At 65.6% G+C, this 54,892-nt stretch carries 55 protein-coding genes and 2 pseudogenes (2 of these 57 cut by a window edge); 27 read left to right on the plus strand and 30 right to left on the minus strand.

The annotated features are described in order from the left end of the window. Positions 1-283: pseudogene (locus tag PU724_RS20890) on the plus strand (TIGR02117 family protein) (it extends 384 nt beyond the left edge of the window). Positions 284-514: 231 nt separating this feature from the next. Here PU724_RS20890 and PU724_RS20895 read toward each other — a convergent pair. Beyond that, complete coding sequence (locus PU724_RS20895) at positions 515-1,750, minus strand: FAD-dependent monooxygenase (protein ID WP_354423439.1); 1,236 nt, start codon at positions 1,748-1,750, stop codon at positions 515-517. Positions 1,751-1,769: 19 nt separating this feature from the next. Then, entirely contained in the window at positions 1,770-2,015 is a 246-nt protein-coding gene (locus PU724_RS20900; protein ID WP_127284742.1) for a zinc-finger domain-containing protein, read from the minus strand. 214 nt (positions 2,016-2,229) lie between these two features. Here PU724_RS20900 and PU724_RS20905 point away from each other — a divergent pair, with 214 nt between their 5' ends. Together PU724_RS20905 and ppx are read left to right on the plus strand one after the other, a co-directional pair. After that, a complete protein-coding gene (locus tag PU724_RS20905) occupies positions 2,230-4,425 on the plus strand; it encodes an RNA degradosome polyphosphate kinase (protein WP_292101715.1) in 2,196 nt (731 codons plus the stop codon). Further along, a complete protein-coding gene (gene ppx / locus PU724_RS20910) occupies positions 4,422-5,957 on the plus strand; it encodes an exopolyphosphatase (protein WP_354423437.1) in 1,536 nt (511 codons plus the stop codon). Before PU724_RS20905 ends, ppx begins: the two co-directional genes overlap by 4 nt. Positions 5,958-6,071: 114 nt before the next feature. On the opposite strand, the gene PU724_RS20915 is transcribed toward ppx, so the two are convergent. The 5 genes from PU724_RS20915 to betI form a co-directional block, all read right to left on the minus strand. Further along, a complete protein-coding gene (locus PU724_RS20915) occupies positions 6,072-6,494 on the minus strand; it encodes a DoxX family protein (protein WP_128273494.1) in 423 nt (140 codons plus the stop codon). 157 nt (positions 6,495-6,651) lie between these two features. Beyond that, positions 6,652-7,074, minus strand: coding sequence for a DoxX family protein (locus PU724_RS20920; protein ID WP_126055158.1), 423 nt, complete (start codon positions 7,072-7,074; stop codon positions 6,652-6,654). Positions 7,075-7,187: 113 nt separating this feature from the next. Next, positions 7,188-8,585, minus strand: a complete 1,398-nt coding sequence (fumC, locus tag PU724_RS20925; protein WP_354423435.1) for a class II fumarate hydratase — start codon at positions 8,583-8,585, stop codon at positions 7,188-7,190. Between the two features lie 283 nt (positions 8,586-8,868). Continuing rightward, positions 8,869-9,645 carry an SDR family NAD(P)-dependent oxidoreductase gene (locus tag PU724_RS20930; RefSeq protein ID WP_354423433.1) on the minus strand — a complete coding sequence of 259 codons (777 nt, stop codon included), beginning with the start codon at positions 9,643-9,645 and terminating at the stop codon, positions 8,869-8,871. A 106-nt stretch (positions 9,646-9,751) separates the two neighbouring features. Beyond that, entirely contained in the window at positions 9,752-10,390 is a 639-nt protein-coding gene (gene betI / locus PU724_RS20935; RefSeq protein WP_426213582.1) for a choline-binding transcriptional repressor BetI, read from the minus strand. 83 nt (positions 10,391-10,473) lie between these two features. On the opposite strand from betI, the gene choX reads away from it, so the two are divergent. Genes choX through PU724_RS20950 form a run of 3 tightly spaced genes read left to right on the plus strand, consistent with a single transcriptional unit; the run spans position 10,474 to position 13,789 of the window. Further along, on the plus strand, positions 10,474-11,412 hold the full coding sequence (gene choX / locus PU724_RS20940) for a choline ABC transporter substrate-binding protein (protein ID WP_354423429.1): 939 nt from the start codon (positions 10,474-10,476) through the stop codon (positions 11,410-11,412). Continuing rightward, positions 11,409-12,290 (plus strand): alpha/beta fold hydrolase, encoded by an 882-nt coding sequence (locus tag PU724_RS20945; protein WP_354423427.1) that lies wholly within the window; start codon positions 11,409-11,411, stop codon positions 12,288-12,290. Before choX ends, PU724_RS20945 begins: the two co-directional genes overlap by 4 nt. Continuing rightward, positions 12,287-13,789, plus strand: coding sequence for an amidase (locus PU724_RS20950; protein WP_354423425.1), 1,503 nt, complete (start codon positions 12,287-12,289; stop codon positions 13,787-13,789). The genes PU724_RS20945 and PU724_RS20950 overlap by 4 nt, the downstream gene beginning before the upstream one ends. Here PU724_RS20950 and PU724_RS20955 read toward each other — a convergent pair. Further along, complete coding sequence (locus PU724_RS20955) at positions 13,778-14,551, minus strand: NIPSNAP family protein (protein ID WP_354423423.1); 774 nt, start codon at positions 14,549-14,551, stop codon at positions 13,778-13,780. The genes PU724_RS20950 and PU724_RS20955 overlap by 12 nt on opposite strands. A 232-nt stretch (positions 14,552-14,783) precedes the next feature. Here PU724_RS20955 and PU724_RS20960 point away from each other — a divergent pair, with 232 nt between their 5' ends. Beyond that, positions 14,784-15,446: an LmrA/YxaF family transcription factor gene (locus PU724_RS20960; RefSeq protein ID WP_426213585.1), complete on the plus strand. Its 663-nt coding sequence runs from the start codon at positions 14,784-14,786 to the stop codon at positions 15,444-15,446. 33 nt (positions 15,447-15,479) lie between these two features. Here the strand turns inward: PU724_RS20960 and PU724_RS20965 are convergent, their stop codons facing one another. Further along, positions 15,480-16,067 carry a hypothetical protein gene (locus PU724_RS20965; RefSeq protein WP_354423419.1) on the minus strand — a complete coding sequence of 196 codons (588 nt, stop codon included), beginning with the start codon at positions 16,065-16,067 and terminating at the stop codon, positions 15,480-15,482. Between the two features lie 124 nt (positions 16,068-16,191). On the opposite strand from PU724_RS20965, the gene PU724_RS20970 reads away from it, so the two are divergent. Next, positions 16,192-17,325 carry a metallophosphoesterase gene (locus PU724_RS20970; RefSeq protein ID WP_354423417.1) on the plus strand — a complete coding sequence of 378 codons (1,134 nt, stop codon included), beginning with the start codon at positions 16,192-16,194 and terminating at the stop codon, positions 17,323-17,325. An 18-nt stretch (positions 17,326-17,343) separates the two neighbouring features. Here PU724_RS20970 and PU724_RS20975 read toward each other — a convergent pair whose 3' ends face one another. Then, positions 17,344-17,523, minus strand: a complete 180-nt coding sequence (locus PU724_RS20975; protein WP_354423416.1) for a CsbD family protein — start codon at positions 17,521-17,523, stop codon at positions 17,344-17,346. Positions 17,524-17,689: 166 nt separating this feature from the next. Between PU724_RS20975 and PU724_RS20980 the strand changes: the two genes are divergently transcribed. The 6 genes and pseudogenes from PU724_RS20980 to PU724_RS21005 all read left to right on the plus strand — a co-directional run bounded on the left by PU724_RS20980 (position 17,690) and on the right by PU724_RS21005 (position 21,144). After that, on the plus strand, positions 17,690-18,349 hold the full coding sequence (locus PU724_RS20980) for a glutathione S-transferase family protein (protein WP_354423414.1): 660 nt from the start codon (positions 17,690-17,692) through the stop codon (positions 18,347-18,349). Positions 18,350-18,508: 159 nt separating this feature from the next. Then, the gene (locus PU724_RS20985) at positions 18,509-18,829 is read left to right on the plus strand and encodes an ArsR/SmtB family transcription factor (protein ID WP_354423412.1); all 321 of its coding nucleotides are present in this window, start codon (positions 18,509-18,511) and stop codon (positions 18,827-18,829) included. Beyond that, positions 18,829-19,608 carry an SRPBCC domain-containing protein gene (locus PU724_RS20990; RefSeq protein WP_354423410.1) on the plus strand — a complete coding sequence of 260 codons (780 nt, stop codon included), beginning with the start codon at positions 18,829-18,831 and terminating at the stop codon, positions 19,606-19,608. Before PU724_RS20985 ends, PU724_RS20990 begins: the two co-directional genes overlap by 1 nt. Positions 19,609-19,899: 291 nt before the next feature. After that, complete coding sequence (locus tag PU724_RS20995) at positions 19,900-20,058, plus strand: hypothetical protein (RefSeq protein ID WP_189556692.1); 159 nt, start codon at positions 19,900-19,902, stop codon at positions 20,056-20,058. A gap of 49 nt (positions 20,059-20,107) precedes the next feature. Continuing rightward, positions 20,108-20,431: pseudogene (locus tag PU724_RS21000) on the plus strand (YkgJ family cysteine cluster protein); the annotation flags it as partial. A gap of 101 nt (positions 20,432-20,532) precedes the next feature. After that, positions 20,533-21,144: a LysE family translocator gene (locus PU724_RS21005; protein WP_127284171.1), complete on the plus strand. Its 612-nt coding sequence runs from the start codon at positions 20,533-20,535 to the stop codon at positions 21,142-21,144. Between the two features lie 12 nt (positions 21,145-21,156). Here the strand turns inward: PU724_RS21005 and PU724_RS21010 are convergent, their stop codons facing one another. Together PU724_RS21010 and PU724_RS21015 are read right to left on the minus strand one after the other, a co-directional pair. Further along, a complete protein-coding gene (locus PU724_RS21010) occupies positions 21,157-21,543 on the minus strand; it encodes a nuclear transport factor 2 family protein (RefSeq protein WP_127284170.1) in 387 nt (128 codons plus the stop codon). A 17-nt stretch (positions 21,544-21,560) separates the two neighbouring features. After that, on the minus strand, positions 21,561-22,001 hold the full coding sequence (locus tag PU724_RS21015; RefSeq protein ID WP_127309759.1) for an OsmC family protein: 441 nt from the start codon (positions 21,999-22,001) through the stop codon (positions 21,561-21,563). A 110-nt stretch (positions 22,002-22,111) separates the two neighbouring features. On the opposite strand from PU724_RS21015, the gene PU724_RS21020 reads away from it, so the two are divergent. Further along, complete coding sequence (locus PU724_RS21020; protein WP_127284169.1) at positions 22,112-22,714, plus strand: TetR/AcrR family transcriptional regulator; 603 nt, start codon at positions 22,112-22,114, stop codon at positions 22,712-22,714. 79 nt (positions 22,715-22,793) lie between these two features. Here the strand turns inward: PU724_RS21020 and PU724_RS21025 are convergent, their stop codons facing one another. The 6 genes from PU724_RS21025 to PU724_RS21050 form a co-directional block, all read right to left on the minus strand. Beyond that, positions 22,794-23,234: a TadE/TadG family type IV pilus assembly protein gene (locus tag PU724_RS21025; RefSeq protein WP_127309758.1), complete on the minus strand. Its 441-nt coding sequence runs from the start codon at positions 23,232-23,234 to the stop codon at positions 22,794-22,796. Beyond that, positions 23,231-23,836 carry a TadE/TadG family type IV pilus assembly protein gene (locus PU724_RS21030; protein WP_127284167.1) on the minus strand — a complete coding sequence of 202 codons (606 nt, stop codon included), beginning with the start codon at positions 23,834-23,836 and terminating at the stop codon, positions 23,231-23,233. The genes PU724_RS21025 and PU724_RS21030 overlap by 4 nt, the downstream gene beginning before the upstream one ends. Next, on the minus strand, positions 23,836-25,893 hold the full coding sequence (locus tag PU724_RS21035; RefSeq protein ID WP_354423404.1) for a pilus assembly protein TadG-related protein: 2,058 nt from the start codon (positions 25,891-25,893) through the stop codon (positions 23,836-23,838). The genes PU724_RS21030 and PU724_RS21035 overlap by 1 nt, the downstream gene beginning before the upstream one ends. A 348-nt stretch (positions 25,894-26,241) precedes the next feature. Next, on the minus strand, positions 26,242-27,894 hold the full coding sequence (groL, locus tag PU724_RS21040) for a chaperonin GroEL (RefSeq protein ID WP_135859304.1): 1,653 nt from the start codon (positions 27,892-27,894) through the stop codon (positions 26,242-26,244). A 69-nt stretch (positions 27,895-27,963) separates the two neighbouring features. Continuing rightward, the gene (groES, locus tag PU724_RS21045) at positions 27,964-28,260 is read right to left on the minus strand and encodes a co-chaperone GroES (RefSeq protein ID WP_006203049.1); all 297 of its coding nucleotides are present in this window, start codon (positions 28,258-28,260) and stop codon (positions 27,964-27,966) included. 123 nt (positions 28,261-28,383) lie between these two features. Then, on the minus strand, positions 28,384-28,656 hold the full coding sequence (locus PU724_RS21050; RefSeq protein ID WP_426213596.1) for a hypothetical protein: 273 nt from the start codon (positions 28,654-28,656) through the stop codon (positions 28,384-28,386). Here PU724_RS21050 and PU724_RS21055 point away from each other — a divergent pair. Further along, on the plus strand, positions 28,651-28,785 hold the full coding sequence (locus PU724_RS21055; RefSeq protein WP_320321699.1) for a hypothetical protein: 135 nt from the start codon (positions 28,651-28,653) through the stop codon (positions 28,783-28,785). The two genes, PU724_RS21050 and PU724_RS21055, sit on opposite strands and share 6 nt — an antisense overlap. On the opposite strand, the gene PU724_RS21060 is transcribed toward PU724_RS21055, so the two are convergent. Beyond that, positions 28,782-29,543, minus strand: a complete 762-nt coding sequence (locus PU724_RS21060; protein WP_354423398.1) for an SDR family NAD(P)-dependent oxidoreductase — start codon at positions 29,541-29,543, stop codon at positions 28,782-28,784. The two genes, PU724_RS21055 and PU724_RS21060, sit on opposite strands and share 4 nt — an antisense overlap. Positions 29,544-29,650: 107 nt before the next feature. Here PU724_RS21060 and PU724_RS21065 point away from each other — a divergent pair, with 107 nt between their 5' ends. After that, positions 29,651-30,547, plus strand: coding sequence for a LysR family transcriptional regulator (locus tag PU724_RS21065; protein WP_320254250.1), 897 nt, complete (start codon positions 29,651-29,653; stop codon positions 30,545-30,547). Positions 30,548-30,553: 6 nt separating this feature from the next. Here PU724_RS21065 and PU724_RS21070 read toward each other — a convergent pair whose 3' ends face one another. Beyond that, the gene (locus PU724_RS21070; RefSeq protein ID WP_320321696.1) at positions 30,554-31,180 is read right to left on the minus strand and encodes a TetR/AcrR family transcriptional regulator; all 627 of its coding nucleotides are present in this window, start codon (positions 31,178-31,180) and stop codon (positions 30,554-30,556) included. Between the two features lie 129 nt (positions 31,181-31,309). Between PU724_RS21070 and PU724_RS21075 the strand changes: the two genes are divergently transcribed. The 4 genes from PU724_RS21075 to PU724_RS21090 all read left to right on the plus strand — a co-directional run bounded on the left by PU724_RS21075 (position 31,310) and on the right by PU724_RS21090 (position 36,012). Next, on the plus strand, positions 31,310-32,491 hold the full coding sequence (locus PU724_RS21075) for an MFS transporter (protein WP_354423396.1): 1,182 nt from the start codon (positions 31,310-31,312) through the stop codon (positions 32,489-32,491). 13 nt (positions 32,492-32,504) lie between these two features. Beyond that, positions 32,505-33,785, plus strand: coding sequence for a D-arabinono-1,4-lactone oxidase (locus PU724_RS21080; RefSeq protein ID WP_354423395.1), 1,281 nt, complete (start codon positions 32,505-32,507; stop codon positions 33,783-33,785). Beyond that, positions 33,782-34,915 (plus strand): alanine racemase, encoded by a 1,134-nt coding sequence (locus PU724_RS21085; RefSeq protein ID WP_320321694.1) that lies wholly within the window; start codon positions 33,782-33,784, stop codon positions 34,913-34,915. The genes PU724_RS21080 and PU724_RS21085 overlap by 4 nt, the downstream gene beginning before the upstream one ends. A gap of 161 nt (positions 34,916-35,076) precedes the next feature. After that, positions 35,077-36,012, plus strand: coding sequence for a bifunctional helix-turn-helix transcriptional regulator/GNAT family N-acetyltransferase (locus tag PU724_RS21090; RefSeq protein ID WP_320321693.1), 936 nt, complete (start codon positions 35,077-35,079; stop codon positions 36,010-36,012). On the opposite strand, the gene PU724_RS21095 is transcribed toward PU724_RS21090, so the two are convergent. After that, entirely contained in the window at positions 36,009-36,842 is an 834-nt protein-coding gene (locus PU724_RS21095; protein ID WP_127285527.1) for an AraC family transcriptional regulator, read from the minus strand. The genes PU724_RS21090 and PU724_RS21095 overlap by 4 nt on opposite strands. A gap of 148 nt (positions 36,843-36,990) precedes the next feature. Between PU724_RS21095 and PU724_RS21100 the strand changes: the two genes are divergently transcribed. Then, on the plus strand, positions 36,991-38,490 hold the full coding sequence (locus PU724_RS21100; protein ID WP_354423392.1) for a winged helix-turn-helix domain-containing tetratricopeptide repeat protein: 1,500 nt from the start codon (positions 36,991-36,993) through the stop codon (positions 38,488-38,490). A 14-nt stretch (positions 38,491-38,504) separates the two neighbouring features. On the opposite strand, the gene PU724_RS21105 is transcribed toward PU724_RS21100, so the two are convergent. From PU724_RS21105 to PU724_RS21135, 7 genes are all read right to left on the minus strand, one after another. Then, positions 38,505-38,837, minus strand: coding sequence for a hypothetical protein (locus PU724_RS21105; RefSeq protein WP_135859303.1), 333 nt, complete (start codon positions 38,835-38,837; stop codon positions 38,505-38,507). Between the two features lie 29 nt (positions 38,838-38,866). Next, positions 38,867-39,277 carry a hypothetical protein gene (locus PU724_RS21110; protein ID WP_354423390.1) on the minus strand — a complete coding sequence of 137 codons (411 nt, stop codon included), beginning with the start codon at positions 39,275-39,277 and terminating at the stop codon, positions 38,867-38,869. A gap of 75 nt (positions 39,278-39,352) precedes the next feature. Next, complete coding sequence (locus PU724_RS21115) at positions 39,353-42,451, minus strand: efflux RND transporter permease subunit (protein WP_354423388.1); 3,099 nt, start codon at positions 42,449-42,451, stop codon at positions 39,353-39,355. 113 nt (positions 42,452-42,564) lie between these two features. Further along, positions 42,565-44,139: an FAD-dependent monooxygenase gene (locus tag PU724_RS21120; RefSeq protein ID WP_354423386.1), complete on the minus strand. Its 1,575-nt coding sequence runs from the start codon at positions 44,137-44,139 to the stop codon at positions 42,565-42,567. Beyond that, on the minus strand, positions 44,136-45,275 hold the full coding sequence (locus PU724_RS21125) for an efflux RND transporter periplasmic adaptor subunit (RefSeq protein ID WP_354423384.1): 1,140 nt from the start codon (positions 45,273-45,275) through the stop codon (positions 44,136-44,138). The genes PU724_RS21120 and PU724_RS21125 overlap by 4 nt, the downstream gene beginning before the upstream one ends. A 217-nt stretch (positions 45,276-45,492) precedes the next feature. Then, positions 45,493-46,197, minus strand: coding sequence for a glucosamine inositolphosphorylceramide transferase family protein (locus tag PU724_RS21130; protein WP_354423382.1), 705 nt, complete (start codon positions 46,195-46,197; stop codon positions 45,493-45,495). Beyond that, positions 46,194-46,382 (minus strand): hypothetical protein, encoded by a 189-nt coding sequence (locus PU724_RS21135; protein ID WP_354423381.1) that lies wholly within the window; start codon positions 46,380-46,382, stop codon positions 46,194-46,196. Before PU724_RS21135 ends, PU724_RS21130 begins: the two co-directional genes overlap by 4 nt. Before the next feature lie 196 nt (positions 46,383-46,578). On the opposite strand from PU724_RS21135, the gene PU724_RS21140 reads away from it, so the two are divergent. From PU724_RS21140 to PU724_RS21155, 4 genes are all read left to right on the plus strand, one after another. After that, positions 46,579-47,058: a MarR family winged helix-turn-helix transcriptional regulator gene (locus tag PU724_RS21140; protein WP_127311648.1), complete on the plus strand. Its 480-nt coding sequence runs from the start codon at positions 46,579-46,581 to the stop codon at positions 47,056-47,058. Further along, on the plus strand, positions 47,055-48,251 hold the full coding sequence (locus tag PU724_RS21145; RefSeq protein WP_354423379.1) for an HlyD family secretion protein: 1,197 nt from the start codon (positions 47,055-47,057) through the stop codon (positions 48,249-48,251). The genes PU724_RS21140 and PU724_RS21145 overlap by 4 nt, the downstream gene beginning before the upstream one ends. Before the next feature lie 347 nt (positions 48,252-48,598). After that, complete coding sequence (locus PU724_RS21150) at positions 48,599-50,131, plus strand: DHA2 family efflux MFS transporter permease subunit (RefSeq protein ID WP_127286574.1); 1,533 nt, start codon at positions 48,599-48,601, stop codon at positions 50,129-50,131. 305 nt (positions 50,132-50,436) lie between these two features. Beyond that, positions 50,437-53,175, plus strand: a complete 2,739-nt coding sequence (locus PU724_RS21155) for an EAL domain-containing protein (protein WP_354423377.1) — start codon at positions 50,437-50,439, stop codon at positions 53,173-53,175. A gap of 7 nt (positions 53,176-53,182) precedes the next feature. Here the strand turns inward: PU724_RS21155 and PU724_RS21160 are convergent, their stop codons facing one another. Continuing rightward, positions 53,183-53,698 (minus strand): CAP domain-containing protein, encoded by a 516-nt coding sequence (locus PU724_RS21160; protein WP_354423375.1) that lies wholly within the window; start codon positions 53,696-53,698, stop codon positions 53,183-53,185. Positions 53,699-53,765: 67 nt separating this feature from the next. Beyond that, the gene (locus PU724_RS21165; protein ID WP_354423373.1) at positions 53,766-54,119 is read right to left on the minus strand and encodes a winged helix-turn-helix transcriptional regulator; all 354 of its coding nucleotides are present in this window, start codon (positions 54,117-54,119) and stop codon (positions 53,766-53,768) included. Between the two features lie 115 nt (positions 54,120-54,234). Here PU724_RS21165 and PU724_RS21170 point away from each other — a divergent pair, with 115 nt between their 5' ends. Continuing rightward, positions 54,235-54,892: the 5' portion of a glutathione S-transferase family protein gene (locus PU724_RS21170; RefSeq protein WP_128276230.1), read on the plus strand. The gene runs 47 nt beyond the window's last position; only the first 658 of its 705 coding nucleotides appear in the window; it begins with the start codon at positions 54,235-54,237; its stop codon lies off the right edge, out of view.

Raw genomic sequence — 54,892 nt, forward strand, 5'->3', positions numbered from 1 at the left:
CCGCATCCCGATGTCGCCGGTTTCGATCATCGACGACGATCGTTTCTCAGCACTGCTCGACTATATAGCGGCGAGCTTCCTGCAGGGACAGAACGGCCCGATGGCCATCGACAATGCCGGCTATTCCCGCTTCGACCGCTTCTACGAGGCCAACGGCCATTTCAACGCGCTGGTCGGCTGCAACACCTGGACGGCAGCCGCGCTGCGCACCGCCGGCCTGCGCACCGGCTGGTGGAACCCGCTGCCGGTGTCGCTGGGGTGGTCGATGCGGTTGTATGATTGAAGCCAATCATGAGCGCCTCATTCCTTCGCGCCCCCCTCTGTCCTGCCGGACATCTCCCCCACGAGGGGGGAGATTGGCGGTTTCGCCGCCGTTGCTGACCCTGCAACGTTGGAGATTGGCGAAAGCCGGAGCGACTGCTGATCTCCCCCCCAAGTGGGGGAGATGTCCGGCAGGACAGAGGGGGGCGCTGTCCCGCCAGCCGATCGCAATTGCGATCGCCCACTAAGGCGGTCAACGCCGCACCACCTTCCGCGCCTCCCACCCGTAGAGCCAGTCCAGATCGGCCGCGAGCTTCTCCGCCGGCCGCGTCGCCAGCACCAGGTTGCGCGCGATCGCCACCGGCCCCCAGGCATGCCAGGCAAGCCGGTTGAGCGCGCCGCGCCTCAGTACCTTCGCGATGCGCGGCCGCCTCAGGTTCTCCCAGACGGCAAGGCTCTGCCCTGGATCGTCGGGGAAGTCGGCGACCATGCCGGCAAGCATCGCGGCGTCCTCTATTGCCATGGCGGCGCCCTGCGCCGCGAACGGCGTCATCGCATGCGCGGCGTCGCCAATGAGCGCGATCCCGGCTGGCGTCGTCCAGCGCTGCTGGGCGACGGTATGGATCGGAAACGCCGTCCACGGGCCGGCCAGCGCGACAAGCCTTGCCAGCGCCGGCGCCGTGCCGCGCATGGCGCCTGAGAGGATGGCCGGGTCGGCATGGCCGGACCAGCCTTCGGCGATGCGCTCGCCCCTGGTGAAGGCGGCGAGGTTGAAGGCGCTGCCTTGGCTCACCGGATAGGCCACCAGGTGGAAGCCAGGATGCAGAAAGGTGGTGACGCAGTCCGTGCCGCCGACCGTTGCAAAGGCTTCTCCGGCGGCACTTTCAGCCGCGACCGTCGCGCGCCAGGCAAGCTCGCCCGAGAAGCGGCTCTTGCCGAAGCCCGGCTCCATGACGGCGAGCTTTTCGCGAAGCGACGACCAGACGCCGTCGGCGCCGACCAGCAATTGGCCGCTGGCCTCGATCCTGCGCCCGTCCGCTTCGACCGTCACCGCAACGCCTTGCGGCCCGGTGGCAAGGCCTGTTACTCGTGCGCCGGTGACGAGTTCGATGTCGCGGCACTCCGCGGCCTGCGCTGTCAGCGCCGCCTGTACGTCGGCACGGTGGGCGACGAGATAGGGCGCACCCCAACGGCTCTCGCCGGCTTGCCCCAGCGGCACCCGCGCCAGTTCACTGAGCGTCGCGGCGTCCTTCAGCACCACCGCCTCCGGCCGCACGGCATGCGGCCGCAACCGATCGAGCACGCCGAGCTGCCTGAGGATGCGCGTTGCGTTGGGGGAAAGTTGGATGCCGGCGCCGGCGGCCTCCAGCCGCGGCGCCTGTTCGAAAATCTGCACGGGACAGCCGCGTTCGGCGAACGCAATGGCCGCGGTTAACCCGGCGATACCCGCTCCGGCGATGACGACTTGCCGGGAGCGCGCGTCGTTCATCAGATGTGTCGCGAAAGTGTCAGGCTGCCTGGTCGATATAGAGGCAGCCCGGCGGCACCGTTTCCGTCGCCTTCAGCTTCGACGAATAGCGGTAGAGCGTCGAGCAATAGGGGCAGACCTTCTCGTTGTCGTCGCCCATGTCGAGGAAGACATGCGGATGGTCGAAAGGCGGGTTGGCGCCCGTGCACATGAATTCCCTGACGCCGATGTCGATCGCCGGATGGCCCGCATCGTTCTGGAAATGGGGAATGGAACCGCCTGCCATCGTCGTCTCCAATTTGGTCTCGGCCTGCTTTCGGCCAGTTGCATCTGGATCATAACCGGCCTCTTTGCAAGATCGATGAAATGAAACTGTCGCAAAAGCCTGTCAGAGGATAAGTTGAGCCGGTTAACCGGCTGGAGCATTTTTGCAGCCAGGCGTAGTGCCTGGCGCCACAAGGATGTTCAGGGAAACCGGGGCAGGGGCAAGAGCAGGAATCATGAACGAACTGAAGCCGGTGCAAAGCGAATTCATCACCATCGAGGCGGCAAGCCCGGAAGCCGGCAATCCAGACCGTTTCGTCAATCGCGAGTTCTCCTGGCTGCAGTTCAACCGCCGCGTGCTGGAAGAATCGCTGAATGCGAACCATCCGCTGCTCGAACGGGTCCGCTTTCTGTCGATCTCGGCCGCCAATCTCGACGAGTTCTTCATGGTCCGCGTCGCGGGCCTCGCCGGCCAGGTGCGCGAGGGCATCGCCCTCAAGAGCCCGGACGGCCGCACGCCGGAGCAGCAGCTCGAACAATTGCTGCGCGAGGTCGAGCGCCTGCAGGAGGACCAGCAGAAAAGCCTGTCGGCGCTGATGCAGCTGCTCAACAAGGAAGGCATCGAGAGCATCACTCGCGACGCGCTGACCAAGGACGAGAGGGCCTGGCTGGAAGAACATTTCCAGGATCAGGTGTTCCCGGTGCTGACCCCGCTGTCGATCGACCCGGCGCACCCGTTCCCGTTCATCCCCAATCTCGGCTTTTCGATGGCGCTGCAATTGCGCCACCGCAAGAACGGCGAGGAGATGAGCGCGCTGCTGCGCCTGCCGGTGGCCCTGAAGCGCTTCATCCGCCTGCCCGACCGCAAGAACCATGTCCGCTTCATCCCGCTCGAGGAAGCGGTCGGCCTTTATATCGGCAAGCTCTTCCCGGGCTACGAGGTCAAGGGCTCCGGCACCTTCCGCCTCATCCGCGACAGCGATATCGAGGTCGAGGAAGAGTCCGAGGATCTGGTGCGCCTGTTCGAGACGGCGCTGAAGCGGCGTCGCCGCGGTTCGGTCATCCGCATCGAGTTCGACATGTCGATGCCGCCCGCGCTGCGCGACTTCGTCGCCGGCGAGCTCGGCGTTTCGTCGAGCCGCATCAGCGTCTTGACCGGTCCGCTGGCGCTGAGCCAGATCTCCGAGATCGTCGCCGTCGCGCGCGACGATTTGAAGTTCACGCCCTACAATCCGCGCTTTCCCGAGCGCATCCGCGAGCATGGCGGCGACTGCTTCGCCGCCATCCGCGAGAAGGACATCGTCGTCCACCACCCCTACGAATCCTTCGACGTGGTGGTGCAGTTCCTGCGCCAGGCGATGGCCGACCCGGAAGTCGTGGCGATCAAGCAGACGCTCTATCGCACCTCCAACGACAGCCCGATCGTCCGAGCGCTGGTCGACGCGGCCGAGGCGGGCAAGTCGGTGACGGCGCTGGTCGAGCTCAAGGCGCGCTTCGACGAGGAGGCCAATATCCGCTGGGCTCGCGACCTCGAGCGCGCCGGCGTCCAGGTCGTGTTCGGCTTCCTCGAACTGAAGACCCACGCCAAGATGTCGCTGGTGGTGCGGCGCGAGGACGGCAAGCTGCGCAATTACGTGCATCTCGGCACCGGCAACTACCATCCGGTCACCGCCCGCATCTACACCGACCTGTCGTTCTTCACCACCGACGCGACGATCGCGCGCGATGTCGCCCAGCTCTTCAACTTCATCACCGGCTATGCCGAGCCGGCCGAGGAGATGCGGCTGGCGGTCTCGCCGTTCACGCTGCGCAAGCGCATCCTGAAGCACATTTCGGACGAGATCGCCCATGCGCGCGAGGGCCGGCCGGCCCGCATCTGGATGAAGATGAACGCGCTGGTCGATCCGATCATCATCGATGCGCTCTACGATGCCAGCCGCGCCGGCGTCGAGATCGACCTCGTCGTGCGCGGCATCTGCTGTTTGAGGCCGCAGGTTCCGGGCCTGTCGGAAAACATAAGGGTGAAATCGATCGTCGGCCGCTTCCTCGAGCATAGCCGCATCTACTGCTTCGGCGACGGCCACGGCCTGCCTTCGGATGGGGCCGTCGTCTACATCTCCTCGGCCGATCTGATGCCGCGCAATCTCGACCGCCGCGTCGAGACCATGGTGCCGATCACCAATCCAACTGTGCATGAACAGGTGCTTGGCCAGATCATGCTGGGCAACATCATGGACAACCAGCAAAGTTTCGACGTATTGGCTGACGGAACCTCCCGGCGCGTCGTGCTTGAGGAGGGCGAGGAACCGTTCAACGCGCAGGAATATTTCATGACCAATCCGAGCCTGTCCGGACGGGGTGACGCGCTGAAGTCGCATGCGCCCAAGCGCATAGCCCAGTTCAAGCGCCGCAAGAAGAACGGCGCCGCGTGATTTCTACTTCCCAGGGCCGGCTCCAGGACCGGCGGCCGCTGTCGATCATCGACATCGGCTCGAACTCGATCCGTCTTGTCGTCTATGAGGGGCTGGCGCGCTCGCCGACCTTGCTGTTCAACGAAAAGATGCTGGCCGGCCTCGGCCGCGGCATCGTTTCGACCGGCAAGCTCGACCCCGAGGCGGTGACCCGCTCGATGGAGGAGTTCCGCCGCTTCCGCGCGCTCTCCGACCAGGCGGGCGCGGAGCACATGTATGTGCTGGCGACCGCCGCCGCGCGCGAGGCGGTCAACGGCCCGGATTTCATCCACCGCGCCGAGGATGTGCTGAAGACCGAGATCCGGGTACTTTCCGGGCGCCAGGAAGCGCATTATTCGGCGCTCGGCGTCATCTCAGGCTTCCACCCGGCCAATGGCATCGCCGGCGACCTTGGCGGCGGCAGCCTCGAGCTGATCGACATCAATGGCGAGGCGATCGGCGACGGTATCACCCTGCCGCTCGGCGGCCTGCGCCTGCAGGACATGGCGAAGAACTCGCTCGCCCAGGCGCAGAAGATCGCGCGCGAGCAGCTGGCGCGGGCAAAGCTGCTGAAGGGCGGGCAGGGCAGGGTCTTCTACGCCGTCGGCGGCACCTGGCGAAACCTCGCCCGCCTGCACATGGAGATGAGCAACTATCCGCTCGGCGTCATGCACCACTACGAGATACCGGCCGACAGCGCCCTGAGCTTCCTGAAGCAGGTGACGAAGGCCGAGATCGAGAAGGTCAGGGGCATCGAGGGCGTCTCGAAGAATCGTCGCTCGCTGCTGCCCTATGGCGCCGTCGTGCTGCAGGAGATCATGGCGGCGATGCAGCCGTCCAAGATCGTCGTCTCGGCGCTCGGCGTGCGCGAGGGCTTCCTCTATTCGCTGCTCGACGAGGCCGAACAGAAGGCCGATCCGCTGATCTCGGCCGCCGAGGAGCTTGCGCTGTTGCGCTCGCGCTCGGTCCACCACGCCCATGAGCTGGTCGAGTGGACCGGCAAGGCCTTCGCCGCCTTCGGCATCGACGAGACCGGGGACGAGGCACGATACCGCCATGCCGCCTGCCTGCTGGCCGACATCGGCTGGCGCGCGCATCCCGAATATCGCGGCCGGCAGTCGCTCAACATCATCGCGCATGCCTCCTTCATAGGCGTCGACCATCCCGGCCGCGCCTATCTGGCGCTGGCCGGCGCCTACCGCCATGACGGTATCTTCAACGAGGGCATCGCCCCCGAAATCAAGGCGCTGGCGCCGCCGCGCATCCTGGAGCGCGCCCGCCTGCTGGCGGCGATGATGCGCGTCGTCTACCTGCTGACGGCGGCGATGCCGGGCATCATGCCCCGGCTGAAATGGGAAAACCGACCCAACGGCGCGCTGGCCTTGGTGCTGCCGGCCTCGCTCGCCGACCTTTATGGCGAGCGGCCGGCCGGTCGGCTGGCGCAGTTGGCCAGGATCACCAATCGCCGGCTGGTGCTGGCGGTCGAGAATGGGCCAAGCGTCTCGGTCAAATAGGGTGTCTCGGTGAAAATGGTGGGCAGCGCCAAAAAGGCCCACCCGCATCTGGCGCGAAATCATCGCCGCCAATTTTCAACGCGCCTGAGCGAGCCGGCCAATTGGCCAGCCTGGTCAAGTCAGCTGATCTGCGATTCCAACCAGCCGCCCGTCGACCGACCAGGCACCGGCGCCGGCCATCGCCAGCGCCAGGAAGCCGCCTGCGATTGCGATGTCCTTCATCAGCATCTGCTGGTGCAGGAAGGCGAGCATCGCGTCGTCGCCGCCCTGGCCGTAATGACCGATGAAGCCGGCAACGATGCAGAAGGCCGCGAGCAGCAGGGCAACGATCCGCGTCTGGAAGCCGACGAGGATGAGCGCTCCGGCGATCAGCTCGAACAGGCCGGTGCCCCAGGCTGCGAGCGCCGGCAGGGGCAGGCCGAGGCCGGCGAAATAGCTGGTCGTGCCGGAAATATTGGCCAGCGCCTGGAAGCCGGAAGGGATGAAGAGGGCGGCAAGCAGCAGCCGGGACAGGAGAAGCAGCACGTTGCGGGGCATCATCACCTCCCTGCCGGCGACTCCGGCCCGGCATGCCGATCAGTCTACGCTGCCGGGGCTCGCACGGGAATTGGCTAGCGAGGCTGCTCTAAGGACAACGAAAAAGCGGCGCGGAAAATTCCGCGCCGCTTTGTCTGGTTCGGGATTTGAGCGGGGCTCAGCCGCGCTTGGCGTCGATCGAGTAGGAACCGGCGCCAGACGAAGCCAGCACGATGAAGCCGCCGGCGATGGCGAGGTTCTTGAGGAACTGGATCATCTGCATCTGGTCGGCCCAGCCGGTGTGGGCGACCAGCCCGGTGGCAACCGTGAAGATCGCCAGCACCCAGGCCACGATGCGGGTCTGGAAGCCGACGAGGACGGCGAGGCCGCCGAGCAGCTCGATGAGGCCGACGAGGACGGCGGTCACGGTCGGCAGCGGCAGGCCGAGGCTGCCAAAATAGCCGGCGGTGCCGGCAATCGCGGTGAGCTTGCCGAAGCCCGAAAGCAGGAAGATGACGGCCAGCAGGATGCGGCCGAGCAGGATGGTGGTGGAGCTGTTGGAAGCGACGCCGGAACCGGCGACAGAAGTGTTGATGGACATGGGACTCTCTCCGGGAGGATTGGAATGACAACCCAGATAGAGCAGGCAGACTGTTCACCAAAGATGCCGATCTGGCGACAGATTGTTCACCCGGTTACGTCGGTGATACTAGCTTACCCCGGACGCGTCATGTCCTCCGGCCGTACCAGCCGGTCGTAGTCGGCCTCGCTGACCAGGCCTGTCGCCAGTGCTTCCTCGCGCAGGGTGGTGCCCTTCTTGTGCGCCGTCTTGGCGATCTTGGCGGCGTTGTCGTAGCCGATGGTCGGCGCCAGCGCCGTCACCAGCATCAGCGAGCGGTCGAGCGCCGCCTTGATGTTGTCCTCGCGCGCCTCGATGCCGACGACGCAATTGTCGGTGAACGAGACCGAGGCGTCGGCCAGAAGCTGCACCGACTGCAGGAAATTGTAGGCCATCAGCGGGTTGTAGACGTTGAGCTCGAAATGGCCCTGGCTGCCGGCGAAGGTCAGCGCCGCGTTGTTCCCGAACACCTGGACGCAGACCTGCGTCAGCGCCTCGCACTGGGTCGGGTTGACCTTGCCCGGCATGATCGAGGAGCCCGGCTCGTTTTCCGGCAGCGACAGCTCGCCGAGCCCGGAGCGCGGGCCGGAGCCGAGGAAGCGGATGTCGTTGGCGATCTTGAACAGCGCCGCCGCAGCAGCGTTGATCGCGCCGTGCGAGAACACCATGGAATCGTGCGCGGCAAGCGCCTCGAACTTGTTCGGCGCGGTGACGAAGGCGATGCCGGTGATGGCGGCGATGCGGTCCGCCACCTTCTCGGCGAAGCCGACCGGCGCGTTGAGGCCGGTGCCGACGGCGGTGCCGCCCTGCGCCAGGTCCTGCAGGCCGGGCAGCGTCATCTCGATGCGCTTGATCGAGGAGGCGACCTGTGCGGCATAGCCGGAGAATTCCTGGCCCAGCGTCAGCGGCGTGGCATCCTGCGTGTGCGTGCGGCCGATCTTGATGATGTGCGCGAACGCGTGGCTCTTCGCCTCCAGCGCCTTGTGCAGGTGCTTCAGCGCCGGCAGCAGGTCGTGCACGATGCGTTCGGCGCAGGCGATGTGCATGGCCGTCGGATAGGTGTCGTTCGACGACTGGCTCATATTGACGTGGTCGTTCGGGTGCACCGGCTTCTTCGAGCCCATGACGCCGCCGAGCAGCTCGATCGCCCGGTTGGAGATCACCTCATTGGCGTTCATGTTGGACTGCGTACCCGAGCCGGTCTGCCACACCACCAGCGGGAAATGGTCGTTGAGCTTGCCGTCGATGACCTCCTGAGCGGCCTCGATGATTGCCTTGCCGAGCGCGGGATCGAGGCGCTTCAGCTCCATATTGGCTTCGGCCGCGGCGCGCTTGACGATGCCCAGCGCGCGCACGATCGACGCTGGCTGCTTTTCCCAGCCGATCTTGAAATTGCCCAGCGACCGTTGCGCCTGCGCGCCCCAGTAGCGGTCGGCGGCGACCTCGATGGGACCGAATGTGTCGGTTTCGGTTCTGGTCTTCTCAGCGCTCACTGGAGGTCTCCGGTTGTCGAATTCGGCAACGGCGTATCGCGTTGCACAAATGGCATCAAGCGGAGATTGGGGGCGAAGAAGATGCAAATCGGTTGAAGAGTTAGCTAATCTCCCCGCTTGTGGGGAAGATGCCCGGCAGGGCAGAGGGGGGCGCGAAGGATCACGGCACCTGGGATGATCCGAGCTGCCATTTCATCCGGCCCTCAATGGCTGAAACGCTGGCGGGGCAGCGCCCCCCTCTGGCCTGCCGGCCATCTCCCCCACAAGGGGGGAGATCGGCTATTCACCCCGCCGTGTAGCCGCCGTCGATGGCAAAGACGCCGCCGCTGGTCCAGGCCGCCTCGTCGCTGGCGAGATACACCGCGATGCCGGCGAGGTCGCCGGTGCGGCCGATGCGACCGAGCGGATAGCTGCGCTCGACATGGGCCTTCAACTCGTCTTGCGCGGCGGCCGGCAGGTTTTCGATCGACTTGCGCCGCATTGCGGTGTCGATCGTGCCCGGCGCGATCGCATTGACCCTTATGCCGCGCGGTCCGAGCTCGAAGGCGAGCGACTTGGTCAGCGAGTTCAGCGCGCCCTTGGAGAGCGAATAGAGGCTCGACGGCCGGTTCGGGATCATCTTGTTGGCGAAGTAGGAGGAGATGTTGATGATCGAGGCACCGGCGCCGAAATGCGGCAACAGTCGCTGCGTCAGGAAGAATGCCGCCGTCACGTTGAGCGCGAAGGAATGCTGGAACTGCGCCTCGCTGACCGTCTCGAACGGCACGAGATAGGCGACGCCGGCATTGTTGACGAGAATATCAAGCAGTTGGCCGGATGCTTTCACCCGGGCAACCGTCGCATCCATGCCGGCGCCGGTCGCGAGATCGGCCGATAGCGTTTCGACCGCCGCGCCACCCTTCGCCTCGCTTGCCAGCGCGTCGCGCGCCGTTGCCAGCTTGCCGGCATCGCGGCCGACGATCAGCACATCGGCGCCTTCGCGCAAAAAGGCCTCCGAGATCGCCAGGCCGATCCCGTCCGATCCGCCCGTCACCAGCGCCCGCTTGCCGTGAAGTCGCATGGGATCCTCCGTCATTGCGCGACGAGTGCATCGCTGACGGGCGGGCGCGGTCAAGCCGAAAGCCTATCGCACAGTATGAACTTCGGCTGGCGGAGGCAGTCTGCGCTTAACCGCCGGCCGGGACAGGCTCCCGCATGGCCAGCCTCGCCGCGACATAGCTCTTCACCTGTCGGATCGCCTGTTCGCGCGACACGCTTCCAGGCTGCAGGCCGAGCCGCAGCCATAGCCCGTCGATCAGCGCCGTGACGCCAAGCGCGATCTCCTCGGCGTCCTCGGGCAAGGCAAGGGCGCTGAGCCCGGACATAAGATTGGAGCGCATGCGCGCATGCAGCACCTTCTGGATTCGCGCCAGCTTCGCGTCGCGCGGCACCTCGGCGCAGAGCGACAGCCAGGCATAGCAGAGCGATGGCTGGAACAGGTGCGGTTCGAAATTGCCGTCGATGATGGCATCCACCCGCTGCATCGGCGTCTGCGCGTGCCGCAGCCGCGCCACCACGGCCTTGCGCAGGACGAGGTTCGATTCGCGCATAGCATGCTCGAAGAGTTCCTGCTTGCTGCTGAAATAGTGCAGCACGATGCCCTTCGAGGCGCCTGCCTGCGCGGCGACCTTCTCGATTGTGGCGCCGGCAATGCCTTCGCGTTGAAGCACGGCAAAGGCCGCCTGCCGCAGTTCCGTGCGGCGTATGTCGCTGAGACGCTTGAGTTTCAAGGGCGAATTCCGTGCATCGAGAATCGAGGTTGACATTTTCGTCCACTGAGATCAAGAATTGACCAGTGGGACAATATACAAACCAATTGGTCAACAAATCGCGAATGAGGAGAACCGAAATGCATCGCTTGATAGGGGCAGGCGCCGCGCTCTGCGTGCTGGCGCTCTCGACGCAACCGGGCCTGGCGGCCGAGTCCAAGGAATGCAGCGCTGTTCGCATGGCCGAACCCGGCTGGAACGATCTCGCCTTCACCACGGGGATCGCCAACGTCCTGCTTCAAGCGCTCGGCTATCAGCCGCAGAGCCAGGTGCTCGGCATCAACGTCATCTACGAGGGCATGAAGAACAACGATCTCGACCTGTTCCTGGGCTACTGGGATCCCGCGATGGTCACCTATTACGAGCCTTACAAGAAGGATGGTTCGGTCGAGAATGTGCGCGTCAATCTCGAGGGCGCCAAATACACCTTCGCGGTGCCCACCTATGTCTGGGAGGCCGGTGTCAAGGACTTCTCGGACCTGCACAAGTTCGCCGACAAGTTCGGTAAGAAGATGTACGGCATCGAGCCCGGATCCAACCAGTTGATGATGGACGCCATAGCCGACCCGTCGCTGGACCTCGGCGGCTGGCAGGTCGTGGAGTCGAGCGAAGCCGGCATGCTTTCGGAGGTCGGCTACGAGATCAAGGAAAAGCAGTTCATCGTCTTCCAGGGCTGGGCGCCGCATCCGATGAACACCATGTACGACTTCAAGTATCTGACCGGCGGCGACAAGTTCTATGGCCCCAATTTTGGCGCAGCGACGGTGACGACGCAGGTCCGCAAGGGCTACCTCCAGCAATGTCCGAATGTCGCGCAGCTGTTGAAGAATCTCGCCTTCGATGTCGATTTCGAGAATGTCGGCATGGGCTATCTGATCAATGACGGCATGAAGCCCGAGGAGGCTGGACTGAAGGCGATCACGCTCAACAAGGACCGCCTCGACGCCTGGCTCGCTGGCGTGACCACCTTCGACGGCAAGCCTGGCCTTGCCGCCGTCAAGGAAAAGCTCGGCCTGTGAGCTCTGCTGCGCTCGCCCCTTGGCCGGAACAGGAAGCCTGGGCCAGCCGCAAGCGGGTCATCGACCTCGACGGCCTCGAAATGGCCTATGTCGAGTTCGCCGGATCGGAGCCGGCGCTGCTGTTGGTGCACGGCTTCACCGACACCAGCCGCAGCTTCTCGCTTCTGGCACCGCACCTTGCCGGCCGCCGATTGATCATTCCCGACCTGCGCGGCCATGGCGCCTCGCTGGCGGGAAGGGGCTATGGCATCGGCGACTTCGCCAGCGATCTCGCGGGGTTGGTCCGCAACTTGCGGCTGGAGCGGCCGGTTGTGGTCGGCCATTCGCTGGGCGCCATGATCGCGCTCGAGTTGGCTGCACGGCAACCGGAACTCATCGGCGGGTTGGTGCTGTTGGCCGGCACTCTGAAGCCCGATCTGGCAGTGGACCATCCAATGGTTGCAGGCGTGCGGGAACTGCGCGATCCGATATCGCCGGCGGACCCGTTTTATGCCTGGTGGCATGCCTGCCAGCCCGGCGTGCCGCAGGCCTTTCTAGCCGCCGCCGCCAAGGAGGCGTCGGCGATGCCGGCGTCACGCTGGCGCGCGATCCTGGACGAAATACGCGCAACGGACCTCACCGCCGTCGCGCGCACCTTGCGTATGGCGACGCTTCTTATCGGCGGCGGGCGCGATCCGATCTTCGACGCAACCCATCAGCGACGGCTCGCTGAGAAAATTCCCGCCGCGATGCTCGTTGCCGCGGCCCATTGCGGGCACAATCCGCACTGGGAAGATCCGGCGCTGGTCGCGGCCGCCATCTTCGACTACGTCCAGACGCGGATCGAAGGCGGGCAAAGCCACATGGGCGGAGCCGTTTCGAGGCGAGGGCGCTCATGAACCTGGCGCAATACATGGCATCGGACGCCGTCGCCCTGGCCGGCCACGTCCGCTCCGGCGAACTGTCCCCCGTCGAAATTGCCGAAGCCGCGATCGAAGCGATCGAATTGCTCAACCCGGCGATCAATGCGGTGACGCTGATCGATGCGGGGCGCGCGCTTGCCGCCGCTGCGAACTGCGATGCGAAGGCGGCGCTGGCCGGTGTCCCGTTCCTGGTCAAGGACACCGGCGTTTATGTGCGGGAGTGGCCGACCACCCACGCGTCGCTCTATTTCAGGGATGCCGCGCCGAAGCCCGACAGCGAAATCGTCAGGCGCTGGCGGACCGCCGGCCTGACCTTGCTCGGCAAGACCAACACGCCGGAACTCGCCAACGACTTCGTCACCGAGCCCGTTGTTCACGGCCCGACCTTGAACCCGTGGGACCTGTCGGTTACGGCGGGCGGTTCGAGCGGCGGCGCGGCGGCCGCGGTGGCAAGCGGCATGGTGGCGGTTGCCCACGGTTCCGACATCGGCGGCTCGATCCGGGTGCCGGCGGCCTGTTGCGGCGTGTTCGGCATGAAGCCGTCGCGAGGCCTCAATCCCGTCGGCCCCTATCGCGATCAGGTCGGCGCCGGACTTTTCGTCGAGAACGTTCTTTCCCGAACCGTTCGTGACACCGCCGCAATGCTCGATATCACTGTCGGCCCCGAACCGGGCGCGCCATGCTTCGTGTCGAGATCGGTGCCCTCCTATCTGGATTGGCTGTCGTCGCCGGCCGAGCGCATGCGCATTGCCTGCGTGGCGCATCGGCCCGATGGCACCCCGGTGGCGGCGGAGATCGGGGAGAAGTTCCGGCAAGCCATGGTGCTGCTGGAGGAGATGGGGCACGAGGTGATCCAGGCCCGCTTTCCGCCGGAGGCTGATGGCGGCGCCGAATGGAGCATTTTCTGGATGTCGGAGGTCGCGTTGCTCGTCGACGAGCGAGCCAACGATATCGGCCGCATGCCTCTGCCCGGCGAAATCGAAGCGCTGAGCTTGCATGCGCTGGACCGTTTCCGCCGCTCCTCGGCCGCCGACTATTTGAAGGCGCAGGCCCGACAGCATCGGGCATCGCTTGCGATGGCAAGGACGTTCGACGGGTTCGACCTGATCATGACGCCGGCGACAGCCGACTTGCCGCCCCTGATTGGCGCTGTCCGTGGCGATGACGCCGCGTTCGACTATGCAGCATGGGTGGATCGGGCCTACGGCTTCGCGCCGTTCACGGAAATCTTCAACGTGACCGGACAACCTGCCGCCAGCCTCCCGCTTTTCCTGTCCGAAGGCGGCCTGCCGATCGGCATTCAGCTTGCCGGTCGGCCCAACGAGGACCATAGGCTGCTTGGAATTTCCTACGCGCTGGAACAGGCAACCGGCTGGAGCAAGCGTCGTCCGCCCGTCCAGGCCAGGCTTGCCGCGCTCGCCATCGATTTGGGCTGCCCCCGGAATGGAGCGACTACCGCAAGGCTAGCCGAGTAGCGATCGCGATGTCGGCGAGAGCCGCAATGTTTCCGTCGGCCTGGTCTGGTCTGTCCGCTGCTTGCCGAGAAGCGCCTGCCATGCCGGCAAGGCGGCGAGGGCGGTTTGCGACCGCCGGCGCGCGTCTTCGTCGTCGAAGCCGCTGACGCTGAGAAAGACGTTTTCGCCCGATCGCACCGGCAGGCGCGGGAAGCTGTTTTCCGCATGCTCGCTGATGAAGGCGCCAAGCAGGCGCACGCCGTTCGCCGCGAGCAGCGGGGCGGCATCCGTTTCGAAACGCTCGGCGTAGTCGGCTTCGGCGCCCGGATGCAAATGATGAATCTGAATCTCAACAATGCCAGGCAAGCGCTTCTTATCGCTTCGGTTTTCGACCCCGTCGCGAGCTGGCCGCTGCACCCTCGACAGGTCGAACCCGGCGCCCGGCCATGCCGGCTTCAGCAGCAGCACGTCGTCGGAATCGATCATCGTCGCATTGGCGGCCTCCTTGTGCGCGGCCCACACCGGGCCGCCATAGAAGGCCGTCAGCGCCTCCTTCCGCGCCGCCATGTCCGCGAAGCCGCGCATCCACACGAACATGTCCGGACGGTCGAGGTCGCGGAACTGGCCGATGACGGTCATGCCCGCCGCCTCCTGGCTTTCGATGAACTCGCGGTCGAAGAGGTCGATCAGCGTTTCGCGCCGTCCGGGATTCAGCGTGTACTGCCTGAGTTCCACGATCGGTGACGCAAGGCGTGCAGAGGTTTCGTTTCGAGCAAGGTCCATTGTCGACTCCAAAACAGGGTGATCGTCCTGTTTTGTAAAACAGACCGGTTGTCCTGTTTTGTCAATCTGCTATTTCTCTCTTCCTTCTCCCTCTGCGGGGAGAGGTGGATTGGCGCGCAGCGCCAAGACGGATTAGGGCGCCGGACGGATCGCCGTCCTTGCCAGGCTGGAGCACCCTTCATCCGCCTTCACTTGGTTCAGGCACCTTCTCTCCCAAGGGAAGATGGAGGAGATGGCGATGCGCCAAAAACGCACCAACGACCCGGAAGGCATGCGCCGGCGCGTGCTCGACGTGGCGGAGGAATCCTTCCAGGCGCGCGGCTATCATGCCTCCAGTCTCGGTGACCTGATGGCGGCGGCGGGCGTCACCGGCGGCGCGCTGCATCACCATTTCCCGACCAAGAAGGCGCTGGCGCTGGCGGTGATCGAGGAGCGGGTGGCCGCCGCCGTCGATCAGACCTGGATCGCGCCGGTGCGCGCCGCATCCTCGGCGCGCGAAGGCGTCCGCGCCGTGTTCGAGGCGGTGGCGGCGGAACTGGATCGGCAAGGTTTTGTGCGCGGCTGTCCGCTCAACAACCTCGCGCATGAACTGTCGCTCGCCGACCCGGACTTCCGCATCGCGCTTGCCGGCATTTTTGCCGGCTGGCGGCTGGCGATCGCCGACAAGCTGCGGGTCGACCGGCAAGCGGGCCGGGACGAGGGCACGGACCCCGAGCGCTATGCGGCGCTGGCGGTCGCCGCCTATTCGGGCGCCATGTCGATGGCCAAGACGGCGCAGGATGCGGGTCTGCTGCTTGATTGCCTGGCGGGGTTGGAGCAGGGCGCCCCGTCCTCACAGAGCGGATTGGCAGCGAGGCGGCGCCGCAGGGTGCTGCCGCGACCGAGAACCCTTTGATGTCGGCCCGCCAGCGATTCCGGCCGTCAGGCGCTACTGCGGCAGCGGCTTGATCGTCTCGTAGCCGACCACGCTCTCCGAATTCGATCCCTCGTCATAGCGCCGGGCCAGCGATGCGCCGAGATCCGGCGCGTAGAGCGCGGTGAACGTGTCCAGCGTCTCGCCGGCCTGGTTCTTGATCGTCTCCTTGACCGCCAGCACATTGTATTTGCAGCCGCCGAGGCTGAACGTCTCCCTGCCCTTCACCGCCAGTTCCAGCGTCTTGGTGCCTTTCGGCTGCTTCTTCGGCGACAGCTCGACGAACTGCGTCGTGCTCTTCGCGCCTGCCTTCAGCGGAAACAGCTTTTTCAGGTCGCCGAGCGGGATCATCGCCAGATGGCCGGTCGTGCTGTCGCGGAACACCTCGATCAGCCCGGCATAGAGATACTGCGTCTGCGGCGATTCCGACTGGTATGTGTTGGCGACCGAAACCATGCCGCCGGCCGCCGGCCGGAACTCGCTGCGGACGCCCGGCATCTCCAGCACGAAGCCGGTCTTGGCGGTCTTGGCATCGACGCATTCGGCGCCATGCGCGGCGCCCACCGTGGCAAGCAGGGCCATGCCGAACGTTGCGGCCTTCATCGCATCCTCCTCTTCCCGCTCAAGTTGAAGGCGCAAGACTGCCAGACCCATTCCGCCATGTCGATGCTTGGCGGGTCGGGGAGGGAACTGGACGGCCGGGCGCCGCCTGTGCTGAATCTCGGCCATGATGAATCGCAGCCGAACCCATTCGATCTCCCGTCGCGCTGTCCTGGCGCGGATGGCGGGATTTGCGGCGGCCGGCGCTTTTGCTCGCCAGGCATACGGCCAGACCGGAAAGCGCATCCAGCCGATCGACGCCACCTTCCTGTTCATCGCCGATATCCATGCCTGCCGCATGGCGAGCGGGCTGAGCCCCAACTGCCTGCAGGAGGGCAAGACCGATGCCGCGCTGCTGCGCAGCGTCGCCGCGCTGAACGGCATCGCGGACAAGCAATGGCCGGCCGAGATCGGCGGTGTCGCCACCGGCCTGCGTTCGGCCGGCAGCCGCATCGGCACGCCGCTTGGCCTGGTCACCGGCGGCGACATCACCGACGACGGCGGCGGCCAGGTCACCGAGCCCAGCGAGGGCACGCAGCTGCTGCAGTTCAGCCAGCGCTACCAGCAGGGCATCGGTCCGGACCGCGTCCACATGCCCGTCTATGTCGGGCTCGGCAACCACGACCTCGACCAGAACGGCTCGCCGCCGCATGTCGACTGGTACCGCCGCGAATTGCGCGACTATGTCGAGGTCAACCATCGCGCCGGCGTGTTCTTCAAGCCGCCGGTGCCGACGACCGACTATGACGTCGACACCGACTGCTATTCCTGGGATTGGGGCGGCCTGCATCTCGTCCAGACGCACCGCTTCGCCGGCGACACCGGCCATGGAGCGCTGAGCAGCCTGCCATGGCTGAAGCAGGACCTGGCGACCTATGCCGGCGACGGCCGCCCGGTCATCCTGTTCCAGCACTATGGCTGGGACATCTTTTCGACCGAGCGCTGGGATCCGGCCAAGCGGACCTATGACGACGGCGGCACCGGCGCGCCGCACTGGTGGGGCGAGGCGGATCGCCAGGCGCTGCTGGCGGCCCTCAAGGGCTACAACGTCATCGCAATCTTCCACGGCCATCAGCACGAGGTGCCGATGATCTACCGCCGCGACGGGCTCGACCTGTTCAAGCCGAAGGCCGCCTATATGGGTGGCTTCGCGCTGGCGCGGGTGACCGGCGACAGCTTGGACGTGGTGCTCGGTGAAGCGGTCGGCGACCACGGCGAAATTGTCTTCACCAACGCGTTCACGAAGGCGCTTGAGACATGACCGCGAAGGCCTGCCAAATCACATCGCCTTTTTGATCACGGCTTTCATGTCGCCACAGGCCTTCTGCACCTTGCCCGTAGCCTTGTCCGCGATGCCCCTGATTTGCATCGGACGGTTTCCGATGGCCTTGCCAACCGTCTCCCGGATCGAGCCTTTGATCTGCTTGGCCAGGCCCGCAATCTGGTCGATGTTCACCATCTCCGCATCTCCCGGAGATCCAATCGCGAGAGAAACGGGCTGATGTGCCTCCCGGTTCCGCACGGCAGAAGCGAGCCGCGCGAAGGCGCTGGGCAATATCGTCAGCGAAACGCTTTGCCGCTTCGCTGCGCGCCACTAAGGTGACGGGAAAACAGGGGGAACCGCCTTGGCTGAATTCACGCTCTTCATCGGCAACAAATGCTTTTCTTCCTGGTCGCTCAGGCCTTGGGTGGCGATGCGGCATCTGGAGATCCCGTTCGAGGAGAGTTTTGTGCGCCTGCGCACGCCCGAGACCTTTGCCAATCTGGCCAAGGTGTCGCCGACCGGCCTGGTGCCGGTGTTGAATCACAATGGCAGGATCGTCTGGGAAACCCTTGCGATCCTTGAATATCTGGCCGACCTTTATCCCGAGAAAAAGCTCTGGCCGGACGATCTCGGCGCCCGCGCCCTGGCGCGCTCGGTGGCGACCGAGATGCATTCCGGCTTTCGCGAGGTCCGCTATGGCTGGCCGATGAACCTGCGCCGGCCGAAGAGCCACAAGCCGCTCGATTCCGAGGGCGAGGTCCAGCGGGCTCGCATCGAGGCGATCTGGCGGCAATGCCGCGCCGAATACGGCAAGGGCGGCCCGTTCCTGTTCGGCCATTTCACCGCGGCCGACGCCATGTACGCTCCGATCGTCACCCGCTTCGACACCTATGGCGGGGAACTAGCGCCCGATACGCGGGCCTATGTCGACGCCGTGCTGTCGACACCGGCGATGCGGCATTGGTACGCGGAGGCGGCGAAGGAACCGTGGCCGGAGCCCGGTCCTCACGAACAGGACTGACCACCAGGAGGGCCTCCAGAGAGGCTCAAAGGCTATCCTCGACCGCCGGGGCGGTTTCGGCATGGATTGAGGCGTTCAGCCTCTGCGGCAGCATATCGGGCGAAGAAAATTGACCTCCATCCCGGTTCGGCATAATGCGTAACCAAATGGATACGTATTATGCCGCAGGCTGATCCTGACCGCTCCGTTTTCCGCGCTATCGCCGACCCGACGCGCCGCGCCATCCTCGACCGCTTGCGGCTGGGTCCGGCGCCGGTCAACGAACTGGCCGCGGCCTTTTCGCAGAGCCGGCCGGCGATCTCCAAGCACCTGCGCATCCTGCGCGAGCTCAACGTCGTCTCCGAGCAGAAGTACGGCCGCGAGCGGCTCTATCGGCTGGAGCCGGCCGAACTGAAGGACGTCGCCGACTGGATCCTGCCCTACCGCGACTTCTGGCAGGCGAGCCTCGGCAATCTGAAATCCTATCTGGAGGAAGAGTGATGGCGGGCAATGACAGACCACGCGCGATCGCCGACGTGTCGGCTGGCACCATCCTGGCCACCGTGACGATCGCCGTGCCGCCGGAGCGGGTGTTCCGCGCGATCACCGCCGCGGACCAGATCCCGCTCTGGTGGGGTGCGGACGACATGTACCGCACCACGAAGCACACCGCTGACGTCCGGCCGGGCGGCGCCTGGCGCTCCGAGGGCAAGGGCGCCGACCGCCGTGATTTCCACGTCCAGGGCGAATATGTCGAGGTCGAGCCGCCGCACCGCCTGGTGATGACCTGGAGGGCGCCGTGGGACGGCGACCACGTGACGACCGTCACCTACACGCTGGAGCCGGTGGAGACCGGAACGCGGCTGACGCTGCGCCACGAGGGTTTTGGCGCGCGCCGGGACTCCTGCCGCGACCATGGCTCGGGCTGGGAGCGGGTACTGGGCTGGCTCGGTCAGTTCCTCGACGGCGAGGCGGGCATCAAGCCGTCCGGCGTGTTCCATTGCCGGCTGATCCCGCCGCGCCCGGATTTCGCCTTCACCCTGACTGAGGAGGAGCGGACACTGATGGGCCGCCATGCCGACTATCTGCGGACCCAGCTTCGCGAGGGGACGATGATGATCGCTGGCCCGGTCGCCGACCCGACCGGGCCCTGGGGCCTGTGCATCCTTCGCGTCGGCACCGAAGCCGAGGCGAGGGCGGTGACCGATGCCGATCCGGTTGTGCAGTCGGGCCGCGGCTTCCACTACGAGGTGCTGCCGATGATGAGCGTGATCATGTGAGCGCCATAAAAGAACGCCCCTCGCGCGGTTTATTGCGTGGGGGCGTCCTTTTGCCGTCCGAAAACTTGAGATTGCTCTCATGAACCGACGACATCACCATAACGGCTGACCTCGGCATCGGTTCCACAGCCGGCGAAGAAAAATTGCAGCCTCTGTCAGCGTGGCTGTGCGGCGCCCGGGCGCAAGGCTGGCCTTTTCCGTTTCCGCGGCGCCGATCTGTGCTAGGACCGGCCGAGATTCGTCGATCGACGCGCAGCGCCGCGCGTCCCCATGCTCACGGCAAGGAAAGACATGGCCATCAAATTCTCCGCCAAGGCTCCATCCGCGTCTCCGCCTGCAGCCAAGCCGGCCAAGCCGGCCGCCGCGCCCAAGGCCGACAAGCCGGCGGCCACCGACCTGTTCGACGGGTCGGGGCAAACGCCGCCTCGCAAGACCAAAAAGAAGAAATAGCGCTTTGCCGCACGAGGCCGATCACGAAGATCCGAACTGGCCATCCGGCTTGGCCAGCGGTCTCGGCTGGACAGGTGTCGCTGAAAGCGTCGTCTTTGATTGCCAGAGCTGCGGCGCCTGCTGTTCCTACTCGGCCGAATGGCCGCGTTTCTCGACGGAAGACGACGCGCAGCTCGATCGCATTCCGGAGAAATTCGTGTCGGCCGACCTGTCCGGCATGCGCTGCGAGGGCGTGCGCTGTTCCGCGCTCTCCGGCGAGATCGGCAGGCACACGGCCTGCGGCATCTATGAGCTCCGCCCCGATGTCTGCCGCGCCTGCATGCCCGGCGGCGACGACTGCCTGATGGCGCGTGCCGCGCATGGGCTGCCGCTTGTTGGTCTCCCCCTCGAGGGGGGAGATTGCTCACCGACCCCGCTTGCCCCGCCTCAAGCGGCCCGATACCTTCCGCGCCGGGCAGGGGCCGCGGAGGATATATGAGCATCGAATTCCTGTTGACGACGCTGATCGTCGTCGCCTCGCCGGGCACCGGCGTTCTCTACACGCTGAGCGCCGGCCTTTCGCGCGGCGCTCGCGCCTCGATCATTGCCGCCTTCGGCTGCACGCTGGGCATCATCCCGCATATGGCGGCCGCCATCACTGGCCTCGCCGCGGTGCTGCACACCAGCGCTGTCGCCTTCGAGACGCTGAAATATCTGGGCGTCGCCTATCTGCTCTACATGGCCTGGAACACGCTGAAGGAGAAGGGCGGCCTCAGCGTCGACGAGAACGTCGCGCCGCGCTCGGCCGGCAAGGTGATCACGTCCGGCATCCTGATCAACATCCTCAATCCGAAGCTGTCGATCTTCTTCTTTGCCTTCCTGCCGCAATTCGTCAGCACCACCGAACCGAACGCGTTTTCGAAGATGCTGGAGCTCTCCGGCGTCTTCATGCTCGTCACCTTCTTCGTCTTCGCCGGCTACGGCATCTTCGCGGCCTCGATCCGCAGCCATGTCGTGTCGCGGCCGAAGGTGCTGACCTGGATGCGCCGCACCTTCGCCGGCGCTTTCGTCATGCTCGGCGCCAAGCTGGCGCTGACGGACCGGTAGCGCCAATCGGCGCTACCCCTTCACATATCCCATCGCCTCGACGATGCGCCCGCCGGCAACGCGCATCAGGTTGACGCCGCGCAGCGAATTGCCGTCCGCCATCCAGTAGCGCCAGCGGATCGTCGCCCGCTCGCCGGCGACGAAGGTTTCTTCCAGGTCGAAGCGCGTGCCGGCCTCGGTTGCGATCGCCCTCCATAGCCCGACGCACGCCTCGCCACCTGTGTGGCGGGCACCCTCGGGCGCCGGCACGGTGTTTTCGATCACGCAGTCCTCGCCCACCAGTTCGGCCAGCGCCGACGGGTCGTGGCGCTGGAACACGTCGTTGAAGCGCCGCATGATCTCGGCCGTCTCTCGAGACTGGTCGTCTGGGTGGATGTCGATGATGCTATCGGGTTTCATTGCGTTTTCTCCTGAGGTCATTGTCCGGCACCGACGAGGATCGCCCTGAGGTTGATCTGAGGCACGCCGGCCAGCGCGCGCGAGACGAGGCAGCCGGCCTTGGCGGATTGGGCAAGGCGCTCGAATTCGTCTTGCGCGAGGTCCGCGACCTCCGCCTCCGTTTCGAGGTCGATGCGCGTGATCGTCGGCCCCGCCGCAGTCGCACCGAGATGCACCCTGGCAATGGTGCGGATGTTCCGCGCGACGGGACCCGCCTGGCCGAGAGCAAAGGTCAGAGCCATCGAGAAGCAGCCGGCATGCGCCGCGGCGATCAGCTCTTCCGGGTTGGTGCCGGGGCCATTCTCGAAACGCGACGGAAAGGAATAGGCGCCTTCGAAGACGCCGCTGCCAAGCCGCAGGCGGCCCGAACCTTCCTTCAGCGCGCCTTGCCATTCGGCCGAAGCCTCGCGAATTGTCATCGTGTCCTCCTGGGTCGACGAGTGAATATATAGACCGATCTGCATATTATGTAGACCGATTGTCATATTCTGCGCAAGGCCTATAATGGTTGCTCCTGACAGAGGTTGACATGGCGAACGACACCCGGGCCCGCATACTCGAGACGACCGGCCTGCTGCTGAGGCAGCGCGGCTATCACGGCACCTCGCTGAACGACATTTTGAGCGCCAGCGCGGCCCCCCGCGGCTCGCTCTACTTCCATTTTCCGGGCGGCAAGGACCAACTGGTCATCGAGGTGACGCGCGCTAGCGTCGCCGAGGTGACGGAGCGGCTGGGTGCTGCGCTGGCGGCGGAAGACAACCCGGCCGTATCGGTCCGCCACATCTATCAGTCGGTGGCTACCATGCTGGAGGAGAACCAGTTCTCGCTCGGCTGTCCGATCGCGCCTGTGGTGCTGGACTCGCCAACACCGGAGCTGGCGGAATTGTGCCGCTCGGCCTTCGAGCAGTGGATTGGCCTGCTGCGCCAGGCATTCGTCAGGGCAGGGGTGCCCGAGCGGCGCGCGCAGGCGCTTGCGCTGCTCGTCGAATCCTCGCTCGAGGGCCTGATGGTGATCGCCCGAGCCACCCGCGACCACGGGCCGCTCACGGCCGTGGCCGATGAAGTGACGGCGCTGGTGGAGGCGGCGGTGTGTGCCGGCAAGGCGGCGGAGCGCGAGGAAGCTACCGTTTAGAGCAGTTCATGCGCCTCCGGAATTGTGTCAAAGCAGAGAGATAGGGCGGTTCGCCGTCTCCGTGAAATGGAGAAACGCTCTAGGCGCCCTGGTTGGGGAAGCAGGCCGTTGCGCTGAGCAGCGGCCCATTGGCCAGCGCGGTCAGGAAGGTCGGCAGCACGGTCGAGAATGTGTAGGATATCCGCACCGTCGAAAACCCGCTGAGGCCCGAGCAGGTCGTGTTGTTGTTGACGGTGATGTTGCTGCCGCTCAGCGCGATGCCGTCGGTCGCGGCCATGGTGCTGATGTAGCTGACGGTGCTGGCCGAGTTGTAGACGCCGCTTTTCGTGCACCCGCTCTGCAGCACGCCAACGCAGCGCGCCGCCGAGGTCGCGGTTTCCTGCAGCGCGTGCTGCACCCAGTACATGCGGCCGAACTCCACCGTGCCGAACAGCACCATCAGCAGCGGCACCGAAAGCAGCGCGAACTCGACCGCATTGGCGCCGGACCTGTCGCGGAGAAATGACGACAGGCCCTTCATTGCGGCTGCACCATGGCCTCGACGCCGATGTTGCCGCTCTTGACGATGCCGAGGCCGCCGAACAGCGGCGCGAACGGCCTGCTTGCGGTGATGGCCACGAACTTTCCGGAAATGCCGCCCTTGGGGCAAGCGGCGCTGCAGGTCACCGAGGTGCCCCAGGTCACGGTGGTCCCCGAAACGGTCGGGCAATAGCAGAGGTCGGCGTTGGATGCCGTCCCGCTCTGGCTCGCGGTGGCCGTGCTGGCGTTGTAGGTGATCGACGCGCCATTGTTGACCACCACCTTGATGGTGCCGCCGGTGCCGCTGAGGCCGCTGGTCACCACCGCCATGATGTTGGCGGCGAGCGTGGCGCCGCCGGTCGAGGTCACCTTGTCGGCGCCGAGCAGGGCATAATTGGAGCCGGCCGAGATCGCCGAGGTCAGATCGAATTTTGCCTTGAGCGAAGCGCCGATATCGACGGTCCCGGCTAGGATGGTGATCAGCACCGGGCTGACCAGCGCGAACTCGACCGCCGAGACGCCGGATCGATCGCGGCAGAGGGAGCGGGCGAGGGCCGAGCCGCGCAACAAGCGCGGCAGGCGGCGAAGGATGTTTGAAATCATTACTGGACCAAGCTCACTTTGCTCGCGGTGGAGGCGCTCGTGGCGGCGATGCATTCGCTCGCAGCGGCCGTGCCGCCCGACAGCGTGATGCGCGAGCCGATCATCTGCAGGCATTTGGTGGCGTCGGTGGCCGAGCCGAGCACGCTGGAGCCGCCGTTCATGATGATCGGGCCATAGGGGAAATAGAAGGCGCCGGAGATCTGCGCATTGGAGCCGCCTTCGGCGAAGGTGGCGCCGGCGGTCACCGAGGTCGAGGTCGGCCCGATCACGGCGAGCTTGGCCGTGGCGCCGGTCTGCGGCGCGGTGAGCACGATGTTGCTGTAGCCGGCCGCCACGCAGAAGACATAGCCGTTGCAGCTTCCCGAGCTCGATTTGGCCTTGCCCGACAGCACCAGCGTCACATCGGTGCCGCTGATGCTGATCGTCGAGCCGCCGCAGCTGGCGCTGCCGCCTCCGCTGCCGCCGAGCGCGAAATAGCCGTCCACCGTGTAGATGCCGGCGCCGAGCAGGATGGCGCCCGAGCCGATGAAGTTGCCTTCGATGTCGTGCTGCGCCGTGGCCGGCACGACAAAGCAGCTGCCGCCACCGCCGCCGTTCACATTGCCGACCACCTGGAACACGCCCGAACTGGTGGCGTCGGCCAGGATAGTCTTGGAACCGCCGCCGAGCGTGATGGCATCGCCATTGCTGCCGGGGCCGATCTTGTAGCTGTTGGCGGTGCCGGAGCCGAAGGTCAGCGTCGCGCCGCCGGTGTTGTTGAAGCCACCTGGCAGCTCGAACGTGCTCGGCCCGCCAAAGGTGAGCGTGCTGGTGTTGCAGAGGCTGACACGCGCGGTGCCGCCGCAGGTGTTGTCGCTGATGCCGATCTTGAAGGTGCCGGCGCCGAAGGTCGTGGTGGCGCCGCCGCCGGTCGTCAGGCCCTTGGTGAAGTTGAAGGTTCCGGCGCCGAACGTCGTTATCCCGGCGGTCGTCACCTGCTTGCCGAAATTGTAGGTGCCGGCGCCGAAGGTCGTGGTTCCGGCCGTGGTCAGCGTCTTGGCGAAATTGTAGGTGCCGGGGCCGAATTTGGTCGTGGCGCTGGTCGTGAGGTCGCCGGCGATGTTGTAGACGGTGCTCGCAGCACCACTGGTGGCGAAATTGAGGTTGATGCCACCGCCAATGGTGATGGTGCCCAGGTTGACCGTGGTCTTGCTGCCGCAATTCAGCGTCCAGGTCGAGGTCGCCGATGCCCAGCTGGCCGTGCAGCCGAGCGTGGTTGCCTGGCTCTGCGTCGAGCTCTGGTTCCACGCGAAGGCGATATCGCTGCCGGTGGGGGTGGTCGGCGCCGTCGGCGCGCTCGTCGTCGAAAGCGCCGCCACGGTGGTGATACGGGCGACGGCGGCGGTGACGGCCGTGTTGCCGGCCAGCGGATCGGCCGTGTACTTCTTGGAGATCGTGCCGGTGATGCCGCTGCAGGGCTGGCTTGGCGCCGTCGTCGAATTGTAGGTGACGCCGATCGCCGAGATGGTCGTTCCGCAAGGCACCGTCACCGTGTTGTTCGAGGAGACCGTGCATTTCGGCGCGTTGATCTTGGTGCCGCCGGAAAGCGTGATGCCGGTCTGGGTGCCGTCGAGCGCCAGCATGCAGCCGGGCGTCGACGCCGCCGCACCGACTTCTGCGATCGAGTTGGCGTGGATGTTCAACTGCTGGCGGTCCTGCAGCACCCGCGCCAGGATCAGCGATTTCGGCGTGTTGATCGTCACCGAAACAGCTTTCATGCCGCTGGTCTTCGGCGACGTCACCAGCGAGGCCTGCACGTCGACCGCGGGCACCCCGTTGAGGACGGCGACATTGACCGCCGTCGCCTTCATCTGATCGGTGGACTTCGTAGCGTTGTAGGCAAGCGCGCCGGCAAAGGCCGAGAGGTCGGCGATGCGCTGGTTGTCGGAGCGCTCGACCAGGGCCCCGCCATATTCGGTGACCAGCGCCGCCATGCCGATGAGCAGCGGCAGCACCAGGGCCGAGATGATGAGGACGTTGCCGTCACGGCTACGCGAAAACCGCCGGAAAATCTGCATGAGGCTGACCTGAAGAACGCTGCAATCTCGAGCAACCTGGCGGTGCTCCGTTCTTTAGTAACCGTGAATGTGTTAAAATTTATTGTCCTACAATTTCTGGCTCGGTTCACAAGCGCTTGATCGAAATAGCTGATTTGGTTGACAATTTGCTCAGGAAAGAGTCAGCGGGCAGGACTTAGAGCCGCAAGGCCTTCGCTGACGCAGCGCCAAGCGACAACGAAAAAGGGCGCCTTTCGGCGCCCTTTCCGTATGCTTCGCGAGAGAGGCTGGATTAGAAATCCATGCCGCCACTCAAGCCCGCTTGCGGGCTTGAGCATTGTTAGTTGATGGGCGTGCTTTATGGACTTCTTAGAAGTCCATGCCGCCCATGCCGCCCATGCCGCCGCCGGGCATGCCGCCGGGCATGCCGCCAGCCGACTCCTTCTTCGGAGCCTCGGCGATCATGGCTTCGGTGGTGACCAAGAGGCCGGCGACCGAGGCCGCGTCCTGCAGGGCGGTGCGAACGACCTTGACCGGGTCGACGATGCCCATGGCGATCATATCGCCATATTCGCCGGTCTGGGCGTTGTAGCCGAAGGTGGCGCCCTTGTTGTCCAGGATCTTGCCGGCAACGATCGAGGCTTCAGCACCGGCGTTGGCCGCGATCTGGCGGGCCGGAGCCTGCAGCGCGCGACGCACGATGTTGATGCCGGCGGCCTGGTCGGAGTTGGCGCCGGTGGCCTTCAGGTTGCCCGAAGCGCGCAGCAGGGCCACGCCACCGCCGGCGACGATGCCTTCTTCCACGGCCGCGCGGGTCGCGTTCAGCGCGTCGTCAACGCGGTCCTTCTTTTCCTTGACTTCGACTTCCGTCGCGCCGCCGACGCGGATTACCGCGACGCCGCCCGCCAGCTTGGCGAGACGCTCCTGCAGCTTCTCCTTGTCGTAGTCCGAGGTGGTCTCCTCGATCTGCTGCTTGATCTGGGCGACGCGGCCCTGGATCTCGGCCTTCTTGCCGGCGCCGTCGACGATGGTGGTGTTCTCCTTGGAGATCGACACCTTCTTGGCGCGGCCGAGCATGTTGAGGCCGACGTTCTCGAGCTTGATGCCGAGGTCTTCCGAGATGACCTGGCCACCGGTGAGGATGGCGATGTCTTCCAGCATGGCCTTGCGGCGGTCACCGAAGCCCGGCGCCTTGACGGCGGCGATCTTCAGGCCACCGCGCAGCTTGTTGACGACCAGCGTGGCCAGGGCCTCGCCTTCGACGTCTTCCGAGATGATGAGCAGCGGCTTCGAAGTCTGCACGACAGCCTCGAGCACCGGCAGCATGGCCTGCAGGTTGGAGAGCTTCTTCTCGTGGAGGAGGATGTAGACGTCCTCGAGATCGGCAACCATCTTGTCGGCATTGGTGACGAAGTAGGGCGAGAGATAGCCGCGGTCGAACTGCATGCCTTCGACGACTTCGAGCTCGGTCTCGGCGGTCTTGGCTTCTTCAACCGTGATGACGCCTTCGTTGCCGACCTTCTGCATCGCTTCCGCGATCATGGCGCCGACCGACTCGTCGCCATTGGCCGAGATCGTGCCGACCTGGGCGACTTCCTCGGAGGTCTTGATCTTCTTGGCGGCCTTGCCGAGCGCCGCGACGACTTCGGTCACGGCGAGGTCGATGCCGCGCTTCAGGTCCATCGGGTTCATGCCGGCGGCAACCGCCTTGTGGCCTTCCTGGACGATCGACTGCGCCAGGACGGTCGCGGTCGTGGTGCCGTCACCGGCGATGTCGTTGGTCTTCGAAGCGACTTCGCGGACCATCTGCGCGCCCATGTTCTCGAACTTGTCCTCAAGCTCGATTTCCTTGGCGACGGTGACGCCGTCCTTGGTGATGCGCGGGGCGCCGAACGACTTGTCGATGACGACGTTGCGGCCCTTGGGGCCGAGGGTCACCTTCACCGCGTCGGCGAGGATGTTGACGCCGCGCAGCATGCGCTCGCGGGCATCACGGGAAAACTTTACGTCTTTTGCAGCCATTGTAAGCTCCTGTCAGGGGTTCGGGTCGAACCCGCAGATTCAAGATTCAGTTGACGGTGAGGCCGATGTTCAGCCGATGATGCCCATGATGTCGGATTCCTTCATGATCAGAAGGTCTTCGCCATTGAGCTTGACTTCGGTGCCGGACCACTTGCCGAACAGGATGCGGTCGCCGGCCTTGACGTCCAGCGGCACGAGCTTGCCGGCCTCGTCGCGGGCGCCGGAGCCGACGGCGATGATCTCGCCTTCCTGCGGCTTTTCCTTCGCCGTATCCGGGATGATGATCCCGCCGGCGGTCTTGGATTCGGATTCGACCCGGCGAACGACCACGCGGTCATGAAGCGGGCGGAACTTGGACTTTGCCATTAGTGTCTTCCTCGATGAGAACGGTGAGAACTGTTCCTCCATCCGGCGAGGCCGGATATGAGTTAGCACTCACGCAAGGCGAGTGCTAACGTGGCGCTGAGATAGGCCGGAGGGTTTCGAGAGTCAAGGCGCGCGCAAGGAGCGAACCGCGCGAAATTTTTCCCGGCCCGCATTCGCACGAGGAACGCGGTCTTTCGCCGACGGGATCGCGAAGGAATATATCGGTGCCCTTAACGCCTCGGCGCGCGCAGCACCAGCAACGGGCATCGTTCGGCGCAAAGTCTCGTAAAGGGCGACGATACGATCCGCCGCGAACCTGTTCCGGTTCCCGACGAGCTTCGCGCTATAAGGCGTGAACTTGGTTTCGATTATGGCAAGTTCGATTTCGTCATGCATGAAGGCAGGGCGGTGCTGCTCGATGCCAACAAGACTCCTGGGCGAGCCAGGCGCCTTTCGAGCTTCGTCGCCGCCGGCAATTCAAATCTCGCCGACGGCTTCGAAGGGCTGATCCGCCAGGTTACCTAGATATTCATGCCGCCCGAGACTTCGATGCGCTGGGCGTTGACCCAGCGATTGTCCTGCGACAGCAGCGAGGCGATCATCGGCCCGATGTCGTCGGCGACGCCGGTCCGGCCGAGCGCGGTGACGCCGGCCACCATGCGGTTGATCTCGGCATTGTCGCGCACATGACCGCCGTTGAAGTCGGTGGCGATTGCGCCCGGCGCCACGGTGTTGGCGGTGATGCCGCGCTGGCCGAGTTCCTTGGCGAGATAGCGGGTGAACACCTCGATCCCGCCCTTCATCATCGCATAGGCCGACGAGCCGGGTGCGGCAAAGCGGGCGAGACCGCTGGAGATGTTGATGATGCGGCCGCCGTCATTGATCAGCGGCAGCAGCGCCTGGGTGAGGAAGAACACGCCCTTCAGGTGGGTGTTCATCAGCGTGTCGAATTCCTCCTCGGTCGTCTCGGCGATCATCTTGCGCAGGCCGGTGCCGGCATTGTTGACGAGATAGTCGAAGCGGTCGCGCTGCCAGGTCTCCTTCAGCGTCTTCTTCAACGCCTCGGCGAAGGCGGGGAAGGTGGCGACGGCGCCGGTGTCGAGTTGGAGCGCCGCGGCGCGGCCGCCGGCAGCGTCGATTTCGGCGACAGCCGCCTCAGCTTCGTCGGCGCGCGAGTGATAGGTAACGATGACGTCGACGCTCTTGCGGGCGAGGCTGAGCGCGGTGTTGCGGCCGAGGCCGCGGCTGCCGCCGGTGATAAGAGCGATGGGCCGGGTGGTCATGGCGAGAACTCCTTCTGTTTTGGATGGAGATGCATATACTCGCCTTGCTGGACGATATAATCGGGCACGGATTGCCAACACTATTCATACTGTGCGAACAATCACCGATGGACAGGTTCGACAGCATGCGGCTCTTCACCCGCGTCGTGGAACGGCGCAGCTTCACCGCTGCCGCCGCCGATCTCGGTCTGCCGCGCTCCAGCGCCACCGCCGCGATAAAGCAGCTGGAGGAGCGCCTGGGTGTGCAGTTGCTTCGGCGCACCACCCGCCACGTCACGACGACGCTCGACGGCGACGCCTATTACCAGCGCTGCATCGGCATCCTCGCCGACATCGAGGACGCCGAGGGTGGCTTCGGCGCGCATGAGGTGCGTGGGCGGCTCAGCATCGACATCAACGGCAACCTGGCTCGCACCGTCGTCATCCCGGAACTGCCGGCGCTGCTCGCCCGCTATCCTGGGCTCAGCTTGCATATCGGCGAGGGCGACCGCCTCGTCGACCTCGTGCGCGAGGGCGTCGACTGCGTGGTGCGCGCCGGCACGCTGCCGGATAGCGACATGATCGCGCGCCGCATCGGCATCGCGCGCGAGACGACGCTCGCCAGCGCCGACTATGTCGAGCGCCGGGGCCTGCCGCGTGACCTGGACGAGCTGGCTGGCCATGTGATGATCGGCTTCGTCTCGTCGCGCACCGGGCAGGTGATGCCGCTGGAATTCACCGTCGACGGCAAGGTGCGCGAGATCGTGCTGCCGTCGCGGGTCACGGTTTCCAACTCCGACACGGCCGCCACGCTGGTGCTCCAGGGTTTCGGCCTCTACCAGGCACCGCGCCGCCGTTTTACCGATGACATCGAGGCCGGTCGTCTGGTCGAGGTGCTTCCGGACAATCCGCCGACGCCGACGCCGATCTCGGTCCTCTATCCGCGCAGCCGCCAGCTGTCGCCAAGGGTGCGGGTGTTCGTCGACTGGCTGGTGGAGATTCTTGGGCCGAAGCTGGATCCCTGATGCCGATCAGAGGAACAGCCGCAACTGCGTGTGGATGATCGACCGGTAGTCATCGATCGTGCGCCGGCTCTCCGCTTCATCCTGCGTCAGCGCCAGCCGCACCACGCCGCCGGCAAGCTGGAAGACCAGGAAAACCACGCGGCCGAACGCCTCGCGCCGCTCCGGCTCAAGCATCGGGCCGACATGGTCGCAGAACATTTTCGCCTGCTGCCTGGTCTCGGCGATGTCGAGGTTCTGCAGCGCCTTGTCGGCCTGGATCGCGTTCTGCAGGTCCTGGATGGCCGGATCCGCCGCCACGCGACTGTAGTAGTCGTCGAGCAGCCGATCCGCGGCCGACGTCACCTCGTCCACCCCGCGGATCCCGGCGATGATGGCGCCGAAGCGCGCGCGGCTCTCCTCCGCGAAGCGCTCGTAGAGCATCGCCAGGATCGCCGATTTGTTGGGGAAATAGTGATAGACAGTGGCGATCGGTCCGCCGGCCAGCGCTCCGACTTCCTTCATCGTGACGGCGTCGATGCCTTTCTCGCCGATCAGCCGCATGGTCGTCGAAAGGATCGCGTCGATGCGCTCGCGGCTTCGCTCCTGCTTCGGCCTGCGCCTGGGCGCCGTCGCCAATCGCCTTGCTTCGCTCATTGCGCCCGATCCTCTCGCGAGAGGTCCAAAATTCCGGTTGACAAGAAACATGATTAACTATCAGTTTCCAGAAATACTGACAGATTGTCAGTTTTTTGGCGATGCGGCAAGGACGTTGAGGAGGCGCCTTTGGTTACACAAGCCGGCGAGACGGACGGCGGCGACTGGCTGGTCGGCAATCCGAGCGGCCTGCAGCTCGCTTCGGCGCTGTGGATCGGCTCGGTCGGCCTGCTGATCCTCGGGCTTCAGCCGGTGCTGCTCGGCGCGCTCTACACCGAAGGCCATGTCACCGGCGACGAGCTGGCGCTGGTCGCCACCGCCGAGATGATCGCCATCGCTATCGGCTCGGGCGTCGTGGCCATGGCTCTGTCAGCCCGCAACATGCGCTGGAAGAGCGTCATCCTCCTGCTCCTGCTGACGGCGGCCAACTGGTGGACGGCCTACGCCGCCGGCGCCAACGCGCTGATCGGCGCGCGCAGCCTGGCCGGGCTTGCCGAGGGCGGGCTGGTCGCCGTCGCCACCGAGCTGATCGCCCGCTCGCGCCGCGCCGAGCGCATCGGCGGCTATTTCGTCACCGTGCAGACCTTGGCGCAATGCGCGCTGGCGCTGACCCTGGCGCTCTATGTCGTCCCGGTCGCCGGCGCGTCCGGCGGCTTCCTCGCCCTCGGCGTGGTCTGCCTCGCCTCGCTGGCGGTCGCCTGGATCGTGCCGGACGACTATGCCGACCTGCCGAAGGAAGAGCATTTCGCCAATGTGCTGACGCCCGGATCGATCGCCGCGCTGCTCTCGATCTTCTGCTACTTCATGTTCTTCGGCGCGATCTGGGCCTTCCTCGAGCCGCTCGGGGCGCAGTTCGGCATCGACGGCCGCACGGTCGGCCTGATGGTGTCGGCAAGCCTCGCCGCTCAGGTGGTAGGCGCCCTGACCGCGACGGTCTTCGAGGCGCGCCTCGACTATCGCCTGGCGATCACCGCCATCGGCGCCGTCGCTCTTGTCTGCTCCCTGATTTTCGCCAGCGGACCTGGCCTGACGATATTCTGGGTCGCCGCTTTGGTGATGGGCTTCATCCTGCTGTTCATCGTTCCCTACCAGATCCGCCTGGCGATCACCGCCGACGAGACCCGCACCGCGGTGCTTCTGGTGCCGGCGGCCCAGCTCTTCGGCCTGGCGATCGGCCCGATTGCCGCCTCGCTGCTGATCGAAAAGGATTTCCGGCCGGTGCCGGAATTCGCCGCCGCCAGCGCCGCCGCCAGCGTCGCGCTGTTCGGCCTGTTCATCCTCGTGACGCGGCGCCGCCGCGCCGTCGCCTGAGCGGAGAAGCGCGATGCCGAACGCCTGGAGCAACTGGTCGGGCCTGGTGCAGGCCGCGCCCAAGCTGATCGCCACTCCCGCTGATGCCGGTGAGCTTGCCGATCTGGTGCGCATCGCGCCCGGTCCGCTGCGCGTCGCCGGCGCCGGCCACTCCTTCACGCCGCTGGTCAAGTCCGACGGCACCATCGTCTCGATGGAGAAGATCGAGGGGCTGGTCTCGCATGATGCCGCGACCAGCAGGGCGCGGCTGCGAGCCGGCACGAGGCTCGGCCCGCTGATGCATTTGATGCAAGGCATCGGCCAGGGCCTGCCCAACATGGGCGACATCGACAAGCAGGCGATCGGCGGCGCGCTGGGCACCGCCACGCATGGCTCCGGCCCGAAGCTCGGCGCCTACCATACGCAGTTGGAGACGCTGCAGTTCGTCGACGGGACAGGGAAACTGCGCGAATACAGCCGGGCAGGGGACCAGGACATGATCCACGCCACCGGCGTTGCGCTCGGCGCCTTCGGCATCCTCACCGAAGTGACGATGAACAACATGCCGACCTACCGCCTGCGCCGCCGCAAATGGGTGCTGCCGATCGCCGAGATGCTGAAAGACTTCGAGACGATGATGGCTGCGCATCGTTCGGCCGAGTTCTACTACATCCCGTTCTCCGGCTACGCGCAGTTCATCGCCAGCGATCTCTCCGACGCCGCGACCACCGCGCGACCGACCGAGGAGGACGAGGCGGGGCTGGCGACGCTGCGCAAGCTGCGCACCGCGCTCGCCTGGCTGCCGTCGCTGCGCCGTCGGCTGATCCTGGGCGCGATCGCCAAGCTGCCGGCCGAGGACTATGTGCAGGACTGGCTCAACGTCTATGCCAGCGATCGGCAGACCAAGTTCAACGAGATGGAATATCACCTGCCGTTCGAGGAGGGGCCGAAGGCGCTGGCCGAGATCATCGAGCTCACCGAGAAGCGCTTCCCGGAAGTCTACTTCCCGATGGAGGTGCGTTCGGTTGCGCCGGACGAATTCTGGCTTTCGCCCTTCCACAAAAGGCTCACCTGCTCGATCGCCATCCACCACGATGCGGCCAACGATGCCGAGCCCTTCATGCGGGCGGCCGAGCCGATCTTCCGCAAGTATGGCGGCAGGCCGCATTGGGGCAAGATGCACAGCCTGAAGGCCGCGGATTTCAAGGAACTCTATCCGCGCTGGGATGACGCCATGGCGGTGCGGCGCGATATCGATCCCGAAAACCGCTTCGTGTCGCCCTACATGGCCAGCCTGTTCGGCATCGACACATGAGCGCCTATTTCGCCGATCTCTCCGAGGCGCTGAGGCAAGCCGGCATCTTCCAGCCCGCGCTCGTGCTCGACCGCGACCGGCTCGACCGCAACATCGCGCTGGTGAAGGAAAGACTGGCGCCGGGCCTCGCCGTGCGGCTGGTCGACAAGTCGCTCGCCTCCATGCCGCTGCTCCAGCATATTGCCGGCGGGCTCGGCTCCAGCCGTTTCATGACCTTCCATCCGCCGATTACGCAGGCCGTGCTCGACGCCTTTCCCGAGGCGGATCTGCTCTACGGCAAGCCGATGCCGGTCGGCGCGGCGAGAGCCGCGCTCACCAAGGGCGGCGCCGGCTGGTCGCGCGTCTGCTGGCTGATCGACACCGAACATCGGCTGGCCGAGTATGGCGCGCTGGCGGCCGAACTTGGCACCGACCTGCGCTTTGCCTTCGAGGTCGATGTCGGGCTGCATCGCGGCGGCTTCGCCAGCCCCGAAGACCTAAAGGCGCTGACCATCCCGAACGGCCTGCGCTGCGAAGGCATCATGGCCTACGAGGCGCACGCGCCGGAAATCCCCGGCCTGTTCGGCGGCCAGGGCGGCGCGCTGAGGAAAGCCCAGGCGCTGGCCGAGGAATTCGCCGACAGCCTCGGCGAGGACCAGCGCCGCATCCTGAACATAGGCGGCTCGAAGACGGCGTTGCTGCACCATGGCGGGGTCGCCAACGAAGTCTCGATCGGCTCCGCTTTCGTGCTGCCCAGCGATTTCGACGTGCCCGGCCTGGATGGCCTCCAGCCTGCTGCCTTCATCGCGACGCCGATCCTGAAGGTGGTGGAGCCGGTGCTGCCGGGGCCCGCCTCGGTGTCGCGGATGCTCACGGCGCTTGGCCTGTTCCCGCGCAAGGGCTGCTATCTCTACGGCGGCAAGTGGATGGCCGGGCCGGTATTTCCGCAGGGCATGAAGGTGAACGGCCTGATGGGCCTGTCCTCCAACCAGCAGTTCATGGCCCTGCCGGCCGGAGCCGACGTGAAGCCCGGCGACTGCGCCTTCCTGCGTCCGACGCAGAGCGAGGCCGTGCTGCAGCATTTGGGCTCGATCGTGGTGTTTTCGGCCGGACGCATTGTCGAGCGCTGGCCGGCCTTGCCGATGGGGTGAGGTGGCCAACGGCCGTTGCCGTGATCCTTGGCGCCCCCTCTGTCCGGCAGGACAGAAGCGCTGTCCCGCCAGCCTCAGGCGTTCTGCCTGGTGCTTCGAGCAAGCATTTACTTGACTAAGTCAACTAAATACCCGATCTTCTCCCTGACAGGAGAAGCGCCATGACCATCCATCATCCACCCGGCAAGGAGCGCATCGACGCCGTGCGCGCCTTCAACCGCTTCTACACCCGCCAGATCGGCCTGCTCGACGAGGGCCTGCTGAAGAGCCCGTTCTCGCTGACCGAGGCGCGGGTGCTTTATGAACTCGCCCATCACGATGGCCTCGTCGCCAGCGACCTTGTTCGCGACCTCGGCCTCGACGCCGGCTATGTCAGCCGTCTCCTGAAGAAATTCGAGGAACGCCGCCTCGTCGAGCGCGCCGCTACCGAAGCCGACGCCCGGCGCTCCTCGATCGCGCTGACACAGGCGGGGAGGGATGCTTTCGCGCCGCTCAACAAGGACTCGCATGCGCAGGTCCAGGCCTTGCTCGACAAGCTCCCGCCGGCCGAGCAGGACAGGCTGGTCAAGGCGATGGGCACCGTGCAGCGCCTGCTCGGCGATCAGCCGGAACCCAGGGTGCCGTATGTATTGCGTCCTATGCAGGTCGGCGACATCGGCTGGGTCACGCGCCGGCAGGGCCTCATCTATGCGCAGGACTATGGCTGGGACGAAACCTATGAGGCGCTGGTCGCCGAGATCCTGGCTGAGTTCGTCAGGAAGTTCGACCCGAAATGGGAGCGCGCCTGGATCGCCGAGCGGGAAGGAGAGGTCGTCGGCTCGGTCTTCCTCGTGCGCAAGTCGGACGCTGTGGCGAAACTGCGCCTGCTCTATGTCGAGCCGTCCGCGCGCGGCCTCGGTATCGGCAAGCGGCTGGTCGATGAATGCATCGGCTTTGCCCGCGCCAAAGGCTACAGGACGCTGACGCTGTGGACCAACGACATCCTCGTCTCGGCCCGCCGCATCTATCAGGCGGCGGGCTTCGAACTGGCGGAAGAAGAGCGTCACCATTCCTTCGGCAAGGATCTGGTCGGCCAGACCTGGAATTTGGAGTTCTAGCCCTTCACCGGTATCCAGATCTCGAGTCCGCCATTGCCGCTGCGCGGATCGAATTCGGGGCCGTAGCGCTCGAACTCCGGCGCGTCGGCGACCTCGTGGCCGGAGGCCGGCAGCCATTTGTTCCAGATCGTGTTGACCGTGCGGCGGATGGTCGAGATGTGCTCGCGATGCGAGAACACGGCATATTTCTGCGCCGGCACGCGCACGCGGAAGAACTCCTTCGGCACTTCCGAGAAATCGCTGACCTCGACGCCGGCGACATAATCGAAATTGCCGGCGTCGTCGCCGTTGACGCAGACGCCGTAGGCGACATCGCCGGTCTCGCCGGGGATGTTGCCGATATAGGGTCCGAAACGCTGCCACAGCATCGGAATGCCGGCGCTGGTCTCGCAGCTGTAGCGTTCGCCGAGCCCGGCGATGAGGAAGGGGCGGCTGGTCTCGAAGCGCGGCGGTTCGAGATTGCTGAGAAACGACTGGTCCATCAGGATCGGCTCCACGAGGTCTAGGGTGTCGGTCGAGCCTTGCGCGCGAACCAGTTCCGGCGTGGTGCCGAACAGGTCGCGGAAGGCGCGGGTGAAAGCCTCATGCGAGCCGTAGCCGGCATCGAGCGCGACCGAGAGGATGTCGGGCGCGCCGCCGGCAAGCTTGCGCGCTGCCTCGCTCAGCCGGCGCGCGCGCATGTAGCCCATCACCGAGCGCCCCGTGGCGGCGCCGAAGGCGCGCGTCACGTGGAAGCGCGACACGCCGCTGCTTTGCGCGACATCGTCGAGCGAAATCGCGTCCGGCAGATGGCTTTCGACAAACCACAGCGCTTTCTCGGTCGGGTTCATGGTTCCTCGCATTTGGCCGGCCGACGATAATGCCCGCGCGGACTGCCAGTTTGATCCAAATTGCGCACTGGGCAATAATGCGTCGGTCATGCCCCGTCGATGTGGGAATCGAAGCGGCATGATCCTTGTCCGGGGAAGGGGTGTCCCGATGAGCACGGCGGCTGCCGATCAGGTATACCGGTTTGGCGGGTTCACGCTCGACCTCGCCATGGGCACGTTGCGCGGCGTCAACGAGCCGCTGTTCCTGCGCCCCAAGGCCTACGCCCTGCTTTCGCATCTTGCCCGCAACATGGGCCGTGTCGTGCCGAAAGCGGAGCTGATGGACGTTGTCTGGCCGGGCGTCTACGTCACCGAGGATTCGCTCACCCAGTCGGTGCGCGAAATCCGCAAGGTGCTTGGCGAGGATATGGTGCGCACCGTCTCCAAGCGCGGCTACATGCTTGCCGCGGAGGCGGAACCCGCGCCCGAGATGAGTTCCCAGCCGATCGTGGCGGTCGTTCGCTTTCGCAACGAGAGCGGCGATCCGGCCGACGAAGCGATGGTCGACGGCTTTGCCGAGGATCTGATCAACGGCGTGGCCCGCTTCGGCACGGTCACCGTGCTGGCGCGCAATTCGAGCTTTTCCTTCTCCTCGTTCGGCCGTGGCGAGTGGCCGCAGATCCGTGCCCGCATCGGCGCCGACTACCTGGTCGAAGGATCGCTGCGCCGGCAGGGCGAGCATGTCGTGGTGGCCGTCAGCCTGGTCGACATCGCGACCGCCAGCCAGCTCTGGGGCGACCGCTACCAGTCGCAGGGCGCCGGCCTGTTCGCGACCGGAGGCGAGATCGTCGAGCAGATCGTCAGCCGGCTGGTCACGCGGGTCACCAATGCCGGGCTGGAGCAGGCCTCACGCAAGCCGGTGACCAGCCTCGCCGCCTATGAGCTTCTGCTGCGCGGTTTTGCGCTGCTGCGCGATCCGGCCCAGACCGACCAGCGCGGCGCCGAGGCATTGTTCGAGGCGGCCATCGCCAAGGATCCGAATTATGGGCTGGCCTACACCTATCTCGCCCTGGCGCGCTCGCTGGACGGGGAGTTCGGCCGCGCCAGCGACGCGGTGCTGCAGGACGCGCGTGACCTTGCCGACAAGGGCCTGGCCTTGTCGCCGGACCAGCCGACCGGCCATCGCGTGCAATCGCTGATCCGCCTCTATATGCGCGACCACGAGGCGGCCGAGCACCACATGCGCATCGCGCTGCAGCTCAATCCCTGCGATGCCGACAGCATCGAGCAGATGGGCATGCTGCTGACCATGCGCGGCCGGCCGCTGGAGGCGCTGACCTGGCTGGCGCGCGGCATCCGCATCGATCCCTTGCACCCGCACTGGTACCAGTTCGACCGTGCACTGGCGCTCTATATGATGGGGGAATACCGGCAGGCGGCGGAAGCGCTGGAACTGGCCACGCGTCCGGCACCCTGGATCCGGACGCGACTGGCGGCCTGCTATGCCCAGATGGGCGACATGGAGAAGGCGCGGCGGCAGATCGCCCTCATCGAGGAGGGCGATGCTTTTGCGCCGCTCGACTACGCGCTGCGCGGCGTGCCCTTCGAGAACCGGGCAGATGCCGAGCATCTCGCCGAAGGCGTGCGACTTGCCCTCGGCGAGGTTTAGCCCGAGGCCGATCGTCAATCGACGACGACCACGATGTAGCGGCCCTGATAGGCCCGGTAGTAGGTGCCACCGCAACGCCAGACGTCGAAGCCGTTGACCTTGGTGCGGACGCAGCCGGCCGGCAAGGTCGCGACCCAGGCGGTGGTGTGCCTCAGCACCCTCCATGTCGTGTTGCGGCGGGCGACGCCGGCGGCGCTGCGCGGCGTCCAGGGATGGCCGACGCGGGCCTCGGCCGCGCCGACCAGCGACAGCGCCGGCACCGTGCCGCCGATGATCTCGACGGCGGCCATGCCGATGGCGAGCAGGGCAGCGGCCGAACGCATTTTCGTTATTGATTTCATACGCATGTTCTCTCTCCTTAAGGCTCGATCGAAGTTCAACGGGGGGACGCGGCAAGGCGGGCGGTGCCCGCCAGAGCCGCGAGGTGAGCAACCACGAACAGAAAGTGCGCCGCGGTTATGACGTAGCCGACGACGAGCACGTCGGCGGCGATGAAGAACTGCCAGAACAACAGGTTTGCCGTTCCGAGCAGCATGTGGACAGCAGCCAGGAAGGCATGCCAGGTCCGCGAATAGGCGATGCGCGAGAGCGTGACCCCGATGATCAGGGCCAGTCCGTGCGCCTCGATGAAGCCGATGCCGGTGCCGGGCGCGTCGGCGAGCAGTATGGCTTCGGCGCCGCGCCCGAAGAACGAGCCGGCAATGTCGGTGGCGAGCCCGCCGGCCGATGCCAGGATCAGGAAGCCGGCGTTGACGCGGATGAGCAGGTTTCCAAAGAACGGTATCATGGTCGTTTCCTTCGGTTTCGTGTTTGGCTGCCACGGCGGCATTCCGCCGTGGCTTGGCCGGGATGCGTCGCCGCCTCAGGCGGCGATGGCTTGCGGCTCGGCGATCGCCACGGCGGCCGCCGCTGCTGTCGTTTCGGCCGGCGCCTTGATGCCGAACCAGGTGACGTAAAGCGTGGGCAGGAACACCAGCGTCAGCACCGTCGCCACCATCAGGCCGCCCATCACCGCATAGGCCATCGGCCCCCAGAACACGGTCGGCGCGATCGGGATCATGCCGAGGATGGCGGCCGCCGCAGTGAGCAGGATCGGCCGCAGCCGATGCGTGGTGGCGCTGATCACCGCGGCCCACGGTTCCTCGCCGGCAGCGATGTGCTGGTCGATCTGCGCGATCAGGATCACCGAGTTGCGGATCACCATGCCGATCAGCGACATCACGCCGAGGATGGCGACGAAGCCCATCGGCGCGCCGGAGATGAGGAGCGCGCCGGCGACGCCGATCAGCGCCAGCGGAGCGGTGAGCAGCACCAGCACCAGGCGCTGGAAGCTCATCAGCTGGATCATCAGGACCGTCGCCATGATGAACAGCATCAGCGGGAAGACCACGAAGATGCTGGCCTGCGCCTTGGCGCTGTCCTCGATCACGCCGCCCTGTTCGACGCTGTAGCGGGCCGGCAGCTCCGCTTTGAAGGCGGTGATCGCCTTCTCCAGCTTGCGCGTCACCGCGGTAGCATCGCTGCCCGGCGCGACGTCGGCCTGGACGGTCACGGTCGGCAGGCGACCACGGCGCCAGATCAGCGGCGGCTCGGTCTGGTAGGAGAGCTTGGCTACCTGCTCGAGTGGCACGCGGCGTCCGCCCGAGGCGCTGATCGTCAGGCCGCGCAGCGTGTCGATGCTGGCGCGTTCGGACTCCACGGCGCGGGCGACGATGTCGACGAGGTAGGTGTCGTCGCGCATCTGCGTGATCTTCGAGCCGGACAGCACCGCGTTGATCGTCTCGGAGAGCTGCTGCGAGGAGATGCCGAGTGCACGCGCCCGGTCCTGGTCCACTTCGACCTTGACGACCTTGGCCGGCTCGTTCCAGTCGTAGTTGATGTTGCGCACCGCGGCATCGCTGCCCAGCACCTGCGCGAACTGCTGCGCCAGGCTGCGCGTCCTGTCCGGGTCCGGACCGCTGACGCGGAACTTCAGCGGCCAGCCGACCGGCGGTCCGAGCTCTAGCGGCGTGACGCGGGCCATGACATCGTCGAAGCCGGTCGACAGCTTCTTCTCCAGCCGGTCGATGACGGCCTGGCGCACGGCGTGGCCCTTGGTCACCACCACGGCCTGGGCGAAGAAGTCGTTGGCGAGCTGCGCGTCGAGCGGCAAGTAGAAGCGCACCGCGCCCTGACCGACGTAGAAGCTCCAGTGGTCGATGTCCGGGTCGGCCGCGAGCAGCTTCTCGACGCGCTCCACCACCGCGTCGGTCGCCTTGATCGAGGCGGTGCGCGGCAGGGTGAGATCGACCATGACCTCCGGCCGGTCGGACTTCGGGAAGAACTCCTGGCCGACGAAGCCCATGGCCACGACCGACAGCGCGAACAGCCCGGCGGTCGCCGACAACACCAGCCACTTCGCCCGCATCGCCATTTCGAGCAGCGCCTGGAAGCCGCGGGCTATGCGCGACGGCTGATGGCTGTCATGGCCCTTGATGCGCTCCGGCAGCAGGAAGACGCCGGTGAGCGGCGTGAACAGCACCGCAACGATCCAGGAGACGACCAGCGCGATGCCGACGACCGCGAACAGCGAGAAGCAGTATTCGCCGGCGCCGCTCTTGGCGAAGCCGACCGGCACGAAGCCGGCGATCGTCACCACCGTGCCGGTGAGCATCGGGAAGGCGGTCGAGGTATAGGCATAGGTGGCGGCCGAGATCTTGTCGTGGCCTTCCTCCATGCGCGAGATCATCATCTCGACCGCGATCATGGCGTCGTCGACCAGGAGGCCGAGCGCGATGATCAGCGCGCCCAGCGAGATACGCTGCAGCGAGATGCCGAAATACTCCATGGTGACGAAGGTGATCGCCAGCACCAGCGGGATGGCTACCGCCACCACGATGCCGGGGCGCCAGCCGAGCGCCAGCAGCGAGACGGCGAGCACGATGGCGATCGCTTCGCCGAGGCTCTTGGTGAACTCGCCGACGGACTCTTCCACCACATGCGACTGGTCGGCGACCAGGCCGAGCTCGGCGCCGAGCGGCAGCTCGGCCTCCATCTCGTGCATCTTCTCCTTGACGTTCTCGCCCAGCGCCAGCGCGTCGCCGCCAGCGGTCATCGACACCGCGATGCCGACGGCCGGCTTGCCGTTGAAGCGGAACATCGGCTGCGGCGGATCGGAATAGGCGCGCTTGACCTCGGCGACGTCGCCCAGCCGGAAATAATGGCCGTTGGCGTAGAAGTTGATCGCCTTCAGGCTCTCCTCGGAGGTGAAGGAACCGGAAACGCGGATGGCGATGCGCTCCGGGCCGGCATCGACCGTGCCGCTCGGCGTCAGCGCGTTCTGCGCCTGCAGCGCCTGCGACAGCGTGCCGACGTCGAGGCCGAGCGCCGCCACCTTCTGCGTCGAGAATTCGAGGTAGATCTTCTCGTCCTGCTGGCCGACCAGATCGACCTTGGCGACATCCTTCACGGTGAGCAGCCCGGCGCGCAGGCTGCTGGCCAGGTCCTTCAGCTCGCGATGGCTGAGACTGTCGGAGGTCAGCGCGTAGATCAGCGAATAGGTGTCGCCGAACTCGTCATTGTAGAACGGGCCCTGGACGCCGGACGGGAGTGTCGGGTTGATGTCGTCGAGCTTCTTGCGCACCTGGTACCAGAGCGGCTGCACCTGGTCGCCGGCGACCGTGTCCTTGAGGTTGACGAAGACCACGGATTCGCCGGGCTTGGTGTAGCTCTTGACGTAGTCGAGGTCGGGAAGCTCCTCGAGCTTCTTCTCGATGCGGTCGGTGATCTGCTCCACCGTGTCGCTGGTCGTCGCGCCCGGCCACATCGTCTTCACCACCATGGTCTTGATGGTGAAGGGCGGGTCCTCCTCGCGGCCGAGGCCTTGATAGGCGTAGAGGCCGGCAAGCGCCGCCGCGATCATCAGGTAGATGACGAAGCTCCGGTGGCGCAGCGCCCATTCGGAAAGGTTGAAGCTGGTCATGATGCAATCCCTCTCAGCGCGCGTGAAGGCGCGTTCCGCCGGCGTTTGCCGGCCAGCGAAAAATGATGGTTGGGTTCGGACCGCGCCCGCCGCGTGGCGGGCGCCGTCGCAAGTCAGGCCAGGCTGTGCATGGTGCCCGGCACACGGTAGGGCGCGCGCTCGGCGGTCCTCGGCCTGATGGCGAGGCCGGCGAGGTAGCGCTGGAAAGTCGCCGCCTCCTGGACGGGCGAGGCGAGCGCGACATGGCCGTCCGGTCTCACCAGATAGGCGCCGTCACGCTGCAGGCCGGCTTTGCCGGCCGCTTCCGACCAGGCGAAGGCATGGACCGGGATGCCGGCCGGCGCGAGCATCGCCCGGAATTCGGCGTTGACCTCGCCATAGACATGGATCTGCCAGTCGAGCGAGCGCAGCGGCTCGAAATTGTCGCCCCTCGCGCCGACCACATAGGGCAGGCGGTCGCCGCCGCTGACCTTGCCGGCCGTGCCCGCGCTGATCGGCCCGGCGCGGTACTCGATCGCCGCCTGCGAGATCACGCCGAAGAAGGCGCGCGAGCCGAACGACGTGTGCAGCGCGGCGTTCATGATCTTCGGCATCAGATAGCGCCGGAACAGGCCGACCAGCCGCGAGCGGCTGGTGACGAAGCGGAACACCTTGTCGGTGCTTTCGATCAGCTTGTGGGCGAAGGCGATGCGCTCAGGCTCGTAGCTGTCGAGCAGGCGCGCATCGGCACGGCCTTGGACCACGGCGGCGAGCTTCCATGCAAGGTTTACCGCATCGCCCATGCCGGTGTTCATGCCCTGGCCGCCGGCCGGGCTGTGGATGTGGCCGGCATCGCCGCACAGGAATACGCGGCCGGCGCGGAAGCGCTCGGCGACGCGGTGGTGGACGCGGTAGGTCGAGAACCAGTTGACCTCATGGACCTTGACGCCGGTGTCGCGTTCGACATCGGCGCGGATCGCCTCGAAGGTGATCGTCTCGTCCGCCTCGTGCGCCTTCGGCACGATGCCGATCAGCCTGACCGAACCCGACTGCCGGACCGGCATGACGATGGCGAAGCCATAACTGCTGATCGTCGTGTCCATGCCGTTGGGCGTGATTTCGCCGCTGCCTTTCACGTCGGCGACGTAGAAGGACTGCTCGTAAGTGCCGCCGGGGAAGCCGATGTTCAGCCCATGGCGAACGGCGCTGCGGGCGCCGTCGCAGCCGGCGAGATAGGCCGCGCTGACGGTCTCGGTGCGGCCGTTCCTGCTCAGCGTCGCAATGACCGCTTCGCCCTTGTCCTGGAAGGCGACAAGCTCGGTGTCGCGCTCGACCTCGACGCCGGCGCGCTCGAGATGCGTGATCAGCAGGCGTTCGTGGATGTCCTGCGGCAGCGCGAAGGCGAAGGAGTACGGGCTGATGCCGCGGCCGAAATCCGACAGCGGCAGCCGTGCCGCGACGCCAGCCGGCGTGTGCAGGGTCAGCCGCTCCAGCCGCACGCCTGCGGCGAGCACGTCGTCGACGATGCCGATCTGGCGGTGGAACTCCAGCGTGCGGGCCTGGACCGCGAGCGCGCGCGAGGTCTCGCCGGGAGCGGCGGCCTTGTCGAAGATGCGCACCGGCACGCCGAGCCTGGTCAGCCACAGCGCCAGCGTCAGGCCGGTCGGACCGGCGCCGGCAATCAGGACCTTGGTCTTTGACATGTTCATTTTTCTTCCCCTTCAGCGGTGCGGACTTTTTCATGTTCGCGCAGCCGGTTGACGCCGGCGGTGACGACGATGTCGCCCTTGGCGAGGCCGTCGCTGACGACGACGCGGTCGGTCTCGTAGCGGGCGACGGCGACGGGCCTGAGCTCGACGGCGGATGTCGCGGTGACGACCCAGACCGCCGGCTTGCCGTCCTTGTCGAACAGCGCGCTGCCGGGCAGCACCACAACCGGCGCGCTGGCGATTTCGGCGCGGCCGCCGACGCTGGCGCCGAAGCGCATTTCGGCGGGCGCATTCTCGAGCGAGACCTTGACCTGGAAGGTGCGGGTCGCGGCGTCGGCAACCGGCGCGATCTCGCGCACGGTACCGGTTGCCGTGATCGCCGGATTGCTGAGCAGCGAGACCGTGACCTTCGGCGGCCGCCTGGTGTCGGGCGTGTTGGCGAAGGCGGCTTCGGCGATCGAGAACACCGCGTCGCGGCTGCTCGGATCGGCGACGCGCGCCACCATCTGCCCGACATTCACGGACTGGCCGGCTTCGGCGCCGGTGGCGGTGACGATGCCGTCGAAATCGGCATGCAGCTCGGTATAGCCGAACTGGTCTTTCGCCATCTGGAAGGCGATATTCGCCGACTTCAGCTTGGCCTCGGCTGAACGCAAGTTCTTCAGCGTCGCATCGTAGCTGGCGCGTGTCGTGAAGCCCTTGGCGAGCAGCGCGCCGATGCGGGCCTCGGCTGCGCTCGCCTCGACCAGCACGGCTTGCGCCGCCGCGACATCCGCCTCGGCGCTGAGCAGCCGGTTGCGGTAATCCTGGTCGTCGATGCGGGCAAGCACCTCGCCCTTCTTCACCGTCGAGCCGATCTCGGCCATGCGTTCGATGAGCTTTCCGGAAACGCGAAAACCGAGGTCGCTCTCGAGCCTTGGGCGGATCTCGCCAATGGCGGTGCGGATGTCGGCATTGGCAACCGGCGTCACCTCGACGGCCTTGACCAGCTTCGTCTCCGGCGCGTCAGGCTTTGCGTTCGAGGCTTCGCTTCTGGCGCCATGCCAGACCATCGCGGCGCCGCAGGCAAGGACGGCGATCGATCCGGCGACAAGGCGGCGTCTCAGCGGCCTGTTGTGAAGAAGTTCGGCAATCATGTTGTCTCCATGACCAAGGTTGCGGCCGCGCTGGGAGGATGCGGCGACCGGAAAATGCGTTTGGCTGGGGACGATCGGGCGTTGCGGCCTGTCTTTTGCCAGCCCGATCTTTTTGCGACTCCGGGTCCGCGAAATCCCGAACGGTTTCTGAAAATTTTCCGATGTTTGGCTGAGACGATTCCCTGGCGGGCGTCGGTCTCCCGGCTTCAGGTGTCGTTCAAACCCGGCGTGCCTGCCTGCGCAGCCAGTGCTGCAGCTTGATCAGGTGGCGCATCGGCGAGCGGTCGATGCGCTTGACGTCGATCAAGGTGACGCCGCCGCCGTCCGAGAGCGTGTGAAATCCCTGGTCGAAACCGTCGTGCCAGCCTTCGGGCGACAGGCGCCTGACGATATCGGCTGAAAACTCCTCAGGCGTCAGACGGTCGATGCCGAGCAGATTGATGGCGCTGCCGTAGCCGGTCGTGCAGTCCTGTGTCGGGAAATAAAGCTTGTCACCGTCCAGGAACGGCGAGCCGGCAGGCCGCGACGATGCGTGACCCGTGCGCACCGGGTTTTGCTTGTGCTTGTGCCACGGGCCGGTCAGGCTGTCGGCAAAGGCGACATGCAGTTCGCGCGTGTCCCTGCCGTCCGGTCCGAAGAGCGCATGAAACATCCACCAGCGCTGCTGATGGTGAAAGACCGTCGAGTCGACCGCCGGCTCTTCCAGCAGCACGGCGGCAGGCTCCCACCTTGTCGGGAAATCGACCGCCCGATAGAGCGTCAGCCGGCCGCTCTGGTAGGCCTCCGGCAGCATGAAGATGTCCTCGCCCGACCGGATCAGTTGCGGGTAGGAAAGATGGAACGGCTCCTTCAGCGCAATGCCGCGCTCCCTCAGCGTCCAGCCCCGGTCGTAGCTGTAGTAGTGGATCTCGCCGCGCTTCACCCGGTGGTCATAGGGTCGACCAGCACGGTGAAGCGATCGCCGTGGGGAAGGCCGAACGGGTCGGCGATGAAGCGGAACGAGCCTTGCGGCGGCAGCCAGATCACACGGCGCCTGTCCAGGCCGTCGGCGGCAAGAACGCCCTGGATCGGCACTGGAACGATCCCCACCTGCCAGATGTCGGCCATTTCCCCGTAGTCCCCGCGTCGAGCCCCGGCATCTATGCAGCAAACCGCGCGCTGCGGAAACAGCCTGTGTCAGGCCAGGTTCGGTGTTCACCAACCGCTAACCATGCTGGCGTCGCGGGTCTGCCATGCACAGTTGCCGGATTCTGGATCAACGCCGCCCCTTGAATACTAAGCACGCTTATTATATATGCCGCTCATGGTTTCCGACGGCATCGACAGACTGGGCTTCCTGATCCACGACGTGCAGCGCCTGATGCGCAAGCGCTTCGAGGCGCGCGCCAGCGGCTTCGGCCTTTCCTCGGCGCAGTGGCGGCTTCTGGTCCGTGTCGCCAAGGAGGCGGGTGTCGCCCAGGCGCGACTGGCCGAGCTTCTCGAAATCGAGCCGATCAGCGTCTCGCGCCTCGTCGACCGGATGGAGGAGGGCGGCTGGATCGAACGTCGCCCCGACGCAACGGACCGGCGTGTGCGCATGATCTTCCCGACCGCCAAGGCGAGCGAGGCCTATGCCCACGTCAAGAGCCTCGCCGGCGAGGTCTATGAGGAATCGCTGGTCGGCGTGTCGCCGGAAGATCGCCGTGTCCTGATCCGGGCGCTGGATACGATCGTGCAGAACCTGGCCGACGGCGAAGCGTCGTCGCTGGAAAAAATGAAGACTACGGAAGGCACAGCAGCATGAACGCGGTAGCAAAGGTGGACGAAAAGGTCACCAGGCTGGAACGGGAAGCGCCGGCGCAGCCGGTCGCCGAGGCGCCGGCGCAGCCGGCGGCCGCCCCGGCGGAGCTCGCTCCCTCGCCGCAGCCGGCGCCGAAGAAGCAGCGCCGCGCCGGCCGCTTCCTCCTGATGGTCGCGCTGCCCGCGGCGCTGCTTGCCGGCGGCGCCTACGTCTGGGTCACCGGCGGCCGTTACCAGGAAACCGAGAACGCCAATCTGCAGCAGGCCAAGGTGTCGATCGCTTCCGACACGGCGGGTCGCATCGTCAAGGTCGGCATCGCCGACAACCAGCTCGTCAAGCAGGGTGACGTGCTGTTCGCTGTCGATCCCGAATCCTACCGGATCGCGCTCGCCCAGGCCGATGCGGCGGTCGCCACCGCCCGCCTCAATGTCGAGCAGCTGCGCGCCGCCTACAGCCAGGCGATGGCGCAGGAGAAGTCCGACACCAGCGAAGTCGCCTACGCGCAGTCGCAATACGACCGCGCCGCCGACCTTGCCCAGAAGGGCATCAATGCCAAGTCGTCGCTGGACGAGGCCAGGAACGACCTCGACAAGGCCAGGCAGCAGCTGGCGGTGGCCGAGCAGGGCATCATCAGCGCCAAGGCGGCACTCGGCGGCAATCCCGACATCGAGACCGACAAGCACCCGACGGTGATGGCGGCGCTGGCCGCGCGCGACAAGGCGGCCTATGACCTGGCGCAGACCACGGTCACGGCGCCGGCCGACGGTGTCGTCAGCCAGGCCTCCTCGTTCAAGGTCGGCCAGTATGTCGCCATCGGCACGCCGCTGTTCTCGCTGGTCGAGACTGGCGACACCTGGATCGACGCCAATTTCAAGGAAACTCAGCTCACCCACATGAAGCCGGGCCAGAAGGCAGAGATCGTCGTCGACACCTATCCGGGCAAGACCTTCGAGGCCACCGTCAAAGCGATCGGCGCCGGCACCGGGGCGGAGTTCTCGCTGCTGCCGGCGCAGAACGCCACCGGCAACTGGGTCAAGGTCACGCAGCGCATTCCCGTGCGCCTGGAGCTGACCGATCCCGACGCCAAAATGGCGCTGCGCACCGGCATGAGCGCCACCGTCACCGTCGACACCGGCGTGGCGCGCGGCCTGCCGAAGATCTTCGGCCACGCCACGGCCGGCGAGGCGGCCGAGTAAGCGACGATCCCGGATTGGCGGCCGGAATGGACAAGTGGCGGAAGCCTGCCGGGGACCCGGCGGGTGGAAGCAAAACGGCAGGGGATTGGTCCGGTGGGAGGAGTGGGAAGGATCGGGATTTGAACCGGGCCGCGTCGCGGCCTGATCGAAACCTGAAGCCTTCGACACAGACCCCTTCGGTCCTCAGGTTTCCGGGCGGCAGGCGTCCGATCAAAAGAGACTTTCGTTCGATGTAACCCCCACATCGATAGTCGCGTCCTACCGCGATGAGGGTCTCCAAACGGAAGGCCTCGCCGCCCGGAAACCGTCGTGTACACGTTTTTGTTACCTGCTGGAAGTTCCGCATCATGAGCACGCCAGAACCCTTCAAGGAAGTACCGCACCGCGGCCTGATCACCGTCGCGCTCATGCTGGCCACCGTCATGCAGGCGCTAGACACGACGATCGCCAACGTCGCGCTGCCGACCATGACCGGCGATCTCGGCGCTTCTCCGGACAACATCAACTGGGTGCTGACTTCCTACATCGTCGCGGCGGCGATCATGACGCCGGTCACCGGCTGGCTTGCCGACCGGCTCGGCCGCAAGGAGCTGTTCCTGACCGCCGTTGTCGGTTTCACCATCTTCTCCATGCTGTGCGGCCTGGCGTGGAGCCTCGAGACCATCGTCCTGTTCCGGCTGCTGCAAGGCGTATTCGGCGCCGCGATCGTGCCGCTGTCGCAGACCTTCCTGCTCGACATCAACCCGAAGGAGCGCCACGGCCAGGCGATGGCCATCTGGGGCGCCGGCATCATGCTGGGGCCGATCCTGGGCCCGACGCTCGGCGGCTGGCTGACCGAGAACTTCAACTGGCGCTGGGTGTTCTTCATCAACCTGCCGGTCGGCATCCTCGCCTTCCTCGGCATGGCCGCCTATCTGCCTGCGGTCGCCAAGCGCGTGCGCAGCTTCGATTTCTTCGGCTTCGCCATGATCTCGCTCGGCGTCGGTGCGCTGCAGCTGATGCTGGATCGCGGCGGCGAGGTCGACTGGTTTTCCTCCGTCGAGATCTGGATCGAGCTCGGCCTTGCCATCACCGGCTTCTGGGTGTTCACCATCCACACGGTGACGGCGGAGCACCCCTTCATCGACCCCAAGATATTCCTCGACCGCAATTTCGTGACCGGCCTGGCGTTCATCTTCGTCATGGGCGTGCTCATCCTGGCCTCGATGTCGCTCCTGCCGCCCATGCTGGCGAACATTTTCGGCTATCCGACCATGACCATCGGCGTCGTCATCGGTCCGCGCGGTATCGGCACGATGATCTCGATGCTCCTGGTCGGCCGCATCATGCACAGGGTCGACGCCAGGATCCTCGTCGTCATCGGCTTCTTGCTGACCGCGCAGTCGCTCTACACCATGTCCAGCTTCTCGCCGCAGATGGACAATTGGCTCATCCTGACCTCCGGCGTCATCCAGGGCCTGGGCATGGGCATGGTGTTCGTGCCGCTGTCGACGATCGCTTTCGCGACGCTCGATGCGCGCTACCGCACCGATGCCACCGCGCTGTTCAGCCTGGTGCGCAATCTCGGCTCCTCGATCGGCGTGTCGGTGGTGACGGTTCTGATGGTGCGCAACACGCAGATCAACCACACCGAGCTTGCGGCCTTCATCAACCCGTTCAACCCCAATCTGTGGGCGGCCTCGCCGGCGGCGGCGAGCGGCGATCCGACGGCGCTGTCGCAGGTCGATCGGCTGGTCAACATCCAGGCGATGATGATTTCCTACGTCAACGACTTCAAGATCCTGATGGTGATGACGCTGCTCGCCATCCCGTTCGTCTTCCTGCTGCGCAAGCCGAAGGCGGCGCCGGCCGCCGGCGCCCCTGCCGCACACATGGACTGACGGTTGCTGAAGCAATTCCAGGAAAAGTGTGAAACGGTTTTCCGTCCGGAATTGCGTACAAAATAGTCAGAGCAGTTCAGCGGTTCTACCAGACGCTGAACTGCTCTGATCGCGAGGCGGAGCCGCCGCGCCTGCATCCGGGACTGAAATCGTGGCCGGGAGAACAGCGCAAGGATTCTCGGATATCTACAACCGACTGCGCCTGGTTCATCTACCATTAGTATATATCGATCACGATGTCGTCGCTTTTGGGTTGAAAGCGAGCCGTGTTGCTTTGCGCCGGCACCAAACTGGAGGAACTCTGTTTGGGCGAGAAATCATCCAGGAAAGCCGCCGAGACACCCGAGTCGGCCAATCTGGCGGCGCTGGCGAAGCTGACCATCGCTTCATACGAAACGCTCGAGCGCGATCTGCGAGCCAGGATCGCAACGCTCGAAGGGCAGGCGCTGCGATTTGAGACGGCGATCGACAACGTTTCGCAAGGCATCTGCTTTTTCGACGCCGCCGAACGGTTGATCCTGTGCAACCGCCGCTACGCTGAAATCTACCACATTGCGCCAGAGCAATTGCAGCCGGGTGTGACGCTCCGGGAAATCGTCGAACATCGCGTCGCCGCCGGGACATCTGTAACCGATGCCGACGCCTATCTTGCATTGGCCCGCTCCGTCAATTCTGGCATGGCTCCAAGGGTATGGACCGCCAACCTCGCCGACGGTCGGACGGTTCAGGTCTGCCATCAGCCCATGGCCGACGGCAGCTGGGTGGCCACGCATGAGGACATTACCGCGCTCGTTGCCAACCGACAGATCGTCGACGAGCGCATCTCGTTGCAAACGCTGATCGACTGGGTGCCCGATTATCTCTGGGTCAAGGACACGGAGAGCCGCTTCGTCGTGGCCAACAGGGCGCTTGCGGTCGACAGCGGGCGGGGGAAGACGAGTGACATGATCGGCTTGACCGATTTTGATCTCCATGCCCCGGAACTTGCGCAGAAATTTCGCGCGGTGGAGCAGAACGTGCTCAGCAGCGGCCAACCCATGATCGACAAGGAAGAGTTCATTGTCGACGCGTCGGGCGCCGGCAAGTGGGTGTCATCGACAAAGGTGCCGTTGCGCAATGCCCGCAATGACATCATCGGTCTGGTCGGCATCGCTCACGATGTAACCGCACGCAAGCAGGCGGACGTCCTTCGCGAGGGGCAGGCGCACATCCTGGAAATGATCGCGATGAGCGCCCTGCTCGAAGACGTGCTCGACCGTCTGATGCGCCTCGTCGAGTCGCAGCTGACCGGGATCTTCGGTTCCGTCCTGCTGCTGGACAAGGACGGCAGCCATTTGCGGCACGGCGGCGCGCCGAGCCTGGCGAAGGAATATACCGCTGCCATCGACGGGATCGCCATCGGCCCCAAGGTTGGATCCTGCGGCACCGCCGTCTACCGGCGGGAGCCGGTCATCGTCGCGGACATCATGCAGGACCCGCTTTGGGAAGAATACCGCCAGGTGGTGGCGCCCTTCGGCTATCGTTCCTGCTGGTCGACCCCGATCCTGTCGCATCAAGGCGCCGTGCTCGGCGTCTTTGCGATGTATTCGATGACGGTGCGCGAACCGACCGAGGCCGAAACGCGGCTGATCGACTTCACGACGCGGATTGCAGGCATCGCCATCGAGCGCAAACTGGCTGAAGACCAGATTCATTTCATGGCCAACCATGACGTGCTGACAGGGCTTCCAAATCGCGCCCTGCTCGAGGACCGGCTCTCGCAGGCACTGCTCTATGCGCAGCGATACGATCGCTGGGTGACGGTGGTGTTCATCGACCTCGACAATTTCAAACTCGTCAACGATACGCTCGGCCACAATGCCGGCGACGTGCTGCTGAAGACCGTTGCCAACCGCATGGTCGACTGCGTCAGGCCGACCGACACCGTCGTGCGGCTTGGCGGCGACGAGTTCGTCATAGTCCTGTTCGACCAGCCGACGAACGTCGATCTGATCTCCGAGACCCTGCAAAAGATCCGGGCGGCGATCGCGGAGCCGGTTCATCTGGGAAGGCATCGGCTGAGGGCGACGGCCAGCATCGGCATCGCCAACTATCCCAAGGATGGGACGAGTCCGGATCAGCTGCTGGCCAACGCCGATGCCGCAATGTACCGCGCGAAGGAATTCGGCCGCGACAATTTCCAGTTCTACGCTCCCGAGTTCAACACCAGGGCGCATGAGAAATTCCTGCTTCAGGAGGAATTGCGAAATGCCCTGGCGCGCTCGGAATTCATTCTGCTCTACCAGCCGCAGGTCGATCTTCGCTCAGGAGAGGTCTTTGCAGTCGAAGCCTTGCTGCGCTGGAAGCATCCGACACGAGGCATGGTGGCGCCGGACACGTTCATTCCGACCGCCGAGGAGACCGGGCTGATCGTGCCGATCGGCGACTGGGTCCTGCACGAAGCCTGTCGGCAGAACAAGGCCTGGCAGGATGCCGGTCTGCCGCCCCTGACGGTCTGCGTAAACGTCTCGGCGCGGCAATTCAGGGAACCGAACCTGATTGGCCGTGTCGTGAACGCGCTGACGGACAGCGACCTGGAGGCCAGATATCTCGAGCTCGAGGTAACCGAGAGCCTTATCATGCAGGACGTCGAATTGGCGGTCGCGACGATGGACGCCTTGCAGAGCCTGGGGGTTCAGATATCGATCGACGATTTCGGAACAGGCTATTCCAGCCTTAGCGCGCTCAAGACCTTTCCCGTGGCGCGGCTGAAGATCGACAAGTCATTCATCAAGGATCTCGCCGCCGACGAGAACGATCAGGCTGTCGCCAGCGCCGTGATTTCGCTGGGTCAGAATCTGCATCTGAGGGTCATTGCCGAGGGCGTCGAGACGGACGACCAGGTGGCCTTCCTGCGCAAGAACAATTGCGATGAAATGCAGGGCTATCATTTCAGCAAGCCGGTCTCTGCCCAGGGCATCGAGAAGCTGCTCCACACGGCGAGCGTGGCGGATGACGGCCAAGGCGTTCCGGCGTCGGGAACCCTGACGACAAAACAGGGATAGGCGAGGCCTATCTCCCGAGCACGAGGCTCCAGTAGCGCAGGCTCGGATCGCGGCCGTCGCGCACATAGGCGAGGCCGAAGCGGGAGAAGTCCGGGTCGAGCATGTTGCGGCGGTGGCCGTCCGAATGCATCCAGATGTCGAACAGCTTCTGCTGGTCGAAGCGGCCTTCGGCGATGTTCTCGCCGGCGGCGCCGCGTACGCCATTGTCCTTCATGCGCGAGGCGAAGTCCTTGCCCCAGCCGGTGGTGTGGCTCATCCGGGCACGTGACGCCATGTAGCCGGCTTGCTGCAAGGCTGCCTGCTCGAGCTGCGTGTCCGGAACCAGCGCCGGCAGCCCGGCGGTGGACCGGATGCCGGCGAGCGTCGTCGTGGCGGAGGAGGAGACGCCTGCGCCTTCGCCGGTCGGCAGCACGGTGGTGGAGCAGGCGGCAAGGCCCGCCAGCGCGGCAAGAGCCGCACCCTTCAGCAGCAGGCGCCTGTTCGGGTTCGGGATCGGGTGGTTGTCGAGTCGCGCAACGGTCATGCCCGCCTGAAATAATGGCGATCATGGCTTTTGCCGGGCAGGGCGGTGAAAATCTCGCTAGACGGCCCTAGGCTGCGGTTTCGAGATTTGCTTCCGAGCCGCCGGTCCGATCGCCGGCCGCGTGCACCCACCAGGCGCCGAGCGCATCGATCAGCGGCACAAGCCTGCGGCCGGGTTCCGTAAGGTCGTAGTCGACGCGCAGCGGATAGCCTTGATGCGCGGTCCGCCGCACAATCCCGGCGTCCTCCAGCTTGCGCAGTTCCAGCGCCAGGATGCGGTGCGAAACGGTCGGATTGTCGCGCCTGAGTTCGCTGAAGCGTTTGGTGCCGTCCTTCAGATAGTAGAGCAGCAAGGTCGGCCAGCGGCCGCTGAGCACGCGCATGGTCTCTTCGATCGGGCAGCGCGAGACGACATCTTTCATGGGGAGGGACCTGGACGCGTGGTTACAGTATAGTGCGTAATTTACATGGGGCGACCGGTGTTTAGGGTCAAGTTTCGCTGCGCGGCGTGATCCTCGAACATGGAAGAGACAACACATGGAACCTATCCTCCTTTACGGCTTCCCGGCGGGAAGCTCGATGGGGCTCGTCGCTGCCTTCGAACGCCTCGGGCTGCCCTACCGGCTGTGCCGGGTGGACATGCTGGCCGACATGAAGAACGAAGCCTATGCCGGCATCAACGGCCGGCAGGAAACGCCGGTGCTGATCACGGGCGAGGGCAAGGTGCTGACCGAGACCATGGCGATCGCCGCATGGCTCGAGGCCCGCGATACGCAGCGCCGCATCAGCTTCGATCCGCGCACGCCGGAAGCCGATCGGATGCACCAGCTGGTGGCTTTCGTGAACACCGGCTTCACCGCCGCTTTCATGCCGCTCTGGGCGGCGTTGGAAATGGCGTCGCCGGATCCGGTGCTGCAGGCGACCTTACGCGACTTCGGCCGCAAGGCCGTCGCCGAGCGTCACGACCAGCTTGAGGAGATGATCAACGGAACCGAGTTCCTGGCCGGGGACCGGCTGACGCTGGCCGATACCACGCTGATCGGCGTGGCGCGTTGGGCCGAATTTCACCAGGCCATCGAGGGCGCCGATTATCCCAGGCTTGCCGCCCTGCGCCGCCGCATCGAGGCCGTGCCGGAGGTGCGCTACGCGCTTGCCGTCGAGAATGGCGAAATGCCTGTCGGTTCGGGCGCCTGCC

Source organism: Mesorhizobium abyssinicae, assembly GCF_049887195.1.
Taxonomy (GTDB): domain Bacteria; phylum Pseudomonadota; class Alphaproteobacteria; order Rhizobiales; family Rhizobiaceae; genus Mesorhizobium; species Mesorhizobium abyssinicae.

Bases quoted from the DNA above. Each gene is read 5' to 3' on its own strand.
- PU724_RS21145 (WP_354423379.1), top strand. From the start codon at position 47,055: ATGAACGCGGTAGCAAAGGTGGACGAAAAGGTCACCAGGCTGGAACGG.
- PU724_RS21020 (WP_127284169.1), top strand. From the start codon at position 22,112: ATGGCGAACGACACCCGGGCCCGCATACTCGAGACGACCGGCCTGCTG.
- PU724_RS21035 (WP_354423404.1), bottom strand. From the start codon at position 25,893: ATGCAGATTTTCCGGCGGTTTTCGCGTAGCCGTGACGGCAACGTCCTC.
- PU724_RS20900 (WP_127284742.1), bottom strand. From the start codon at position 2,015: ATGGCAGGCGGTTCCATTCCCCATTTCCAGAACGATGCGGGCCATCCG.
- PU724_RS21090 (WP_320321693.1), top strand. From the start codon at position 35,077: ATGACCATCCATCATCCACCCGGCAAGGAGCGCATCGACGCCGTGCGC.
- groL (WP_135859304.1), bottom strand. From the start codon at position 27,894: ATGGCTGCAAAAGACGTAAAGTTTTCCCGTGATGCCCGCGAGCGCATG.
- PU724_RS21110 (WP_354423390.1), bottom strand. From the start codon at position 39,277: ATGATACCGTTCTTTGGAAACCTGCTCATCCGCGTCAACGCCGGCTTC.
- PU724_RS21105 (WP_135859303.1), bottom strand. From the start codon at position 38,837: ATGCGTATGAAATCAATAACGAAAATGCGTTCGGCCGCTGCCCTGCTC.
- groES (WP_006203049.1), bottom strand. From the start codon at position 28,260: ATGGCAAAGTCCAAGTTCCGCCCGCTTCATGACCGCGTGGTCGTTCGC.
- PU724_RS21150 (WP_127286574.1), top strand. From the start codon at position 48,599: ATGAGCACGCCAGAACCCTTCAAGGAAGTACCGCACCGCGGCCTGATC.
- PU724_RS21120 (WP_354423386.1), bottom strand. From the start codon at position 44,139: ATGAACATGTCAAAGACCAAGGTCCTGATTGCCGGCGCCGGTCCGACC.
- PU724_RS21095 (WP_127285527.1), bottom strand. From the start codon at position 36,842: ATGAACCCGACCGAGAAAGCGCTGTGGTTTGTCGAAAGCCATCTGCCG.
- PU724_RS20970 (WP_354423417.1), top strand. From the start codon at position 16,192: ATGATGAATCGCAGCCGAACCCATTCGATCTCCCGTCGCGCTGTCCTG.
- PU724_RS20955 (WP_354423423.1), bottom strand. From the start codon at position 14,551: ATGGACCTTGCTCGAAACGAAACCTCTGCACGCCTTGCGTCACCGATC.
- PU724_RS20930 (WP_354423433.1), bottom strand. From the start codon at position 9,645: ATGCGACTTCACGGCAAGCGGGCGCTGGTGACGGGCGGATCGGACGGG.
- PU724_RS21135 (WP_354423381.1), bottom strand. From the start codon at position 46,382: ATGGCCGACATCTGGCAGGTGGGGATCGTTCCAGTGCCGATCCAGGGC.
- PU724_RS21030 (WP_127284167.1), bottom strand. From the start codon at position 23,836: ATGATTTCAAACATCCTTCGCCGCCTGCCGCGCTTGTTGCGCGGCTCG.
- PU724_RS21080 (WP_354423395.1), top strand. From the start codon at position 32,505: ATGCCGAACGCCTGGAGCAACTGGTCGGGCCTGGTGCAGGCCGCGCCC.
- choX (WP_354423429.1), top strand. From the start codon at position 10,474: ATGCATCGCTTGATAGGGGCAGGCGCCGCGCTCTGCGTGCTGGCGCTC.
- PU724_RS21140 (WP_127311648.1), top strand. From the start codon at position 46,579: ATGGTTTCCGACGGCATCGACAGACTGGGCTTCCTGATCCACGACGTG.
- PU724_RS20915 (WP_128273494.1), bottom strand. From the start codon at position 6,494: ATGCCCCGCAACGTGCTGCTTCTCCTGTCCCGGCTGCTGCTTGCCGCC.
- PU724_RS21165 (WP_354423373.1), bottom strand. From the start codon at position 54,119: ATGAAAGATGTCGTCTCGCGCTGCCCGATCGAAGAGACCATGCGCGTG.
- PU724_RS21005 (WP_127284171.1), top strand. From the start codon at position 20,533: ATGAGCATCGAATTCCTGTTGACGACGCTGATCGTCGTCGCCTCGCCG.
- PU724_RS21025 (WP_127309758.1), bottom strand. From the start codon at position 23,234: ATGAAGGGCCTGTCGTCATTTCTCCGCGACAGGTCCGGCGCCAATGCG.
- PU724_RS21125 (WP_354423384.1), bottom strand. From the start codon at position 45,275: ATGATTGCCGAACTTCTTCACAACAGGCCGCTGAGACGCCGCCTTGTC.
- betI (WP_426213582.1), bottom strand. From the start codon at position 10,390: ATGTCAACCTCGATTCTCGATGCACGGAATTCGCCCTTGAAACTCAAG.
- PU724_RS20960 (WP_426213585.1), top strand. From the start codon at position 14,784: ATGGCGATGCGCCAAAAACGCACCAACGACCCGGAAGGCATGCGCCGG.
- PU724_RS21050 (WP_426213596.1), bottom strand. From the start codon at position 28,656: ATGCATGACGAAATCGAACTTGCCATAATCGAAACCAAGTTCACGCCT.
- PU724_RS21160 (WP_354423375.1), bottom strand. From the start codon at position 53,698: ATGACCGTTGCGCGACTCGACAACCACCCGATCCCGAACCCGAACAGG.
- PU724_RS21100 (WP_354423392.1), top strand. From the start codon at position 36,991: ATGAGCACGGCGGCTGCCGATCAGGTATACCGGTTTGGCGGGTTCACG.
- PU724_RS20920 (WP_126055158.1), bottom strand. From the start codon at position 7,074: ATGTCCATCAACACTTCTGTCGCCGGTTCCGGCGTCGCTTCCAACAGC.
- PU724_RS20995 (WP_189556692.1), top strand. From the start codon at position 19,900: ATGGCCATCAAATTCTCCGCCAAGGCTCCATCCGCGTCTCCGCCTGCA.
- PU724_RS21015 (WP_127309759.1), bottom strand. From the start codon at position 22,001: ATGACAATTCGCGAGGCTTCGGCCGAATGGCAAGGCGCGCTGAAGGAA.
- PU724_RS21060 (WP_354423398.1), bottom strand. From the start codon at position 29,543: ATGACCACCCGGCCCATCGCTCTTATCACCGGCGGCAGCCGCGGCCTC.
- PU724_RS20975 (WP_354423416.1), bottom strand. From the start codon at position 17,523: ATGGTGAACATCGACCAGATTGCGGGCCTGGCCAAGCAGATCAAAGGC.
- PU724_RS20985 (WP_354423412.1), top strand. From the start codon at position 18,509: ATGCCGCAGGCTGATCCTGACCGCTCCGTTTTCCGCGCTATCGCCGAC.
- PU724_RS20895 (WP_354423439.1), bottom strand. From the start codon at position 1,750: ATGAACGACGCGCGCTCCCGGCAAGTCGTCATCGCCGGAGCGGGTATC.
- PU724_RS20950 (WP_354423425.1), top strand. From the start codon at position 12,287: ATGAACCTGGCGCAATACATGGCATCGGACGCCGTCGCCCTGGCCGGC.
- PU724_RS20965 (WP_354423419.1), bottom strand. From the start codon at position 16,067: ATGAAGGCCGCAACGTTCGGCATGGCCCTGCTTGCCACGGTGGGCGCC.
- PU724_RS21070 (WP_320321696.1), bottom strand. From the start codon at position 31,180: ATGAGCGAAGCAAGGCGATTGGCGACGGCGCCCAGGCGCAGGCCGAAG.
- PU724_RS20990 (WP_354423410.1), top strand. From the start codon at position 18,829: ATGGCGGGCAATGACAGACCACGCGCGATCGCCGACGTGTCGGCTGGC.
- PU724_RS21115 (WP_354423388.1), bottom strand. From the start codon at position 42,451: ATGACCAGCTTCAACCTTTCCGAATGGGCGCTGCGCCACCGGAGCTTC.
- PU724_RS21010 (WP_127284170.1), bottom strand. From the start codon at position 21,543: ATGAAACCCGATAGCATCATCGACATCCACCCAGACGACCAGTCTCGA.
- PU724_RS21065 (WP_320254250.1), top strand. From the start codon at position 29,651: ATGGACAGGTTCGACAGCATGCGGCTCTTCACCCGCGTCGTGGAACGG.
- PU724_RS21055 (WP_320321699.1), top strand. From the start codon at position 28,651: ATGCATGAAGGCAGGGCGGTGCTGCTCGATGCCAACAAGACTCCTGGG.
- PU724_RS21085 (WP_320321694.1), top strand. From the start codon at position 33,782: ATGAGCGCCTATTTCGCCGATCTCTCCGAGGCGCTGAGGCAAGCCGGC.
- PU724_RS20905 (WP_292101715.1), top strand. From the start codon at position 2,230: ATGAACGAACTGAAGCCGGTGCAAAGCGAATTCATCACCATCGAGGCG.